Here is a 57,671-nt window from a genome sequence, read left to right as displayed (position 1 = left end):
GCTGCTTCTGCTCCTCGGAGCCGTAGGAGTTGAGGTAGTGCGCCACGATGCCGCTGTGCACGCTGTTGCCCCACGAGCTGTCGCCGGCCCGTGCCTGCTCCTCCAGCAACACGGCCTCATGGGCGAACGTGCCGCCACCGCCGCCGTACTCCTCGGGGATGCTGATGCACAGCAGCCCGAGCTCACCGGCCTTGCGCCACAGGTCGCGATCGACCTGCTTCTGCTCGGCGAAGCGTTCCTGGTGCGGCGCGACCTCCTTCTCCATGAACGTGCGGGCGAGCTGGCGCAACTGGTCCAGGTCGCTGTCCATCCACCGCGATCGACGCTCTGCCATGCGGTCCACGAAACCACCGGGCGGTGATCCACGCCATGACCGCCGCGCCTGCACGGGCTCGGAAAACTGAGCGAAATTCCCACCCCGGTCGTCCAGACTGCCTCGTATGCAGATCCACCAGGTCATGCCGGACGAGTGGGAGCTCTGGCGTGACGTCCGCCTGGACGCGCTGGCCAGCGACCCCGAGGAGTTCGGCTCCACCCTGGCGCGCGAGCAGGCGTACACCGAGAACGAGTGGCGTGACCGCGCGGCCGAGGGCCTGAAGCTCGTCGTGCTCGACGGCCGTCCCGTCGCCCTGGTCGCCGCCACCGCGCAGCCGGAGGGGCTCTACCTCTACTCGATGTGGGTCCGCGACTCCCACCGCGGCCGTGGCGTGGGCGAGGCGCTGGTCAGGACGGTGCAGAAGTGGGCGGCAGAGGAAGGCTGGAAGATCGTGCGGCTGAGGGTCTACGACCACAACCTGCCTGCTCGCCGCCTCTACGAACGCCTGGGCTTCGTCGACACCGAGGAACCGGAGCACATGGAGTTCCGGGTGAGCTAATCGGTCACCCTTCACGGTCATGGCCAGCTCCAACGCGCGGGCCTAGCGTGGTGTCATGAGCGAAGCCTTGATCTTCGACGCGGTGCGCACGCCGCGCGGCAAGGGGAAGCGCGGGTCGCTGCACAGCGTCAAGCCCGTCGATCTGGCCGCCGGTGTGCTGCGCGCGCTGTCCGAACGCAACTCCCTCGACACCTCCGCGGTGGACGACGTCGTGTTCGGCGTGGTGTCTCCGCTCGGCGAGCAGGGCGGCGACATCGCCCGCACAGCGGTGCTGGCCGCCGGGTGGGACCAGCGTCCCGCCGGTGTGCAGCTCAACCGCTTCTGCGCGTCCGGGCTGGAGTCGGTGAACCTCGCCGCGGCCAAGGTCGCGTCCGGGTTCGAGGACCTGGTGGTGGCGGGCGGCGTCGAGTCGATGTCGCGCGTGCCGATGGGTTCCGACGGTGGCGCGTGGGCGATCGACCCCGCCACGAACTTCGACCTGTCGTTCGTGCCGCAGGGCGTCTCGGCCGACCTGATCGCGACGCTGGAGGGCTTCTCCCGCACGGACGTCGACGCGTGGGCCGCCCGGTCGCACGCCCGCGCGTTCGAGGCGCAGAAGGACGGCCGGTTCGAGCGGTCCGTGGTGCCGGTCGTCGACCAGAACGGCACGGTGGTGCTCAAGGAGGACGAGACGATCCGTCCCGAGTCCACAGTGGAGTCGCTCGGGCGGCTCAAGCCCAGCTTCCAGTTCCACGGCGACCTCGGCTACGACACCGTCGCGATCGACCGCTACCCCACCGTCGAGCGCATCAGCCACGTGCACACGCCGGGCAACTCGTCGCAGATCGTCGACGGCGCCGCGGCGATGCTGATCGGCTCCGCGGCGACCGGCAAGGCCCTCGGACTGACCCCGCGCGCCCGGATCGTCTCCGTCGCGGTCGTGGGCACCGAGCCGACGATCATGCTCACCGGGCCGGCACCGTCCGCGCGCAAGGCGCTGGACAAGGCGGGGCTCTCGGTCGAGGACATCGACCTGTTCGAGGTCAACGAGGCGTTCTCGTCGGTCGTGCTGAAGTTCCTGCGGGACATGGACATCCCCGAGGACAAGGTCAACGTCAACGGCGGCGCGATCGCGCTGGGCCACCCGCTGGGCGCCACCGGCTGCATGATCCTGGGCACGCTGCTGGACGAGCTGGAGCGCCGGGACCTGCGCCGCGGCCTCGCCACGTTGTGCGTGGGCGGCGGCATGGGTATCGCGACGATCATCGAGAGGGTCTGAGCCGGTGTCGAATTCTTCTGGCACGTTCCACTACGACAAGGACTCCGACGGCATCGTCACCCTGACGATGGACATGTCCGGCTCCGCCAACGTGATGAACGACGAGTACCGCGAGCTGATGGGCGACGCGGTCGCGAAGCTCGAGGGCGACGACATCACCGGCGTGATCATCACGTCCGCCAAGAAGACGTTCTTCGCGGGCGGCGACCTCAACGTGCTGATCGCGATCACGCCGGAGAACGCCGCGCAGGCGCTGGAAGGCGTCGAGGAGCTCAAGTCCCAGCTGCGCCGGCTGGAGAAGCTCGGCAAGCCGGTCGTGGCCGCGATCAACGGGACCGCGCTCGGCGGCGGCTTCGAGATCGCACTGGCCTCGCACCGCCGGATCGTGCTGAACGACAACAGGATCCGCGTCGGCCTCCCCGAGGCGACGCTGGGCCTGCTGCCCGGCGGCGGTGGCGTCACGCGCATGGTGCGCCTGCTCGGCGTGCAGAAGGCGTTGCCGTTGCTCATGGAGGGCAAGCAGCTGCGGCCGGAACGCGCGCTGCAGGCCGGGATCGTGCACCAGGTCGTCGAGACGCGCGAGGAGCTGATCTCCGAGGCCGTCGCGTGGATCAAGGCGAACCCGGCGCCGACGCAGCCGTGGGACGTGCAGGGCGCGGGCGTGCCGGACCTGAAGTTCGGCGACCCCAACAGCTACGGCCTCCTGGCCGCGGCGCCCGCCGTGCTGAGCAAGAAGTCGCACGGCGTGTACCCGGCGCCGGAGAAGATCATGGCGACGGCCGTCGAGGGCGCCTACGTCGACTTCGACACGGCGTTGCAGATCGAGGGCCGCTACTTCGTGGAACTGGCCTCCGGTCAGGTCTCCAAGAACATGATCACGGCGTTCTGGTTCAACCTCAACGAGGTCAACGGCCGCGCGTCCGCCACAGGCCAGCGCGTGGCCAAGCTCGGCGTGCTGGGCGCGGGCATGATGGGCGCCGGAATCGCCGAGGTGTCCGCGAAAGCGGGTATCGAGGTGGTGCTGAAGGACGTCAGCCTCGAAGGCGCCCAGAAGGGCGCTCAGGGCCTGGAAGGCATCACGCCGACCGACTCGGACGACGACCTCGCGGGCTGCGACCTGATCATCGAGGCCGTGTTCGAGAACCGCGAGCTGAAGAACAAGGTGCTGCCCGCCGCGGAGGCGAAGGCGTTGCCGGACGCGGTGATCGCGTCCAACACCTCGACCCTGCCGATCACCGGCCTCGCGTCGGCGGTGACGGCGCCGGAGCGGTTCATCGGCCTGCACTTCTTCTCGCCGGTGCCGAAGATGCGGCTGGTGGAGATCATCCGCGGCGAGAAGACGTCCGAGGAGACGCTCCAGCGCGCACTGGACTACGTGCGGCAGATCGGGAAGACGCCGATCGTGGTCAACGACTCGCGCGGCTTCTACACCTCGCGGACGTTCGGCACGTACGTGATCGAGGCGATCTCGATGCTGGCCGAGGGCGTCGCGCCGGCGTTGATCGAGAACGTGGCGAAGAAGTCCGGCATGGCCGTCGGCCCGCTGGCGGTGTCGGACGAGGTGACGCTGTCGTTGCAGCTGAAGATCCACGACCAGACGCTCGCCGACGACCCGTCGCTGGTGTCGGAGAGCCCGGCGTACGACCTGATCCGCGAGCTGGTGTCGTTGGGCCGCAGCGGGAAGTCGACCGGCGCGGGCTTCTACGAGTACCCCGAGGGCGGGAAGAAGTTCCTCTGGCCCGAGCTCACGACCCGGTACGCGAAGGCCGACGCCGGGGTGTCCGAGCAGGACGTGCGCGACCGGCTGCTGTTCGTGCAGTCGCTGGAAACCGTGCGGTGCCTGGACGAGGGCGTGCTGACGTCCGTGGCGGACGCGAACATCGGCTCGATCTTCGGGTTCGGCTTCGCGCCGTGGAGCGGTGGCACGCTGCAGTTCATCAACTCCTACGGCGTGCAGGCGTTCGTGGAGCGCGCGGACTACCTCGCCGACACGTACGGGGAACGGTTCCGCCCGCCGGCCTCGCTGCGGGAGCGCGACAGGTTCTGACCTTTTGGGACGTTTTGGAGTGCTTGCGGCCGTCCTCGTGGCGGCCGCATTCTCTTTCCCATGAGAAAATTCTTCGTTGCGATGGTGTCCGCCGCGGCCGCGATGCTGGCGCTGGCGGGCCCCGCGTCGATCGACACGCTGCTGCCCGCCACCTCCGACACGGTGGCCGTCGGCGACGCCTGGGACTGGTGAGTCAGGCCCGGTAGGAGCCCGGCGACGAGCCGGTCCAGCGCTTGAAGGCCCGGTGGAAGGCGCTCGCCTCGGAGAACCCGAGGCGCAGCGCCAGTTCCTCCACCGACTCCCCGCCCCGCACCAGCGAGGCCACCGCCTGGTCCCGCAGCAGCTGCTCGCGCACCTCGCGGAACGACGTCCCCTCGCCCGCCAGCCTCCTGCGCAACGTCGGCGCGGACACCCCGAGCTGCGCCGCCACGGCCTCCAGCCCGGTCACACCGCGCCCGAGCAGCCGCCGCACGTGCCCCGCCGTGTCGGCGCCGTGGTCCCGGCGCGACAACAACTCCGCCGGCGAGTGCCGCAGGAACCGCTTCAGCGCCGCCTCGTCCTGCACGACCGGCATGCGCAGGAACTTCGGGTCGAACACGATCGTGGTGGCGGGCGCGTCGAACCGCAGCGGGCAGCCGAAGATCAGGTGGTACTCGGCGGCGTGCGCGGGTTCCGGATAACCGAACTCGGCGCTCTGCAACGGAATGCGGCGGCCGATGAGCCACGACGAGAAGCGGTGCCACAGCACGAGAAGCGACTCGGTCAGGAAGTGGTCGAGGTCGCCGGGGATGTGCAGCGTGAAGCGGCCGTCGTCGAGCGACAGCTCCAGCGGGTCGTCGAAGAGCGCGTAGAAGGCGAGCCCGCGCCGCAGCGCCGACTCCAGGTCCGGGCAGTGCACGGCGAGCAGGCACATCATGGCGAACGTGCCGCGTTTGGACGGTCGTGGTCCGAAGCCCATGAACTCGTCGTCGAGGACTTCCCAGAGCGTCTGGATGAACTTCGTGTACTGCGCGGGAGTCACGCGCGCACGGTCGTCCGCGAGAAGGCTGGAGGGGATGCCCGCGCCGTGCAGGACGGCGGACGGCTCCGGGCACGCGCGGAGCGCCGCACGCACGTAGTGGATCGCCACGGTCCTGGTGTGCACGAACCACAGTAAACGCCACCGGCGGTGACGCGGCTCCGGGGAGAGTTGGAGTCGCGTCACCGCCGCAGTGGGCCCACCCAGTGAGCCGTGCTCCTTGCCAACGGGGCTTCCGCACGCCCGTCGGCAAGGGACGTTGTTGTGTCCGTTGACGTTAACGCTATGTGGTCTAGACCAAGAAAGTCAATAGTGCGAAGAGAGCAGCCGGGAGCCCGATGTTTCAGGCTTGTTCCAGTGGTGCGACAGCGAAGCCCGCGCTGAACCGCTGGCACCAGATCACGACACTCCGAATGCCGGAAACATCCACGCCGGAAGGAATTTCGTACACCTGGTCGCCACGATTCCCCTTCAGCTTGCCGAGGCTCGTGAATCCCTGGCCGAACGTCTTCTCCGACGAGCTCGACGCGTGCGGAGAGAGGTAAACGTACAGGTCAGGGCCATCGCTCGTGTCCAGTGAGGCGAACTGAACCGAATGCCCGCCACCCGGCAGCCTGATGAGGCTCGCCTTACCCGTCGTCGCGTGCTCAAGAGAGCGCCACTCTCCCGCCGCGACCTCTTTCGCCGTTTCGGCGGGCACCGGGACGGACGTGGAGACAGGCGCGGAGACGGACGTGGAAGTCGGCGCGGCGGGCACGAGCAAGGCGTCGTGCGTTTCGCGAACCGTGAGCAGCCTCCACGGCTGGAACAGGTACAACCCGACCCCGAGCGCGACGACGAGCAAAACTGACACGGGGATCAGGAATCGGCGATGACGCATACCGAAAATACTGGCCCAAACCGGACCGAAAAGAGCTTACGGAGTTGTTAGGGTCCCTAGCCGTGGCGACACAGGCGAGGATCGGCCAGGCCGTGCTCGGCGTCCTGATGGTCGGCTGCGCGCTGACAGGCCTGTTCCCGAGACCCGTACCGCTCCTCTTCGCCATCGCGGCGGTGGGCACGGCCAACGCCGCGTTCCCGTTGATGCGCACGTTCGGCTCCGCACTGCTGGGCGGGGTGGCTGCCTCTTCGATCGCCCTCTCGTCGGTCCCGTTCGTCACCTGCTCCTCGGAACGCTTCACCGAGGTGTTCACCTGCTCGGGTGACGCTCCAACGTGGCATCTGACCGGAACCGTGCTGGTGGCAGGCCTTGCCGGGGCCAGTTTGGTGCTCGCCCGGATCACAGATCAGTGACGACGATCACTCAACCGGGGCCATCAAGGAGCCGATAAGGCATCCAGGCGAGCGTTCTCCTGCGACCGGGCTACCCGGTAATCTGCCGAAGAGCGTGATCGCCTGACTTCACACCGTGAGCATTGACGAGGAGGACTGCTGTGCGCGCACTGTGGGCCGCAGGTGGTTCCGCTGTGCTCGGGTCAGCGTTGCTCGGCGTGCTGGTAGGCATGGCGATCCACGGGGCGGGCGGCGAAGAACCGCCGAGCAGAACGCCCGCGTCCACCTGGATCTCGTCCACCCCCGGCACCCCGCCGAGCTCAACGGAGAGCTCGACCGCGAACAGCAGCAGCGCGTCATCGAGCCCGAGCAGCTCGACCCCGAGCACTCAGCAGACGCCGAAGAAGACCACGCCACCCCCGGCCGCGACGAACCCGGCCGAGGCCCCGCCCCCACCCGCGCAGACGACGACGGCGCCCCCGTCCTCGTCCGGCTGGCCGTGCAGCCCGCTGAACCCGCTGCCGCCGCCCACCTGCAAGAACCTGGGCTAGCCAGCACTCCGTCGCGCACAACGCCGAGCGTCGTGCGCGACGGGAGTCAGGACCTTCAGGCGGACTCGCGCCGCACCAGCACGGTGGGCAGCATCTGCTGCTTGCGCTTCACGGTCTCGTCCCGCAGCAGCTTCATCAGGTGCTCGACCATGTGCTTGACCTGCTCGTCCGAGTCCTGCCGCACCGAGGTCAGCGGCGGCGAGGTGTGCTCGGCGATGGCCACGTGATCGTCGAACCCGACCACGGCGACGTCCTCGGGAACGCGCTTCCCGGCCTCGTGCAACGACTCCAGCGCTCCCGCCGCCATGAGGTCGGAGGCCACGAACACGGCGTCCAGCGCGGGAACCCTGGCCAGCAACGAGGACATGGCCTTGCGTCCACCCTCGCGCGTGAACCCGCCGTCCTCGGTGAGCCGGGCGACGCCCTTGTCGTCCAGCGACATGGCGGACTTGAAGCCGTTCAAGCGGTCTATGGCGGACAGCTCGTCCAGCGGCCCGGAGACGTGCACGATCTTCTTGCGCCCCAGCGACTTCAGGTGCTCGGTGGCGAGCACGGCGCCGCCCTCGTTGTCGTTGTCGACGAGGTGCATCCCCCGCAACGACCCCCAGGGCTTGCCGGCGTACACCACCGGCAGCGGCAGCTTCTTCACCACGGAGACGACCTCGTCGTTGCGGTGCGGTGCGAACACCAGGGCACCGTCGACGTGACCGCCGGCCAGGAAGCGGTGCGCGCGGGCCTGATCGTCCGGCGAGTGCACCAGCATCAGCACCATCTGCACGTCGACGTCGGCCAGCGCACGCGCGCCGGCGCGGATCAGGCGCGCGAAGTGCGGGTCATCGAAGATCTTGGGCTCGGGCTCGGAGAACAGCACGGCCACGGCGCCGGTGCGGCGGGTGACCAACGCCCTCGCGGCGCGGTTCGGCTGGTAGCCCAGTGCCGACACGGCCGCGTTGACCGCCTCCAGCGCTTCCGGGCTGACCCGCGGCGACGCGTTCAGCACTCGAGACGCCGTGGCGCGGGAAACCCCTGCCCTCGCGGCAACGTCTTCCAACGTCGGACGCGCGTGGTTGGACACGAGCACCACCACTCCTCGATGAAAACCTTTGAGTCGCTAAGCAGCTTAGCCCCAAGCGATCTCCGAGGAGGGTCTCCGCGCTGATCAACGTGTTTTTTCGGGGACGTCCGTCGTGATCGGCGTCTTCAGAGCACGCGCGCGTGGCGTGATCGACACCCTCAGCAGACCGTCCTCCCGGCGTGTCGTGGCCTCGAGACCGGCGCGGGCGGCCGTCCGGACGAGGGCGGTCTCCGAGGGCAGGCACCACGCGACGAGCTCCGAAAATCCGGCGGCACGGGCGTCCGCCGCCAGGGCGTCGAGCAGGGCCGCGCCCACACCCCGGCGTTGCCAGGCGTCCTCGACCAACAGCGAGACCTCTGCGCAGTCCGGTGTGCCGGTGTGGATGAGCTGACCGAGCGCCACGACCTGGTCACCGCACTGGCCGACGATCGTGGTGCCGCGGGGCGGGCTGAGCAGGCGGTGCAGCCAGCGCCGGGGCACGGTGCGCATGCCGGAGTGGTAGCGGTTGAACATCGTCCGCATGGAACTGCGGGAGTGCAGGCCGGCCACGGCGTCCTCGTCGGCGGCGGAACCGGGGCGCAGCACCAGCGCCGCGCCGTCATCGGTGAGCAGTGCTCGCATCGAGGGCGCCGGCGCGTCCACGAGGTCGAGCAACGCCTGGGCGCGCGTGAGTTCGACCTGGGTGAACCGGGCCCAGCCGCGCCGGGCCGCCCACTCTCCCAACTGGACCTGGCCGTCACCGGCCTCGCCGACCGTGACGGAGTCGGCGGCCAGCACCTGACGGAGTGCCTCCCCGGTCTGGTCCGGGTCGGTCAACGCCATCCGCGCCGCGCGCAGCACGGCCGTCGGTTCGTCGACGAGATCCCGGATGTCGGCACTGGTGATCCCGACGCACTTGGCGCCCTCGCTGCGCACGGCCTCGATGAGGTCCGCGGGCAGCACGCCCTGCCCCGCCCGCACGACGATCTCGTCCAGCACTCCGCCGGGAACGGGGATCACGTGCAGCGCGAGGACGTTGCAGTCGGCGGCGGCCAGCCGGACGGTGACACGCGCGAGCGCGCCGGGGCTGTCGCTGAGTTCGAAGCGCAGGCGCCAGGTCGTCGTCATGACGTCAAGAGTTCATGGAAGTTGTTGCCGCGAGGCGAACCACGGGTAAAACGATTCTCATAGGGTCGCCGCATGAGGAGAACACTGGCCGTAGGCCTCACTTTGCTCACCGTCACGGCACTGGCCACGCCCATCAGCGCCGCTCCCGCGACGGCCGGCCAGAAGGCCCCGAAGCAGGCCACGCTGACGAACTTCGCGTTCCTCCCGGCGCTGACCTTCCTGCCCGGCAGCGAACCGAGCGGCGCGGCGCTGGGGACGGCCCCGATCAACGGGGTCACGCCGCCGTTCGCGGACCAGCCGATCCAAGGCTTCAGCGGCCTCGTCCGCAACAGCGACGGCACGTTCGACGCCATTTCCGACAACGGCTACGGCACGAAGGCCAACAGCGCGGACTGGCTCCTGCGCATCAACCGCATCGCGCCGGACTTCCATAAGGGCAGGGTCGACGTCGTCGGCGGCATCACGCTGACCGACCCGGACGGCCACATCCCGTTCCCGCTGACCAGGCCCGACCGGGTGATCACCGGCGCCGACATCGACATCGAGTCGGTCACCAGGGGCGCCGACGGCAGCTACTGGATGGGCGACGAGTTCGGCCCGTACCTGCTGCACTTCGACCGCGCGGGCCGCCTGCTGGCCCCGCCTGCGCCGCTGCCCGGCGTGCGAGCTCCGGAGAACCCCGCAGGCAACCCGAACCTGGGCGGCAGCAAGGGATTCGAGGGCATCACGCTCTCCCCGGACGGCAAGAGGATCAACGCGCTGCTGGAGGGCACCGTCGCCGGTGACACGCCAGGAACGTTGCGCCTCAACGAGTTCGACATCGCGTCCGGCGCCTTCACCGGCACGACGTGGAAGTACCAGCTGGAAGACCCGAACTTCGCCATCGGCGACGCCATCGCGGTCGACGCCAACCGGTTGCTGATCATCGAACGGGACAGCGCGCAGGGCGCCGACGCGATCGTCAAGCGCGTCTACCTCGCCGACAAGCGCGACCGGAACGAGGACGGCAAGCTCGACAAGACCTTGGTCGCCGACCTGCTGAACCTCGCCAACCCGAAGCACGTCGGCGGGCAGGCGGACCCGTTCAAGTTCCCGTTCGTCACGATCGAGGACGTCACCATCCTCGACGACCGGACGATCGCGGTGCTCAACGACAACAACTTCCCGTCGTCGTCGGGCCGCACGCCGGGCAAGCCGGACGACAACGAGTTCATCACCATCAGGCTGGGTGAGAACCTGCACGCCGACCCCAGGGTCCTGCGCAGGCGCTGAACAAGAGAGCGCTCTCACCTGCGGACACGAGTATCCGCAGGTGAGAGCGCTGAAGGCCCCCTCGGCCCGTCCTGTCGGCTAAACGGTGTAGCCGTGCGCGGGAAGCCCGTTCTGCCCGATGATCCGGGACAACGCGGCCGCGCTCTCCTTCACGGTTCGCTGCTGCGTCTCGAAGTCGACGTGCACGATGCCGAACCGCTGCGAATATCCGGCCGCCCACTCGAAGTTGTCGAGCAGCGACCACGCGAGGTAGCCCCGGATGTCGGCGCCCTCGGAGATCGCCCTGTGCACCGCGCGAACGTGGTCCACCAGGTACTTCGTCCGCTGGACGTCGTGCACCCGGCCCGCAGGGTCGACGACGTCCGGGAACGCGGACCCGTTCTCCGTCACCACCAGCGGCACTCCGTCGGTGTCACGCGACAACCGGACCAGGAGCTCGGTGAACGCGTCGGCGTTCTGCTCCCACCCGAACCCCGTCAGCTCGCCCTGCGGCGGCTGCAACGCCACGCCGCGCAGTCCCGCGTGCGGACCGGCCGGCACGAAGTCCGGGTCGGCGGGCGCGACGCGGGTGGGGTTGTAGTAGTTCACGCCGATCCAGTCGATCGGGGTCGCGATGGTCTCCATGTCCCCGTCGCGCACCACGTTCGTCCAGTCGCCCAGCCACGACGTGTCCTGCAGGACGTCGAGCGGGTAGCCGCGGCCGAGGACCGGGTCGAGCAGGATGCGGTTCTGCAGGCCGTCGACCTTGCGCACGGCCTCCTTCGACGCCTCCGAGTCGCTGTCGCCCCAGATGGTGCTGAAGTTCAGCACGATCGAGAGCCGGTGCGAGTCGGGTGCCTGCGCGCGCAACGCCTGCGTGGCGAGCCCGTGGGCCAGCAGCAGGTGGTGCGCCGCCTCCAGGGACGCCGTCGCGTCGGTGATGCCCGGCGCGTGGATTCCGTTGCCGTAGCCCAGGAACGCCGACACCCACGGCTCGTTCAGCGTCGTCCAGGCCTGCACCCGGTCGCCGAGCCGTTCGTGCACGATCGCCGCGTACTCGGCGAAGCGGTAGGCGGTGTCGCGGTTGCGCCAGCCGCCGAAGTCCTCCAGGACCTGCGGCAGGTCCCAGTGGTACAGCGTCGCGAGCGGCTGGATGTTCTTCTCCAGCAACGAGTCCACCAGCCGGTCGTAGAACGCGAGCCCGCGCTCCTCGACCTTGCCACTGCCGCTGGGCTGGATCCGCGGCCACGCGACGGAGAACCGGTAGGAGGCCAGTCCGAGGGACTCCATCAGGTCCACATCGGACTGATAGCGGTGGTAGTGATCGCAGGCCGGGTCTCCCGTGTCGCCGGCCAGCACCTTGCCGGGCGTCGCGGCGAACGTGTCCCAGATCGAGGCGCCGCGACCGTCTGCGGTGGTCGCGCCCTCGATCTGGAACGCCGCGGTCGCCGCTCCCCAGAGGAAGTCCGGCGGGAAGGTCAGCACCTCCCGCCCGACCTCGACGTCCGAGTCGGTCGTCATTCTCATCCCTTCACCGCGCCCTGCATGATTCCGCCGACGATCTGGCGCGACAGCAGGACGAAGATCGCGATCACCGGCAGCACCGCGATGGAGGCGCCGGCGAGCATCAACGAGTAGTCGGTGTAGTACCCGCTGGCCAGCGTCGACAGGGCGACCTGCACCGTCGGGCTGTCGTTGGGGTCCAGCACGATCAACGGCCAGAAGAAGTCGTTCCACGCCGTCATGAACGTGAACATGCCCAGCACCGCCGCCTGTGGCCGCACCGCGGGGAACCCCACGTGCCAGAACGTCCGCAGCACCGAGCAGCCGTCGACGCGCGCGGCCTCGATCAGCTCGTACGGCACGGTCTCCTCGCACGCCTGGCGCATCCAGAACACGGCGAACGACCCGATCAGCACCGGCACGATGACCGCCTGCAGCGTCCCGTACCAGTCGAGGTCGGACATCAGCATGTACAGCGGGATCACGCCGAGCTGCGTCGGCACCATCGCGGTGCCGAGCACGACGAGGAACAGCGAGTCGCGGCCCTTGAACCGCAGCCGCGAGAACGCGAACCCGGCCAGCGTGCCCAGCACGACGTTCGAGATCGCCACGGTCGCCGCCACGATGAACGAGTTCTGCATGGCGAGCCAGAAGTCGACGGTGTCGAAGACGCGGGTGATGTTCTCGATCAGGTTGCCGCCCGGGATCAGCGGCGGGACCTTCTCGCCGAGGACGGAGTTGTCCTTCGACGCGACGATGAACGAGTAGTACAGCGGGAAGATCGAGGCCGCGAGCACGGCGACCAGGAACCCGTAGAGCAGTGGTCCTGCCTTGGCGTTCTTCATGCGATCACTCCTTGCCCGCGATGCGCCGCGTCAGCGTGAAGTTGACGACCGCGACCAGGAGGACGACCACGAACAGCATCCACGCGATGGTGGCCGCGTAGCCCGCGTCGAACAACCGGAAGCCCTTCTCGTACATGTAGAGCACCAGCGTCTGGAACTGCCGGTCGGAGCCGCCGGTGGAGTTGTTGGCGGCGAACCCCGGGTCGAACAGCGCGGGCTCGGCGAACAGCTGCAGACCGCCGATCGTCGAGGTGACGACGGTGAACAGGATCGTCGGCCGGATCGACGGCACGGTGATCGACCAGAACATCCGCCAGCGACCGGCACCGTCCAAAGTGGCCGACTCGTACATGTCCTTGGGCACCGACTGCATCGCCGCCAGGTACAGCAGCGCGTTGTAGCCGGTCCAGCGCCACATGACCATTGTGGACACCGCGAGGTGCGAGGCCCACGTCTCGGCGCGCCAGTCGATCGGGTCGATGCCGACGAAGCCGAGCAGGAAGTTCACGATGCCGAAGTCGCGGCCGAAGAACTGCGCGAACACCAGCGCCACCGCGGCGACCGAGATGACGTTGGGCAGCAGCACGCCCGCCCGCCAGAACGCACTGCCGCGCAGGCCCCGGTCCAGCAGCGCGGCCAGCCCGAGCGCGGCCAGCAGCTGCGGCACGGTCGAGAGCACGAACAGGCTCAGCGTGTTGAACAGCGCGTTCCAGAACTTGGTGTCGCCGAACAGCTCGACGTAGTTGGCGAGACCGACGAATCCCTGGTTGCCGTCGATCAGCTGCCAGTCGTGCAGCGACACCCACGCCGTGTAGATCAACGGGTAGAGCCCGAAGATCCCGAACACCAGGAAGAACGGTGCGATGATCAGGTATGGCGTGTACCTGGCGTCCCAGTGGCTCAGCCGGAAGCGGTTCGGCTCCTTGGAAGGCGAAACCGAGACGGCCGGGGCCGTCTCGGTCTCTTGACGCGTCACCGTCACTTGGCGGCGTCCGTCGCTTCCTTCAAGGCCTGCGTCCACGCGTCAGCCGCGGACTGCTTGCCCTGCTCGACGCGGGTCAGCGCGGTGCCGAACACCGGTCCGACCTTCGAGTCCTTCGTGCCGCGGTAGGTCGGCTTCAACGACTCGGCGGAGGTCGCGAAGATCTGACCGACCGGAGCCTTGTTGAAGTAGTCGTTGACCGTCGCCTGCACCTCGGCGTCCTGGTAGACCTTCGGCTGGCTCGGCAGGTTGCCGGTCTCCTTGAAGATCCGCTTCTGCTGCTCGGGGGCCGTCAGCCACTTGGCCAGCTCGTAGGCCTCCTTGGGGTGCTTGCCCTGCTTCGGGATCGCGAGGAACGAACCACCCCAGTTGCCGCCACCGCCGGGCGCCGTCGTCACGTCCCACTTCCCGGCAGCCGCGTCGCCGGCACCCGCCTTGATCAGCGCGAGCGCCCAGGCCGGGCACGTGGTCGTGGCGAACGAACCCTGCTTCAGCGCGACGTTCCAGTCCTGGCTGAACGGCTCGAGGGCACCGGTCTGCTGCTTGGTGCCGAGCGCCGCCGCCGTGTCGAACGCCGTCTTGACCTTGTCGTTCTTCTCCGCGATGTACGAGTCGTCCTTCGCGAAGTAGCCCTCCTCGGTCTGGTCGAGGATCGCCTTGTAGACGTTGCGGCCGGTGTCGACGAACTTCACGTTCGGCGTCTTGGCCGTGAACGTGTCCGCGGCCTTCGCGTAGTCGGCCCACGTCGGCCACAACTTGGCGACCTCGGCCCTGTCGGTGGGCAGGCCCGCCGCCGCGAACAGGTCGCTGCGGTAGCAAAGACCCAGGCTGCCCATGTCCGTGCCCAGCCCCAGCACGAACTCACCGCCGTCGGCAGTGCCCTGGTTCCACTTCCACCCGGCCCACTGGTCCTTCAGATCCTTGGCCCCGTACTCCGCCAGGTTCACGAACTTGTCCTTGGAGGCGCGGAACTGAGAGACCACGCCTTCCTCGAGGGCGACGATGTCCGCGGCACCACGGCCACCCGCTAGCTGCGTCGCGAGCTGCGTGTTGTGCTGTTCCATCTTGACCTTGCGCTGCTCGATCTTGACGTTCGAGTGCGAGGCCATGTACTCCTCGATGAGCTTGTCGTACCCGAAGTCGGAGAACAGACCCAGCGACAGCTCGATCTTGCCGTCGGCCCCGGAACTCCCGCCGCATCCTGCGACCAGAACCATCGCGAGGGTCGCAGCGACGCTGCCGACCAGTCTTGTGCTCATCCGTCCTCCTCGACGACGCCGTGAGCGGCGCTTAACTGTGATGAGAGCGCTCTCACACTCAACCGGAGAGGCGCGGGTGTCAAGCGGTCGACATCGTTCCGTAACTTTGTCGTGGCAGGCAACAAAAACCTGGACCGAAACGCCGAGCGTCTCGGATGGGGCGGCCGAAGGGCCCCCGGAAACGACGAAGAGGGACGACCGGGCCCTCGCTCCGGTCGTCCCTCACCCCAGGTAGAGGGGGTTGCGGGCCAAAAGTGACGCGTGTCGTCCAAGATTTTTTCCGAACTCGTGATTCAGGTGCTCGCGGGCGGGTAGCGAGCGCTTGTTCACGCAGGTGAACCGCGACCGGACGTGCGTGGGGCCTGTTGCGTGCGGGCCGTCGCGTTCCAGCGGGGTTGGTCGCGTTCCGTGCGAGTGGTCGCCTTGCGAGGGTGGTCCGTCAGGCAGTGACGAAGTGCGGGGTTGCGATTGGGGCTTGACCTTGAGCCTCTAGCTGGGCGCGTAGTCGGCCTCACAAGCCGGGGTGAAGAGCGCCCCGGCCGAGCCCAGACAGGGTGGCGCCCAGCCCCTCAAGGTCAAGCCCCAATCGCCATGAGCGGGGTGCACCGCAACCCGGCGCTCTAGGTTCACACGGCTCGCTTCGCATCGCCACGCCAGGACTCGTACGTGGTTGCCTTGCGAGGGGCCGCTGCCTGTTGGCACCGCGCGCCGGGCGTGCGTAGTGGTCGCCTTGCGTTGGCGGGTGCGGGTGCGGGTGCGGGTGCGGGTGACAGCGTGCGCCCCACCCGTGAACGCAGCGGAGGCCCGGTGCCCCGACGGCACCGGACCTCCACCGATCCCCCGGTCGTGCGGCCCCTGTTCCGCACTCCCGAACCCGCCTGGCCGTGGCCCCCGACAGCCGGGGCCAGGCGGGGTGTCCTACGCCTCCGCCATGCCCGCGACCACGGAGTTGCGGGCCGCGCGGCGGGCGGGCAGGGCTGCGGCGATGATCGCCGCGACCACGGCCAGCCCGAGCATGATGCCGATCTGTCCGAACGGGATGGAGAAGCTGATCGTGAACTCCGAGTTGGAGATCGCCTCGACCAGCAGCCACCCGAACCCGGCGCCGAGCAGCACGCCCACCACCGCGCCGATCAGGGCCATCAGGATCGACTCGACCACCAGCATCTGCCGCAGCTGGCCCCTGGTCAGGCCCAGTGCCCGCAGCAGGGCGGACTCGCGGGTCCGTTCCAGCACCGAGAGCGTCAGCGTGTTCGCGATGCCGAACAGGGCGATGATCAGGGCGAGGCCGACGAGGGCCCAGATGAACATCAGGATCTGGTCGATCTGGCCGTTGAGCTCGGCCTTGGTCTCGGCCGCGGAGTCCAGCACCGCCACCGGCGAGGTCGCGATGAACCGCTCCAGGTCGGCGCGGGCCACCGTGATGTCCGTGCCGGGGGTGAGCTTGATCAGCACGTTCTGGTAGCCCTTGGCGGGCTCCTTGAGCAGCGACTGGGCCGAGGCGAGCGTCACCAGGCCGGTGCCGTAGCTGTTGTCCTTGATCAGCGCCACGACCTTGAAGTCCTTGCCGCTGATCGGGACGGTGGAGCCGATGCCGAGGCCGGCCTCCTTGGCCTCCTTCTCCCGCATGGCGATCTCGCCGTCCTTGAGACCGGTGAGCGTGCCGCTGGTCGTCTCCGGGCGCACCAGGGACCCGATCGCGTTCACCGGGTAGCCGGTGACGTCGGCGTACTGGAGCTTCGGCGACTCGCCGTACGCCCTGAGCTCGGGCGCGACCATCTCGACGTTGCGCACATTGGCGAGGTCGTCGGTGAACTTCTGCGAGAGCGGCTGGCTGTACACGTTCGACTTGACCGCGTAGTCCGCCGGGAAGCGCTTGTCGACCTGCTCGTTCATGGTCGCGCGGCCGCTGCCGGCCACGACGGTCACCATCGCGACGATGGTCACGCCGATCATCAACGCCGCCGTCGTCGCGGCCGTGCGCTTGGGGTTGCGGCCCGCGTTGGCCGAGGCCAGCTTCGCCGGGACGCCGCGCAGCGCCTTGCCGAACAGGCGGTTCACCAGCGGCACGTAGAGCGGGCCGAGCAGCAGCACCGCCAGCAGCAGCACCATCGTGGCGCCGCCGGTGATGAACATCGCCGGCTCTTCCTTCTCCTGCTGGAGGCCGAAGTAGACGGCGGCGCCACCGGCCAGTGCGATCAGCGCCGCGACGATGATCCGCACCTTGCCGGTGCGGGCGACGTCGTCGGAGCTGTCCGGCTGCGAGCGCAGGGCGGCCACCGGCGCGACCTTCGTGGCGCGGCGGGCGGGCAGGACGGCCGAGAGCACCGTCACGACCACGCCGACGCCGAAGCCTGCGGCGATGGTCACCCACGAGATCGGCAGGCGGATCGGGGCGTCCTCCCCGCCGGGACCACCGACGGTGCTGATGAACGCCTGCAGGCCCGCCGAGACGCCGATTCCGCCGAAGAGGCCGAGCACGGACGCCGTGAGGCCCATGAAGAGCGCTTCGGCGAGCACGCTGCGGAACACCTGCGAGCGGTTCGCCCCGACGCAGCGCAGCAGCGCGAGTTCCTTCGTGCGCTGGGCGACGAGGATCGTGAAGGTGTTGTAGATGACCATGCCCGCGACGACGAGCGAGATCGCGGCGAACGCGAGCAGAAAGGTCTTGATCTCGCCGGCGGCGTCACCGACCTGCTCCAGCGTGGCCTGGGTCAGCTGCTCACCGGTCTGCACCTCGTAGCCGCTGCCGATGGCCTTGGTGATGTCGCTGACGAGCTGCTGCTGCGACACACCGGACTTGGCGACCGCGACGATCTCGTAGATCCGCTGCGTCGGGATGACCGTGCGCAGCCCCTCCTGCGAGACCAGGACGTGGTCGCTGCCGGACATCGAGATGCTGCTGGCGCCCTGCTGGTAGGTGCCGACGATGGTGAACGCGTGCTCCGCGTTCTCCTCGTCGAGCAGCTTGAGCTTGTCGCCGACCTTGAGCTTCGCCACCTGGGCGGTCTTGACGTCGATCGCGGCCTCGTCGGCCTTGACCGGGAACTTGCCGTCCTTGAGGTTGAAGTCGCGCAGCTTCTCCGTCGTGGGCAGCGGCTGCACCATCGCGCCGCGCGCCTTGCCCTCGCCGCTGAGCAACGCGGCGCTGCCGAACTCACGCGAGTCCGCGCCCTCGACGCCGGGCGTGTTGCGGATCTTCTGCAGGAAGTCGGCGGGAATGCCGTTCTCCCGGTTCGGGCTGTTCTCCCCCATGTGCACGGCCGCGTCGACGTTGCGGGCGCTGCGGGCGAAGTTGTCCCTGGTCTGTTCCCCGACCGCGTCGCCGAGCACGAGCGTGCCCGTCACGAACGCGACGCCGAGCGCGATGGCGATGCTGGACAGCACCAACCTCGCCGTGCGGGCGCGCAGGCCCGCAAGGATCGTCTTCAGCATCTTTAGCTCACGCCCCCAGGTGCGTGAGGGCGTTGACGACGGACTCGGTGGTGGGCTGGTGGATCTCGCCCGCGAGCCGGCCGTCGGCGAGCAGCACCACGCGGTCCGCGTAGCTCGCGGCCACCGGGTCGTGCGTCACCATGATCACGGTCTGGCCCATCTTGCGGACCGACATGCGCAGGAAGTCGAGGACCTCGGCGCCGCTGCGCGAGTCCAGGTTGCCGGTCGGCTCGTCGGCGAAGATGACCTCGGGACGGGCGACCAGGGCACGGGCGCAGGCCACGCGCTGCTGCTGGCCACCGGACAGCTCGGTCGGGCGGTGCGTGAGACGGTCGCGCAGGCCCAGCACGTTGACGATCGTGTCGAACCACTGCTTGTCGGGCTTGCGGCCGGCGAGCTCCAGGCCCAGCAGGATGTTCTGCTCGGCGGTCAGCGTCGGCAGCAGGTTGAAGGCCTGGAACACGAAGCCGACGCGGTCGCGGCGCAGCTTGGTCAGGTCCTTGTCGTTCAGCTTGGTGATCTCGGTCTGTCCGATGTGGATCGCGCCGCTGTCCACCGTGTCCAGTCCCGCGAGGCAGTGCATCAGCGTGGACTTGCCGGAGCCGGACGGGCCCATGATCGCGGTGAAACGGCCGGCCTGGAAGGCGACGTTGATACCGTCGAGCGCCCGCACCGCGGTGTCACCCTTGCCGTAGACCTTCACCAGGTTGTGGGCCGCCGCAGCGGTCCGGGTGCCGACCTCGGACGCCAGTGCTGACATGTGACTTGCCTTCCTCACAGGGGGTGTTCCTCGATGAGGAAGAAGCTATGAGGAAGCTGAGTGCGCGGACATCAACTCGGCGACGCGTTGCGCGTCAGCCTGAGGTATGACAACCAGGGCTATTCCAGCAGACCCCGGTCGTACGCGATCGCCACGGCCTCCGCGCGCCGCGACGCCCCGAGCTTGGCCATGATCCGGGAAAGGTGCACGGAAACGGTCTTCTCGCTGATGTAGAGCTCCTCGCCGACCTCGCGGTTCGTCCGTCCCGAGGCCACCAGGCCGAGCACGTCGCGTTCACGCGGGGTGAAGAGGTCGATCTGCTCCCGCACCGGTTCGTCAGCCCTGAGGGTGATGCGGGCCCGCTTGGCGCACGACGCCACGGCCTCGGCGAGCGGAACGGCCTTGAGCCTCGTCGCCACCTCGTCGGCCAGGCGCAGCTGCTCCGCCGCCTCCTCGCGGCGATCCGCGCCCAGCAACGCCTCCGCGAGCCGCCACCGGCACAGCGCCTGCTCGAACACGACCCCGTAGGCGAACTCGTCGACCGCGGCCTGCCACAGCTCCGGGTCGCCCGCGCCGGTCAGCCTGGACTCCTCGGCGAGCGCGCGGGCCAGCCAGGCACGTCCCTCAGGACCGAGCACACCGGCGCGCGGCTTGCCGTTCTCCGCGGTCAGCCGCACGTGCTCGGCGAGGTCGTGGCCTGCCGCGACCGCGTTCTTCTCGGCCTCGGCGTCCCGCTTGCGACGGGCCTTCGCGGCGATCTCCGCGTGCGCCGCGATGCCGATCGCGCCGATCCTGATGCCAGCGAGCATCCACGGGCCACCGAGCTTGCGCGCCCACGCCAGCGCGTCCGTGACCCGCTCGACGGCCAGTTCCGGACGGCCGCGCCACAACGCGAGCTCCGCACCCGTACCGCCGTTGATCAGCGCGATCTGGATGTCGCGGTGCCAGTCGCTGCGCAGCTTCGTGATCATCCGCTCGGACTCGGCGAGATCGCCGCGCGAGACCGTGAGGTGCGTGCTCGCGGACGCCAGCCGGGCCAGCACCGTCGACGACACCGACATGCCGGGCGGTTCGCTGGCCCACGCCGCGTAGTCCCAGTCGCCGATGTAGTAGTGCACGAGCACCTGCAGGATGCGGATCTCCAGCCCGTACATGCTCCACGTCAGGCCGGTCTCCTTGGCCCGGTCGCCCGCGAGGTTGTAGACGCGCGCGGCCTCGGCCAGTTCGCCGCGGTCGTAGTGCATCAGGCCGTAGTAGTACCAAGCCCTCAGTTCGTTGTTGAACGCTCCGACCTCCCGCGCGCACTGGATCGCACGCTCGAAGCTGGCCTTCGCCTCTTCGGGCTGGCCGGCGTGGTCGTCGAGGATCGCCAGGGTGCCGAGCCCGTCCGCGACCGCACCCGGCGCGTTCGCCGTCTGGCCGTCCGCGATCGCGAGTTCGGCGGCCTCCCTGGCCTTGGCGTCCTTGCGTTGCTGGCGCAGGGAAGACGCCTTGCCCGCGAACACCCTGGCACGGGTGGGGCTGGGATCGCGGTCCTGCACGAGGGCCAAGGCCTTGCCGAGGACCAGGAAGTGCTCTTCCTCGTTGCCGTCGAGGATCGAGAGCGCCTGCGAGAGCCGCAGCCAGACCTCGGCTGCCTCCTCCGGCGACTGCTCGGCGCCGATGGCCTTGGTGGCGCTGCGGGCGAACGCGACCGCGCGTTCCGGCTGCCCGGCCGTGCCCGCGACCCACGAGGCACGCCGCAGCAGCACCGACTCGTCCACATCGGACGGACGATCGGCCGCCGCGACGGCGTTCCACAGGTTGAGCGCCTTTTCCAGGTACCGCAACGACTCCGCGGGCGCCCCGGCGCGTTCGGCCTCCTTGGACGCCTTGATCGAGGCTTCCAGGGCCTGCGGCAGGTTGTGGCTCTCGAAGGCGTGGTGGGCCAGCGCCGCGGCGCCACCGCGTTCGTCCGGCCGCTGTGCCAGGTGGTGTGCGTAGGCGGCGTGCAGCCGGCCCCGTTCGCCAGGAAGCAGATCGCCGTAGACCGCCTCCCGGACCAGGGCGTGGCGGAAGGCGTAGACCTCGTCGTCGTTCACGACGAGCAGGTGGTGCTGGATCAGCTCGCGCAAAGCGGTGTCGAACGCGATGTCCGCCATGCCCGCGACCTCGTGCAGCCGGTAGTGCCGGACCCGGCGACCCCAGACCGACGCGACGCGGACGACGTGCTGCGCTTCGGGACCAAGACTCTCGACCCGGCTGAGCAGCACGTCGGCGAGCGCGGAAGGCAACGACCTGGCGTCGTCACAGGTGGCCACCGCGATGAGTTCCTCGGCGAAGAAGGCGTTGCCCTCGGAGCGTTCCGCGACCTGCTGGACGACGTCCTCCGGCAGGTCGTCGGACAGGGCCTCGACGAACCGGCGGGCGTCGGCCGCGTTGAACGGCGAGAGGTCCAGGCGGTCGACGGCGGGCAGCCGGACCAGCTCGGACAGCAAGGGGCGCAACGGATGGCTGCGGTGCAGGTCGTCCGCGCGGTAGGTGCCGACGACCAGCAGGCGCTGGGAACGCAGGCGGGACAACAGGAACGACAGCAGGTAGCGGGTGGACGCGTCCGCCCAGTGCAGGTCCTCGACCACGAACAGCACGCGCTGCCGTTCGGAGAGATCGCCGAGAAGCCCGAGCACGGCGTCGAACAGCTGGAGCTGTCCCACGTCCTGCTCGGGCCGCCGGCCTGGGATCAGGCTCGGCGCGATCATGCCCTCGGTGCCGGGTTCGCGTTCGGCGGGCAACGTCAGCTGCGGCAGCAACATCGCGAGCGCCGGCCGGTTCGCCACGTCGCTCTTCAGCTTGCTCAGCGCCTCGGCGAACGGCAGGTACGGCAGGCCGGTCTCGCCGACGTCCAGACACCGTCCCATGAGGACGAGGGTGTCCTCGGCGCTGGCGGCCAGTTCGTCGATCAGCCGCGTCTTGCCCACACCGGCGTCACCGGCGAGCAGCACCGCCCCCGCGGTTCCTTCTCCGGCCTGGGCCAGAGCCGCACGCAACCGGTCCAGCTCGCGGTCACGTGCGACCAACGGAATTCCGGAACCTAGGCGCGCCACAAGGGGCATGCTTGCACAGGTCATGCCTAGTTGCCGCCGAGTTTCCGAGTCGTGCGGTGGATCACTCGGCTCATCCACGACGGCATGTCGCGGTTCGAACGCTGCCAGTTGCAGACGGCGTTGCCACGTCGGTAGTCGATTTCCGCCTTGATCGCCTCAGGGGTCCATTCGGTCATGGACAGAAGGTTCGTCCTGAGGCCTTACCTCAGGCATCGGGCGATCACGCAGTCCTGCCCGCGAAACCCCTTACCCGACCGTCACCGCACGTGCGCGAGCCAGCCGGGCCCTTACCCCGTCGGCCTCCGGCGCTCCCAGCTCGCTGAACAACGCCAGCGCGCGTTGCCAGTGCGCCGCCGCCCCCGCCGCGTTCAGCTGCTCGAACACCGCCGCGAGCCGGTCGTGCGCCAACGCCTGGTGGTACGGCGAGACGGCATCGCACGCCACCGCCAACGCCGTACGGGCCGAGGACAGCGCGCCGTCCGTGTCCCCGGTCTCCAGCAGAGCAGTGGAGATGTCGACGTGACAGGCCGCTTCCCCGCACTGCTCGCCGACCTCGTGGTACATCCGCAACGCCACGCGCAGCCACGGCATCGCGTCGTCGAAGCGCTGGGTGCTCAGGTACAGCAGACCGAGGTGGTGGTGGGCGTTGGCCTCGGCCCACTTCGAACCCGCGATCCGCGAGATCTCCATGGCCTCGCGGTAGTGCGCCTCGGCCTCGGCGGCCCGGCCCAGGTCCTGCAAGGTGCCGGCGACCGTCGTCAGGGCACGTGCCTGTTGGTGCACGTCCTCCTTGCGGCGAGCCACTTCCAGCGCGCCCTGCTGCGCCTGCAACGCCTCTTCGAAGCGTTCGAACTGGAGCAGCGCGACGCCGAGGTTGAACTGCATGACGAACCGGGCGTCGTCGTCGTTCAGCGCGATGGCGGCCTGCAACGCGGCCTCGGTGAGGCGCAACGAGGTCTCGCGCTCGGTCCGCAGCCACAGGTACCGCGACAACGTGTACGGCAGCTGCCAGGCGTGGACGTGCCAGCCGGAACCCGAGGCGAGCTCGGCGGCGGCGATCAGGTTGGCGCGCTCGGCGTCGAACCAGGCCGTCGCGTCCGCGGCACCGGAGATCGCCGGCACGTGCACGGGCCGGTGCTCCGGCGCGACCAGGACACTGCCGCGGTTGATCGGCAGCAACCCGTCGGCGAGGTCCGCGCAGTGCAGGTAGTAGTCGAGCATCCGGCCGGTGGCGGCCCGGCGCTCCGGCTCGGACAGCTCCCCTGCCAGCGTCTTCGTGTAGACGCGGACGATGTCGTGCGCCACGTGCCGGCCGGGTTCGCTGACGGACAGCAGGTTCGCGGCGGTCAACGCGTCCAACGCGCGCTGGGCCTCCAGCAACGCCACGTCGCCCATCGCCGCGACCACGTGCGGGGTCAGGTCCGCACCGGGGTGCAGGCCGACGATCGCCAGCAACCGTGACGGCTCCGCGGGCAACGCACGGCGCGAGGCGTCCAGAGCGGCTCGTACGGTGCCCTCACCGTCCTCCAGCCCGAGTGCGGCCAGGCGGCCCTGCTCGTCCTGCAGTTCCTCGACCAGTTCGGCCACGCGCAGACGTGGGGACACGGCGAGACGGGCCGCGGCGATCCGCAACGCCAGCGGCAGGCCGTCACACAGCTCGGCCAGCTCGCGCAGCGCACCGGCCTCGATGTCCGAACGACCCGCGATGCGGCCCAGCACGTCGACGGCGGCGTCCGGATCGAGCATGTCCAGCTCGATCAGCTTCGCCTCGACCTGCGCGACCAGCCCGACCAGCCGGCGGCGCGAGGTCACGACGACGCACGAGGGCGCGCCCGGCAGCAACGGCAGCAGCTCAGCGGAACTGCGGACGTTGTCGAGCATCACGAGCATCCGGCGGTCGGCCAGCAACGTGCGCAGCAGCGCCGAGCGCTCGTCGACCGAGACCGGGGTGTCACTGGCCGGAACGCCCAGCGCGCGCAGGAACCGGTTGAGCACCTCGCCGATCTCCAGCGGCTCCCGGTTCGGGTCGTAGCCGTGCACGTCGACGTAGAGCTGACCGTCCGGGAACTCCTCGCGGACGCGGTGCGCCCAGTGCAGGGCGAGCGCGGTCTTGCCCACCCCCGCCGGACCGGTCACCAGCATCACCGGACCGTCGTGGCCGCGCAGCAACGCGTCCATGAGGCCGAGCTCGGGGTCCCGGCCGACCAGCGCGACGGGGGCGCGCGGCAGCTGGGCGGGGATCGTCATCGGCGCGGGTTCAGGGGCGGACGGCTGCTGCGGCACGCGGATCGGGGCGCGTTCCGGCTCGGGACTGTCCCCCGCCAGCACGGCCTGGTGCACCCGGCGCAGTTCGGGACCCGGCTCGACGCCGAGTTCCTCGATCAGCACGGCGCGGGCCTCCCGGTAGGCGGCCAGCGCCTCGGCCTGACGGCCCGCCTGGACCAGTGCCCGCATCAGCAGGCCGTGGCCGCGTTCGCGCAACGGGTGCTCGGCGACCACCGAACCGAGCTGCGAGACCAGTTCCGGGCCCTGCCCGATCGCGAGTCCCAGCTCGGCGCGTTCCTCCAGCACCGCCAGCCGGCGTTCCACGAGACGACCGCGTTCGACGTCGGCGTGCAGGCCGGAGACGCCGCCCAGCGGTTCGGCGCGGAACAGGGCCAGCGCGTCGTCCAGCTCGACCGCGGCTCCGGCGAGATCACCGGCGGCGCGCATGCGGTTCGCGAGCAGGACCTGACGTTCGAACACGTCGAGGTCGAGCGCGCCGGGCTCGACGCGCATCAGGTAGCCGTCGCCGACCGAGGTCAGCAGCTCGGCGGGAGCCCTGCGCGCACGGGTCGGTTCGAGCGCCCTGCGCAGTCCGGCGACGTAGGTCTGGACCAGGTTCACCGCACTCGAGGGCACGTTGTCGCCCCACACGGCCTCGATGATCTGGCCGCGACTGACCGGCGTGTTGCGCTCCAGCAGCAGGACCGCGAGGACGGCGCGCTGCTTCGCCGCACCGAGATCAACCTCTTGACCTGCGCGAACGACTCGGAGAAGGCCGAGAACCTCGAACCGAAGGGGTTCCTCGCCGTGCGTCACCGATATGTCCTTCGCCCGTGGTCCACCTGGAGCTTGAAGATCACTTCAGTCGGGCTCCAGTCGTGCTGTAGAAGGCATTCTTACGCTTAGCGTGTCCAACCAACCACAGACCGCGAGATCAACGGAAACCGGAGATCAGCGAGTCCGGGCAGGTTGGACCGGACAGCGGAACACCCGCTGCTCCCCATGATCGACGTGGGTCGGCCGGCGTGCAAGGGGCATCCAGCCCGCGGCGGCGGAACGCCGGCCGGCCCACGTCCCCTTACGCGAGAAGGCCCCGGCTGGTTGATCCAGCCGGGGCCTTCCTCGTTCTCGTCTTCCAATCAGCTGACAAAAGAGCCGGTCTTCGCGGCGGCGAGGAACGTGTCCCATCCCGCGCCGCCGAACCTGAGCCGCGACCCGTCCGCGTTCTTGCTGTCACGAACCGCCGCGCCTGATGAGACGAGCGCGATCTCGACGCACTCGGGCCCACCGGCCGACGACCTGCTGCTCTTGCGCCAACGCAAGCTTTCCACTCTGTTCACTCTCCGGTCGCAGTCACGCGAGAGTGCGAGCGATCTCCGTGATCAGGGTTGCCGATTCCCGCGGGGTCAGGGCGGAACTCACGAGACGCTCGAACATCTCGGCGTAGGAATGGACGTCCGACTGTTGTTCCAGGTAGACGCCGCTTCTGGTGCTTTCGATGTACACGACGTCGGAGTCGAGCTGCTCTGGAAAGCTCAGGATGACGAACGGGCCGTCCATCGCAGCATGACCACCGGCGCTGAACGGCACGACCTGCATCGTGACGTTCGGCAACGCACCGACTTCGAGAAGACGCGCCATCTGCACGCGCATCACCTCGGCGCCGCCGACGAGCCGGCGCAGGGCGGCCTCGTCGATCACGACGTGCAGGCGCAACGGGTCGTCCTCGCTGAGCAGGGCCTGCCTGGCCTTGCGCAACCGGACGCGGCGGTCGATCTCGCCGGTGCGCGCGTCCGGCAGCACCTGGGAGATCAACGCCCTCGTGTACGACTCGCACTGCAGCAGGCCCGGGATCATCAGCCCCTGGTAGGTCCTGATCGAGTCCGCGTCGGCCTCGTACCCCACGTAACGACCGGGCACGATGTCGCCGAACTCGTCCCACCACGCCTTGCGACGGGCTTCCCTTGCCAGCTGAACCAGTTCTTCGAGGGTGGCGGCGTCCGCGCCGTAAACGTTGAGCATGTCCCGCACGTCACGCGGGCTCACCCCCACACGGCCGGTCTCGATGCGGCTGATCTTGGAGGCCGAGCACTCCAGGCGCTCGCCCACCTCCTCGATCGTCAGCCCCGCCACTTCACGCAGTCGCCGGAGTTCGCTCACGAGCCGGCGCTTGCGCAGAGTCGGGCTGCTACCCCGCATTACTCCTCCTGGACGGCATCCACACCTCGTGGTCCTACCCAGTTTGAGAGCAAAGGAGCTCGTCGCAAAGAGACGTCATCCATTCGTGTACTGCAACTTGCAGATCGCAGCTTGGACGCGACAGTCTGCTGGGGCTGCTTACGTAAGGACTGGAGCTCTGAGCCTGATGGCCGTCACGGTGTTCAGCCAACTGGACAAGTCGCTGCACTCCCACCTGGCCACACTCACCGACCTCGCCGCACGTGGCGACGACCAGACCGCTCTCGTACTCGCCAGGGTTGAGTTGCCGAGGGTGGTCGCGGTGGTGAAGGCGTTGCTCGACGAGCACCAGCCCGACGAGCACGGCCGGTGCGCGACCTGCAAGCGCGGCTGGTTCTCACGGCGGATGCCCGCACCGTGCCGTGCTTATCTCTCGGCGCAGCTGATCCTGACCGTCGTCGGCCAGGAGACTGCGCACGGCAAGCACCTGCGCTCGGTAGGCTGATTTCCGGAACTCGATAGTTCTTCAGTTCCGGCCTGACTTGGGCCGGCTCCGCACCCCCCGACCGGAGCCGGCCCATCTACCTGATCACCTCGCGTGACGACGCCACCCAAGATCAACACGGTTGGCTGAAAGATCTGTCACAGCACCGATTCCGGCCTCATCATTGAGGGCGACGCGGCCTGATCCCGCCCCATGGTGCCTGTGCCGACACGGAGGTGTTCCCGTGCCGACCCCGCATGACCGCGCCGACGAGCTCGATGCCGTCCGGCCGCGCCGCATGCTGCCCTTAGAGCGCCTCTAGAGCGCCTCCCACAGCTCGCTCCCCTCCCCGCCCTGTGCATCCGTCGCACAGGGCTATGCCGCTATTCAGCAAAGGGAAATCTCGTGAACCATCAGCCCAGGTCCAACACCGGCGACCACACCCCGCACGGTCCACCGCTGATCCTGAAGCACGACCTGCCCGCGAGCTTCGTGCTGTTCCTCATCTCGATCCCGTTGTCGCTCGGCATCGCGCACGCCACGGGCGCGCCGCTGATGGCCGGGATCATCTCCGCGGTCATCGGCGGCGTGGTGGTCGGCGCGATCAGCGGAGCGCCGTTGCAGATCAGCGGGCCGGGGACCGGGCTCGTGGTGATCGTGGCCGGGCTGGTCGCGCAGTTCGGCTGGGCGGCCACCGCGGCGATCACGATGGCCGCGGGCGCGTTGCAACTCGCGCTGGGGCTCACCGGGATCAGCCGCCTGGTGATGTCGCTGTCCCCCGCCGTGGTGCACGGCATGCTCGCGGGCATCGGCATCTCCATCGCCGTCGGGCAGCTCGTGGTGGTGCTGGGCGGCACGGCGGCGTCGACGGTGCCCGCGAACCTCGCGCTGCTGCCGGGAGAACTGGCCGGGGCCTCGCTCGGGTCGGTGCTGGCCGGTGCCGTGGCGATCGCGGTTCTGCTGCTGTGGCCCCGTGTTCCGCGTGCCTCCGTGATTCCGGCGCCGCTGGTCGCCGTCGCCACGGCCACCGCGCTGGCGTTCGTGCTGCGCCTGGACGTCGCCAGGGTCGACCTGCCGGACAGCCACGCGCTGGTGTTCCCGGAGATGCCGCGGGGCAGCGTCGGCACGGTGGTCACGGCCATCGTCACGGTCGCGCTGGTGGCGAGCATGGAGTCGTTGCTGTCGGCCGTCGCCACGGACCGGCTGCACGACGGGCCGCGGGCCCGGCTGGACAAGGAGCTCATCGCGCAGGGCACCGGCAACGTGCTCGCGGGCGCGCTCGGCGGGTTCCCGATCAGCGGCGGCCTGGCGCGCAGTTCCACGAACGTCGCGGCGGGCGCGAAGACCCGCTACGCCGCGATCTTCCAGGGCTTGTGGATCGCGGTGGCGGTGCTGGCGTTCGCGCCGGCGTTGGAGTTGATCCCGTTGGCGGCGCTCGCGGGCGTGCTGTTCGTCGTCGGACTCCGGCTCGTGTCGGTCGCGCGGATGCGGAACCTGGTGCAGCACCGGGAGTTCCTCGTCTACGCGGCGACCGCGCTCGGCGTCGTCCTCTTCGGACTGCTGGAAGGCGTGGTCGCCGGGCTCGCCATCGCGTTGCTGCGCGCGTTGTACCGGCTGACGCACTGCTCGGTGCGGGTCGAGCGCAACCGGGTGTACGTGCGGGGATCGCTGGTGTTCCTGGGGGTCGGACGGCTCGTGCGGGAGCTGCGCGGGATGCCGCCGGGCGAGACCGTCGTGCTGGAGCTGCACGTCGACTACCTGGACCACGCGTCCTACGAGGCGATCAACGACTGGCGCGAGGGCTACGAGCGGCTCGGTGGCCGGGTTCAGGTCGACGAGGTGCACGACACCTGGTACGACCGGGCGAACCAGGGCAAACCGGGGCGGCGCAAGACGTTGCCCGGCCCGCTGCCGCGCTGGTTCGCACCGTGGTCGCACTGGCAGGGCACGCCCGGCCTGGTGACGCTGCCGGAGCAGCGGTCGTCCGTGGAGGGCGATCCGATGCTGCGCGGGATGCACGAGTTCGAACGCCGTTCCGCGCCGTTGGTGCGGCCGTTCCTGCACGAGCTGGCGGTGCGCGGGCAACAGCCCCAGCAGCTGTTCATCACGTGCGCCGACTCCCGCGTGGTGCCGAACCTGATCACCACCTCCGGGCCCGGTGACCTGTTCTGCGTGCGCAACATCGGCAACCTGGTGCCGATGCCGTCGGCGGACGACAGCTCGGTCGGAGCGGCGATCGAGTACGCCGTGGAGATCCTCAACGTCAGCACGATCGTCGTGTGTGGACACTCCGACTGCGGCGCGATGAAGGCGCTGGTGAACGGGTCCGCGTCCCGCGGCTCGCACCTGCACTCGTGGCTGCGCAACGCCGAGCCGTCGCTGATCCGGTTCCACGCGCCGACGTCGGCCGGCTGCGCGGAACTGCCGGTGGCCGACCGGCTCGCCGTCGCGAACGTCGCACAGCAGCTGGACAACCTGCTCGCCCACCCGAGCGTGCGGGAGGCGATCGCCGCGGGCACGCTCACGTTGAAGGGCATGTACTTCGACATCTCGAACGCCCGCGTGTACCTGGTGGACCCGGACCGCAACGGGCTCGAACCGGTGACGGCACCGGCGTAGAAAAGCGAGGAGCCGCCCCGAAAACTCCCGGGGCGGCTCCCTTTGACGCTGCCGACTAGCAGGTGCCGATCCAGGAGCACTCCACGTCGAAGCGCTCCTTCGCGGGAACCTTCGCGCGGTCCTGTGCCGGAGTCTTGCGCTGCTGCGGCACCGACTGGACCTGCGGCGACACCAGCTGCGTGCCGCCGTCGGAGGCCAGGCGCACGGCGATCCTGTCCTCGATGAGCTTCGGGCTGTTGAACAACAGGACGTTGTTCTGCACCACCGAGAACACCAGGTCCCGGCCCGCCGCCGTCTTCACGTAGCCGGACAGGCCGGAGACGCCGGACAGCGACCCGGTCTTGGCCTTCACGTTGCCCGCGGCCGGAGTGTTCTTCATGCGGTTGACCAGCGTGCCGTCGACGCCGGCGACCGGCAGCGACGCCTGCCACGCGGCGAACCACGGCTTGGTCCTCGCCTTGACCAGCACCGAGGTGAGGTCGTCCGGCGAGAACTGGTCGAGCCGCGACATGCCGGAGCCGTCGAAGATCTCGACCGCGTTCGGGTCGACGCCCAGACCGGACCACTTGGTGCTGAGCTGGTTGACGCCGTTGGTGAACGAACCACCCGCGGTCTTGACCAGCACCTCGGCCAGCATGTTGTTGCTGTCCTTGAGCAACGGCACGATCAGCTCGCTGAGCTTCATCGACGTGTCGGTCGCGAGGACGGCGGCGTTCGCCGGCGCCTTCTGCCGCTTCACGCCACCGGTGACGGTGATCCCGTTGGCCTGCAACGCCTTCTGGAACACCGACGTCACCAGGCCGGTCGGGTCCTTGACCGTCGAGAGCTTGGTCGTCTCGACCGTCGTGGACCCGCTGACGAAGATCCGGTTGGTGCCGTGCTCACGTTCCACGGAGATGCCGGCGTTGCCGGTGGTCGCCGTGGACACGATCTGCACGTGGTCGTTCTCCGGCTCGGTCGTGACGACAGCCGGGGCGCCCGCCGCGGCGCCCGGCTTGACGCGCACGATCACGGTGCCGGCGCTGAACTTCGCGTCCGGCGAGAGCGTGAGGGCCGACGTCTCCGCGCTGTAAGCGAACGGTTCGTCGTCCCACGCCCAGCCCGTGCCGTACGGCTGCGCGTCGAACTTGGTGTCGTCGATGACGAGCGAACCGTTCACCGTGGTGACACCGCCGGCCTTCAACGCGTCCGCGAGCTGCTGGTAGCGCAACCGGGACATCGTCGGGTCGCCACCACCGCGCAGGACCAGGTCGCCGTCGAGCGCCGTCCCGGTCCTGGTTCCGGCCGAGACGAGCTCGGTCTTCCAGCGGTAGTCCGGACCCAGCAGGTCCAGCGACGCCGTCGTGGTGAGCAGCTTCATGTTCGACGCCACCTGGGAACGCCTGCTGCTCTGCCTGGTGTAGATCACTTCACCCGAGTTGGCGTCCCGCACGACCAGGCCGACATCCGCGCCCTTCAGCGCGTTGTCGGCCAGGATCGTGTCGAGATCAGCCGTGAGGGCCTCGTTGCCGACCGCCACGGCGCCGCCGCTGGACGTCAGGGTCAACCCTGCCGCCACAGCGACGACCGCCCCCAGAACACCTAATTTCACGCTTCCACCTCTGATCGATCACCCGACCACAACGTGTGGAAGCTACCGGGCTTGTCCGTGCGGCGGTACGTGTGCGCCCCGAAGAAGTCGCGCTGTCCCTGGACAAGCGCGGCAGGCAGACGTTCCGAGCGAAGTCCGTCGTAGTAGGCCAAAGCGGACACGAAGCCCGGCGTCGGCACGCCGGATTCCACTGCCCGCACCACAACCCGGCGCCACGCGGCCTCGGCGTTCTTGACCGCGTCGCGGAAGTAGTTGTCCACCAACAAGGACTCGATGTCCGCGTTCGCGTCGTAGGCCTCGCGGATGCGGTTGAGGAACTGCGCGCGGATGATGCAGCCACCACGCCAGATCGTCGCCATCGCGCCGAGGTCGATGTTCCAGTCGAAGTTCTTCGACGCCTCACGGATCATGTCGAAGCCCTGCGCGTACGCGACGACCTTCGACGCGTAGAGCGCCTGGCGCACGTCGTCGACCAGTTCGGCGTCCGGCTTCGCGACGACCTCGCTGGCACCGAACGCCTCGCGCACGGCCTTGCGCTGGTCGGTGTGACCGCTCAGGCTGCGCGCGAACACGGCCTCGGCGATACCGGTGACCGGCACACCCAGCTCCAGCGCCTCCTGCACGGTCCAGCGGCCGGTGCCCTTCTGCTCCGCGGCGTCCTCGATGACCTGGACGAGCGGGTTGCCGTCCGCGTCGACGTGCTTGAGGACCTCGGCGGTGATCTCGACCAGGTACGACTCCAGGTCGCCCGAGTTCCACTGCGTGAAGACCTCGGAGATCTCCGCCGGCGTCTGGCCGCCGATGCGGGACAGCAGGTCGTACGCCTCGGCGATGAGCTGCATGTCGGCGTACTCGATGCCGTTGTGGACCATCTTCACGAAGTGCCCGGCGCCGTCCGGCCCGACGTGCACGCAGCACGGCTGACCGTCCACCTTGGCCGCGATCTCCTCGAAGACCGGCCCGACGTGCTTGTAGGACTCGGCGGGACCGCCCGGCATGATGCTCGGGCCGTTGAGCGCGCCCTCCTCGCCACCGGAGATGCCGGCGCCGACGAACAGCAGTCCCTTCTCCTTCAGCGCGGCCTCACGGCGCCGCGTGTCGTTGAAGTGGGCGTTGCCGCCGTCGATGACCATGTCGCCGGGTTCGAGGATCCCGCTCAGCTCGTCGATGACGGCGTCGGTCGGGCCACCCGCCTTGACCATGATGATGATCTGGCGCGGCGTCTGCAGGCTGTCGACCAGATCCTGCAGCGTCTCGGCGCCGACGAAGTCGCCCTCGTGGCCGTGCTCGTCGAGCAGGGCCTTCATCTTCGCGGGCGTCCGGTTGTGCACGGCCACTTTGAAACCGTGCCGCGCGAGGTTCCGCGCGAGGTTGCTGCCCATGGTGGCAAGACCGGTGACCGCGATACGTGCTTTGCCTTCCGTCATACGCGACAGCCTGCCGTGTTCCGCGCCTTTACGCGAGACGTCACAGGGTGTTCTCAGACTCCGTTTTGCCAGGTGAACCGCGTCACGTGCCGGTACGTATTGCTAGGCGTAAGTTGGCTTCATGACGGAATTCACGAGCGTGGGACGCTCGGCGACCGACCGTGCCCCCAGGTACGGATCGCAGCTGGTGAAGCACTTCACGGCCAAGGACCTCGAGGGGTCCTGGGAGGACACCCGCGGCTTCGTCCGCTTCTCGGCCGGCCTCGCGGAGTTCGAGGCGGCGGACGACGCGTTGATCATGCGCGTGGTCTGCACGTCGGAGGAGGACGTGGCCAGGCTGCAGGACGTCGTGGAACGGCACCTCGTCCGCTTCGGCACGCGTGACGAGCTGTCCGTCACGTGGGACTCAGGTAGCGAGAACTGACGCCGCCAGCCCGATGAGAGCGGTCCCACAGACCCTCTCGAACACCGCGCGCGTCCTGGGCCTGCTGAGCAACCTGCCCAGCTGACGCGCCGACGGCACCACGATGACCCAGAACACCGCGAACACCCCGACCGTGACGGCGCTCAGCACGGCCGCTTGCGGAAGGGGCGCGGCGTTCGGGTCCATCGCCTGCGGGATGAGGCTCAGGAACGTGAGCATCACCTTGGGGTTCAACAGGTCGCACAACATCCCGCGCAGGAACACGTTCTTCTGCTGCGGCTGCTCGTTCAGCGGCTTGCTGGCAGACCTCAGCGTCATGAAGCCGATGTAGGCCAGGTAGAGCGCGCCGATCGCCTTGACCACGAACAACGCCGCCGGAGCCGCCGCCACGAGCGCGGACAACCCGACCGTGGCGAGCGTCGCGTGGATCAGCAGCCCGGTCAGCACCCCGAGCGCCGCCTCGACGCCCTTCTTGAAGCTGCGTACGGCGTTCCCCATGACCAGAACGAAGTCGGGACCGGGCACGACCGTGATCACCACGAGTGCCAGCAGGAATGACGTCCACGCGATGTGCATGACGCAGATCGTCTGTGGTTCGTTCGTGTCTCTTCCAGCTGCTCAGTACGATGTTCGGTTATGCGCGAACAAGCCGAACTGGATTCGGTCGACTGGCACATCCTGGAGGAGTTGCAGAACGACGCGACCCTGCCGAACCGCGCGCTGGCGGAGATCGTCGGGCTCGCGCCGTCGTCGTGCCTGCAGCGGGTGCGGCGGCTGCGCGACCTGGGTGTGATCACGGGGTGCCACGCCGTGGTGGACCCGGCTACCACCGGGCTGCCGCTGGAGGCCGTGATCTCGGTGAACGTGCGGCCGCACACCCGTGCCGTGGTGGCTGGTTTTCGTGCCTTTGTGATGGCTCAGCCGGAGACGCGGTCGATCTTCCACGTGTCCGGGCAGGCCGATTTCCTGCTGCACATCGCCGTGGCGGATTCCACGCATCTGCAGGCGTTCCTGATGGACAAGATCGCTTCACGGACCGAGGTGCGGAACTTGACCAGTTCGGTGGTGCTGGAGCGGGTGGAGACCCGTGCGCTGACGCCGCCGGCGAACCTGCGGCCTACGCACCGTCGCCGGAAGGCTTGATCACCCGGATCAGCCCTTCCTGCACCACGGTCGCCACCAACTGCCCGTCCCGCGTGAAGAACCGCCCAGTCGCAAGCCCACGATTCCCGGACGCAGACGGAGAAGACGTGTCGTACAGCAACCACTCATCGGCCCGGAAAGGCCGGTGGAACCACATCGCGTGGTCCAGCGAAGCCCCGAGGACCTTGTCCAGCCCCCAGTACACGCCGTGCCGCGCCAGAACCCCGTCCAGCAACGTCATGTCCGAGGCGTAGGTCATGATGCAGAGCTGCAGCATCGGGTCGTCCGGCAGCTTGCCGTCCGCCTTCATCCACACCTGCGACGAGGCCTCGCCGGGACCGTCCTCACGCGACTCCCACGGCGGCTCGGTCACGTAGCGGACGTCGATGGGCCGCGGGAACTTGGACGTGTGGAGCGCATAGCCCTCGGCCGCCTCGGCCCAGGTCGGCAGCGACTCCGGGTCCGGCACGTCGGGCATCGGCGACGAGTGCTCGTTGCCCTGCTCCTCCAGCTGGAACGAGGCGGAGAGAGCGAAGATCGCCTTGCCGTGCTGCACGGCGACCACGCGACGGGTCGTGAAGGACCGTCCATCCCGGATTCGGTCCACCTCGTACACGATCGGCACGCGGGGGTCGCCGGGCCGGATGAAGTACGAGTGCAGCGAGTGCACCCGCCGTTCCACCGGGACCGTGCGACCGGCGGCCACCAGGGCCTGGCCCGCCACCTGCCCGCCGAAGACGCGCACTGGCGACTCGGCGGGCGACACGCCTCGGAAGATGTTCTCCTCGATGCGTTCCAGGTCGAGCAACGCGACCAGGTCGTCCACTGCGGATTGTCCACTCAAGCCGGATGGGCTCGTAGCGGCGGCTCGGGCAGCCTCGGTCACGTCAAGCTCCTACGCGTGGTCGTCCTCCCCCAGCCGGTGCACCCGGATGAGGTTCGTCGACCCAATGGTGCCAGGAGGCGATCCGGCGACGACCACCATGAGGTCACCGGCGGAGTAGCGGCCGATCTCGATCATGGCCACGTCGACCTGCCGGACCATCTCGTCGGTGGACTCGACGCGCGGCACCAGGAACGTCTCGGTGCCCCACGTCAGCGACAGCTGCGAGCGCACGGCCGGCTCCGGCGTGAACGCCAGCAGCGGCAGGTGCGTGTGCAGGCGGGCCAGGCGGCGGACCGTGTCACCGGACTGCGTGAACGCGACCAGGGCCTTGGCGTTGAGGCGCTCGCCGATGTCGCGGGCCGCGTACGAGATCACGCCGCGCTTGGTGCGCGGGACGTGCGTCAGCGGCGGCACGACGACCGACTCGGTCTCGACGGCCTCGATGATGCGGCCCATGGTCTGCACGGACTCGATGGCGTAGCGGCCGACCGAGGTCTCGCCGGACAGCATCAGGGCGTCCGCGCCGTCGAGCACCGCGTTCGCGACGTCGGACGTCTCGGCGCGGGTCGGGCGGGAGTTCGTGATCATCGAGTCGAGCATCTGGGTCGCCACGATGACCGGCTTGGCGTTCTCGCGGGCGATCTGGATCGCCCGCTTCTGCACGAGCGGGACGTGCTCCAGCGGAAGCTCGACGCCCAGGTCACCGCGGGCGACCATGACGCCGTCGAAGGCCAGCACGATGGCCTCGAGGTTGTCCACGGCCTCCGGCTTCTCGATCTTCGCGATCACCGGGAGGCGCTTGCCGCCGCTGCGGTCCATGACCTGGTGGACCAGGTCGATGTCGGCCGGCGAGCGGACGAACGACAGGGCGATGAAGTCCACGCCCAGCGAGAGCGCGAACTCGAGGTCCTCGATGTCCTTCTCGGACATGGCGGGCACGGAGACGTCCATGCCGGGCAGCGAGAGGCCCTTGTTGTTGCTGACGGGACCGCCCTCGGTCACCTCAGCCACGACGTCGGAACCTTCGACGTCCACGACCACGAGCGCGACCTTGCCGTCGTCCACGAGCATGCGGTCGCCGACCTTGGCGTCCTTCGCGAGCTCCTTGTAGGTCGTCGACACGCGGTCGTGCGTGCCCTCGACGTCCTCAACGGTGATGCGAACGATATCGCCGGTGTTCCAGTCCACCGGACCCGCGGCGAAACGGCCGAGACGGATCTTGGGGCCCTGGAGGTCGGCGAGGATTCCCACGGCGCGGCCGGACTCGTCGGCTGCCGCGCGGACCATGTCGTAAACCTGCTTGTGGTCGGCATGGCTGCCGTGGCTGAAGTTCATCCTGGCCACGTCCATACCGGCCGCTACCAGGTCACGGACCTTTTCCGGCGTGCCAGTGGCGGGACCGAGGGTACAGACGATCTTTGCGCGTCGACTCACGTGTAGAGAGAGTAGACCCCGTTCCTGGACCGATCCCGAACTACTACTCAGTAATGTTCTGACCATGGGTCGAGTACTGCCTTTTGTGATCGCGGCGTTGCTCAGCGTCGTCGTGTTGTTCACCCCCGAGTCAGGTGTGCCGAGCTCGCCACCTGGTACGGACAAGGTGGTCCACACACTGCTGTTCGCGCTGCTCGCGTTCACCGGCCTGTACGCGAAACTTCCTCGCATTTTGCCGCTGCTGGTGGTCTACGCAGGCGTTTCGGAGGTGCTCCAGCAGCTGATCACGCCCCTGCACCGCAGCGGTGACGTGCTCGACGCGCTGGTGGACGTCGTCGGGATCGGCCTGGGCTGGGCTACCGCGACCTGGTGGTCTCGCTCACACCGACGTGGTCCTCGCACCACGCGTTGAAGTCCTTGAGCTGCCTCCACGACTTGCGCACCCGGTCCAGGCACCCCGGCTCGTGCAGCACGTCGTCCGGCCCCCAGACCTTGCGCACGTAGATCGATCGGTACCGGAGCAGGTCGAGGTGCGGGTGGTCGTCGGCGAACCCGCGCGGCTTCGACTTCATCACGTCGCCCGCGAGCGTCCACCCCTGCTTGACCAGCTTGTCCACGATCTTGCGCAGCAGGACGCCGTGCGCGTCGACCGAGGCGCGGTACCGGGCGAGCTGGTCGGACTGCATGTGGAACGAGCCGCCGCCGGTCATCAGGCCCTCGGGGCTGAGCTGCACGTAGTACGCGCCGCCGCCGCGGCCCTTCTCGATGACGCCACCGCAGTGGTCCTTGTACGGCGTCTTGTCCTTGGCGAACCGCACGTCGCGGTACGGCCGGAACACCTTGCCCTCGCCGAACTCCTTCTCCAGCGCGAGCAGCAGCGCCTCCATCGGGGCGCGCACGTCGCGCAGGTAGGTCTCCTTGTTGTCGTCCCAGTACGCCTTCGAGTTGTCCAGGACCAGGCCGTCGTAGAAGTCAATGGCGTACTCGCCGAAACCGCTGAACGTCACCGAGTCAGCCTAGGCGGATCGCCCATGTGCGTGAAAATTCGTTTGAGAACACACAATCAGGCCATAATCCGGTGAATGCCCCGCCGTATCAACGCGCTCGCGACCTGGCTCCTCCAACTCGGGCCGGACGAGGTGGCCGCGATACTCCTGTACCGCCGCGACGTCGCCGACCGCTTCATCCGGACGTTGAAGGACCTCGCGACGCAGCTGACCGACTCCGACTCGGTGCACGCCGTCGAGGACACGCTGGACCAGGGCGCGCTCGACGTGCTCGGCGCGATCGTGGCGCAGAACAACGCCGGGACGGTCGACACGGTGTGCGCCGAACTGCACTGCACCGTCGGCGATTTCGAACGCGCGCTCGGGGAGCTGAAGGAACGGGCGCTGGCCTGGCCGGAGGGGTCGCGGCTGATCGCGGTGAACTCGGTGCGGACGAACGGCGCGGCGCAGGGCGAACTGACGTTGCGGCCCAAGGCACCCGGCAAGCGCAAGGCGTCCGAGATCTCGCCGATCGTGCCCGCGATGTCCACTGTGGACGGAGTGGCGCGGCTGCTGGCGTACTGCGAGCAGGACACGTTCGACGCCCGCTACACCGGTGGCGTGGCGACCGTGGAGATCCGGCGGGTCGCGCGGGCGCTGCGGGTCTCGGACGGCGTGCTGCGGCTGTGGCTGGAGCTCGCGGCCGAGGCCCAGCTGGTCGGAGTGGAACGGTCGCGGCTGCTGCCGACCAACCAGGGTGACGCGTGGCTCGACTCGCAACCGGGTCCGCGGCTCGCGGCGCTGGTCGCGGCGTGGCGGCGGATGGACTGGCGGCCGGAACCGGACCAGGCGCGGGCGGCGTTGCGCGACTACACCGGTGCCGCCGGGCTGGTGCTGCGCCGCGGCGCGCTGGAGCGGTTCTCGGCGGAGGAAGCCTTCACGAACATCAACGAACTGGTCGACGACCTCGTCTGGGAACGCCCCGCCGTGCACGACCCGAGGGCGACCGCGGCGGTGATCAGCGAGATGGAGTCGCTGGGACTGGTGGCCGGCGGCGCGCTCACGCCGCTGGGAGTGGCGGTGCTGCACGACGGCGACGTCGACACCGCGGCCGCCGAGCTGATGCCCCCGGCGACGGAGAAGGCCGCGTTCCAGACGGACATGACCGCCGTGGTGAACGGACTGCCGTCGCCCGAGCTGAGCGCGACGCTGAACCTGGTGGCGGACCTGGAGGACAACGACGCCGCACGGGTGTGGCGGCTGTCCGCCGGGTCGGTGCGGCGCGCGCTGGACTCTGGCCTGTCGGCCGCCGAGGTGCTCGCGCGACTGAACGCCGTGTCGGAAGCCGCGCTGCCGCAGGTGATCGAGTACCAGGTGCAGGACGTGGCCCGCAGGCACGGACAGCTGACGGTGACGGACGTGGCGAGTTGCGTGCGGGGCACGGATCCCGCGCTGTTGCAGGAGATCGCCCGATCGAAGCGGCTCACGTCGTTGAAGCTGCGGTTCCTCGCGCCGACCGTGCTGGCGTCGGCCCAGCCGATGGCCGAGACGCTCGCGGCGTTGCGCCGGTGCGGGTACGCGCCGACCGGACTGGACGCCGGCGACAAGTCCATTGTGGAGAGTGTCGGCCGGCTGCGGGCCTCCGCCCGCGGCGAGCGCAAGCCAGAGCGGTGGTGGCGCACCGAGATGAACGACCTGGAGCTGGCCCAGCTCGCGGTCCGGCTGGTGGAGCAGGAGCGGCCGAGCGTCGGGCCCGGCGCACCGCGGGCCAACGCGGCGCGGATGCTGCGCGACCAGAACGTCTTCCTGCGCGACGAGGAGGTCGTGCTGTTGTCGTCGGCGCTGGTCGACGGGAGCAACGTCGAGATCAAGTACGCGACCGGGCCGCGCCGCACCGACACGTACGTGATCATGCCGACCAAGCACCTCGAGGGCGTGCTGAGCGCGGACTGCGAGGACGGCACGAGCAGGGAGTTCGACATCGGGCACGTCCGCAAGGTCGCGCTCCCCGAATGAACAGCTGGTGAAGTACCCCGGCGTGCGGTGATCGCCTGCCGATACTGGAGGTGTGGCCGATCCGTTTTCCGCCGGACTGCTGATGGTGCTCGAGACCGTGCTGGAGCGCGTGCTGCTCGGTCTCTTCGACGTCGTGCACAAGGGCGCCAAGGACAAGAAGCGCCAGCGCGAGCTGACCAGGCCGGGCCCGCTGGTCGAGCGGGTCAGCTCCGAGCTCGCGCGCGGTGAGCTGAGCGCCGTCGAGCAGCACGAGTGGCAGGCCGCCGTGGACGCGGTGCGCGAGTCCATCGAGGCCGCGCTGCCGTTGCGGCCGGAGGAAGCGCTGCGGGTGATGCTGACGCCCGAGTCGTTGCGCGCCCACGTGCTGTCCCGGTCGGAGCAGATCCGGCGTGCGGCCGGGCTGTCCGAGCAGGCGACGGCCGTCTACGACGCGTTGCTGCTGCGGGTGTGCGTCGCGGTCGTCGAACTGGTGTGGTCGCAGCCGGAGTACGCGCGGCGGCTCTCGGTGGAGATGTACCGGATGGGCCGGGCGACCGCCGACGCCGTGACACGGCTCGCGGACCAGCAACAACTCGCGCTGACGGCGGCGCACCGGGACTTCGAGGACCGTTACGCCGACCAGGTCGCGCACGCGCTGGGCGGGCTGGAGCTGTTCGGGGTGTCGCGCGGGCGGGCGCCGCGCAGGCAGTCGTTCGACACCTCGTACGTGTCGCTGGCGGTGGCGCGGGTCGGGGACACCGACGAACTGACCGGGGCCGGGCTGCCGGTGGCGGCGGCGCTGGCGGACACGCCTCGGGTGCTGATCCGGGGCGGCGCGGGCGCGGGCAAGACGACGTTCCTGCGCTGGCTCGCGATGAACGCGCTGGGCGAGACGCGGACCTCGGGCGACGAGTGGCTCGGGCTGGTGCCGTTCTTCGTGCCGTTGCGGCAGTACACGTCGCTGCCGAAGCCGGAGGAGTTCATCTCGCCGACGGCCTCGATGATCGAGGAGGAGAAGCCGTCCGGGTGGGTCACCGCGCGGCTCAAGGAGGGGCGCGCGCTCGTCCTGGTCGACGGCGTGGACGAGTTGGTGTGGGAGCGGCGGGCCGAGGCACGGCTGTGGCTGGAGAAGCTGGTCAACGCCTATCCCGACGCCCGCTACGCGATCACGACCCGGCCGGCCGCGGTGCCGGAGGACTGGCTGGAGGACGTCGGCTTCAGCGCGTTCGACCTGTTGCCGTTGAGCGACAAGGGTGTGCGCGACTTCGTGGAGGCCTGGCACACCGCCGCCCGCGACGAGCCGGGGCTGACCCGGGACGCGCGGGTGTGGCTGACCGAGTGCGAGGCACGGCTGGTGACGACACTCGCGAAGCGGCCGGACCTGCGGCGGCTGGCGTCGAGTCCGTTGCTGGCGGGACTGTTGTGCGCGTTGCACCAGGACCGGAACATGCACCTGCCCCGCGATCGCCGGTCGCTGTACGAGGCCGCGCTGGACCTGTTGCTGGTGCGGTGGGACGAGGACCGCGGGCTCGCGCTGCCGTCGTTCTCCAAGGAGGAGCAACTCGTTCTGCTGCAACGGTTCGCGTACTCGCTGGTGCGCAACCGCGAACTGATGGTGCCCCGCGAGGAGGCCGTGCACCGGCTCGGGAACGCGATGCGCGGGCTGCGGTCGCACGACATCGACCCGGACGAGGCGATGCAGCGGCTGCTCGAACGGGCCGGGCTGCTGCGGGAGGTCGCGTCCGAACGCGTGCAGTTCGTACACCGGACGTTCCGGGACTACCTGGCGGCCAAGGAGGTCGTGGACGCGGGCGACCTGAACCTGTTGGTGGACAGGGCGCACCTGGACGAGTGGCACGACGTCGTGGTGATGGCGGTCGCGCACGCCCGGCCGCGCGAACGGGCCCGTGTGCTGATGGACCTGCTGGCGGGCAACGACGACACGCGCAAGGACGAACGCGGGCGGGACAAGCTGCGGCTGCTCGCGCTGGCGTGCCTCGACCAGGCCGACGTGATCGAACCGGAGACCGCGCGGGCCCAGGTGACGGCGGCCGCCGCGGCGCTGATCCCGCCGAAGAGCTTCGCGCACGCCGACGCGTTGTCCGAGGCGGGCTCGTTCGTGGTCGACCTGCTGCCGGGTCCGGAGGCAGCAGGCGAAGCCGCGTACATCGTGCGGACGCTGGCCAACATCGGTGGCGAGGCCGCGTGGGAGCGGATCGCGGAGTTCGTGGCCGTCGATCACGCGATGGTCATCGACGAACTGCTGCGGGCGTGGCGGAACACGCCGGACGCGGAGAAGTACGCGAAGTCCGTGCTGTCCAAAGTGGATTTCGGCGACCGGCGGGTGGACGTCCGCGGCTGGCACCGGATCCAGTTCATCATGCACCTGGAGAAGCTGCGGTACGTGCGGTGCATCGGCAACATCAACCCGCTGGACCCGCTGGGCGCCATGCCGTCGCTGCACCGGCTGGAGCTGTGGCAGAACGAGGTGATGCGCGATCTGTCGCCGCTGGCCGGGTCGCGCTCGTTGAAGGAGCTGCACCTGAGCCGCTGCCGCCCGCTCGGGCGGATCGACCTGTCGCCGGTGAGGGACCTGGACGAGCTGCACCTGCACTTCAGCCGGGTCGAGCTGGAGTCGCTGGAGGGTGGCGCTCTGCGGCGCCTGCAGATCCGCGACTCGGCCACCGACGAGGGACTGGACGCGTTGCCCGGCCTGCCCGCGTTGCGCGAACTGGCGATCGACCACCGCCCGCCCTACCCGCTGGCGGGGCTGGAGCGGTGGCCGACCATCACGACGCTGGAGGTGTTCGGCGTGCCTTCAGCGGACGACCTGCGCGTCCTGCCGGCACTGGAACACCTCGTGGTGCATCAGCCGGAGTCGCTTGCCCGGCTGGACGAGCTGCGTCCGGCGTTGCCAGGGGTGCGCGTCACCAGTTGATGTCGTCGAGGCTGTCCAGCGGCTTGCGGTCGGCCTCGTCGAGCAGCTGGACCGACGCGGTGTCGGCCGCGTGCAGCTCGGCCGGGAAGGTGAGGCTCAGGCGCTTCTCCAGCTCGGTCAGCGACACCTGGAACACCCGGAACTCGTCCAGGTCGAGCGCCTCGGCCAGGACGATGTTCTGGGTCAGCAGGAACGCGCTGCAGCGCAGCTCGCCGTCCACCACGAACGCGATCGCCTTGTAGAACTCACGCGGGATCGCGACGCTGCGGAACACCCTGTCGTCGGCGTTGAAGACCGGGCCGCCGTAAACGCTGACCTTGAGGTTGTCGACGTCGACGTCGGCGAGCACCGCGTCCTCGAGCCTGCCCCAGAGCCCTTCCTTGGTGCTCTGGTTGAAGTCGTCCATCTGCGGCGTGATGTTCGTGAAGAAGAACGAGTCCCTGTTCGCCTTCTGCGCCTCGGCCTTCGGGCCCCAGCACAGGTCGGCGCGACGGGCGAGGTGGCCGCGGTCGAGCCTGTTGTCGCGGTAGAGCTCGTCGCCGGTCTGGAACTCGGCCGGGACGCGCGGGTCCTTGACGAACGGGATGTTGGTGCGGCTCAGTGCCTTCATCTCACCGCCGTCGATGTTCCACGCGACCCAGCTCGCGAACTTGCGAGACTTGCTCATCGCGAGCGAGAAGTGCGTGTAGTCGATCGTGGTCGAGCCGTCGAGCTCGACCGCGTCGGCCTCTCCCGAGTCGGTCAGGACCGGGATCCCGGCGGTCGTGCCGAGGAACTTCGCGTCGAAGCCTGCGCTGGTCATGTGTCGCCCCCTACTGGTTCATCTTGAGGGTCGACATCTCCCACAGGGCCGTTAGCCGCATACACCCGAACGGCCCAGTGTTCATCAGCTCTTCCTGACCAGTTTCCCGTCCGCGGCGATCGCGAACCACTCGTCGTCGACGCCCTGGCCGTTCAGGTCACCGGCGACCTGGTCTCCCACGTAGTAGTAGAGCGGCCACTTTCCGTACACGGCCTGCGAGCTCTCGTCGATCTGCGAAACGAGCTGTCCGTCAGCGCCGTCCTTGGCGTCCACTTCGGACTCCGCGGTGAGCGCGGGCCACACGGCGACGCAGTCGGCGTCGCACGCGCTGGACTTGTTCTCGTCCTTGGTGAAGGCGTAGAGCGTCCGTCCCGTTTGGTCGACGAGGATCGGTCCGAGGTCGGACTGCGCGATCTTCACCTCGACCTTCGCCGGGGCCTCCTGCCGCGAACCTTGTTGCGGTGCCTCGTTTCCGCAGGCAGCCAGTCCGGCGAGCAACACCGGCAGCAGCAGAATTCCCATACGTGCACGCATTTTCGTCTCCTAGCGGGGTGTGCTCTGTTCCGACGTTGACACGTAATGAGACGTGGTTCGGTTCATCGGAAGATTCCTTGAACCGAATCCGATCGACGTCCGTGTTGGTCATGTCGGGTCCGCCAGACCCCCCGACTCCCACAGCGGAGCCTTGGAGCACATCCCATGCCTGTCAACAAAAACGTCGCTGCCGCATGCCTTCTGGGCGCCACGCTCGGACTAGCCGTGGTGACGCCGGCGTCCGCCGCCCAGGACACCGTGACCGTGAAGATCACGAACACGGCCGGCTACGAGGCCAGTCTCTGCGCCGCCGACCAGCTGGAAGGCCGTTGCCTCGACGGCGCCAAGAGGGGCGAGTCCCGCACCTTCACCGTGAAGCCCGGCCACGGCCGGATCGAGGTGCGCGTGGTCGTGAAGAACGGCGGCTCTGCCTTCGAGTTCTTCACCGCCGACGGCCCCACGCTCAACATCGACGCGGGCGGTTCCGCCGAGAAGCCGACCGCCACGAAGGCGGGCGCACAGGACCACGGCACCGGGCACGGCGGCCACACGACGGCTCCGCCCGCACCCGGCCAGACCGCGCCGCAGACCCCGCCGGTCAAGCCCGCCACCGGCAAGCCCGTGTTCTTCTCCGCCGAGCTGGACGGCCGCCAGGAGGTCCCGACCGCCGGTGGCCCCGCCGTGGGCGACGCGGACGCCTCGGCGAAGGCGCTGGTCGAGGTGCGCGGTGACCGCGTGACGTTCGCGCTGGAGTGGAAGAAGACGGCCCAGCTCACCCTCGGCCACATCCACCAGGGCGCGGCCGGGCAGAACGGCGCGGTGAAGGTCAACCTGTTCACCACCGCGATGCCGGAGACGCTGGGCGCCGCCGCCGGCCAGACCGTGGTCGACGCGAAGCTCGCCGAGGACATCCGCAGGAACCCGGCCGGTTTCTACGTGAACCTGCACAGCACCGAGAAGCCCGGTGGCGCGGTCCGCGGCCAGCTCAAGCCGCTGACCAGGCAGGTCAACCCGCTCGACATCATCAAGGGCGGTAAGCTCCGCGCGTTCTCCAACGGCCGCAACGAGGTTCCGGTGGCCGACGGCCCGAAGGTCGGCGACCCGGACGGCCAGGCCATCACGTTCGTGCAGCCCACCGCCACCGGTGTCGACTTCTCGCTGGCGTGGGTGAACGTCGACGCGCCGACCCTCGGCCACGTCCACCAGGGCGCGAAGGGCGTGAACGGCGCCGTGAAGATCACGTTCTTCGGCACCGCCGTCCCGAACGGCATCTTCGCGGTCTCGGGCACGGCCACCGCCGACAAGGCCACGCTGGACGCGCTGCGCAAGTCCCCCAAGGACTTCTACTCCAACATCCACACGGCGGCGTTCCCCGGCGGAGCGGTGCGCGGCCAGTTCACGACTCACTAGCCAACTGAATGAGAGAGGCGCCGCGACCGCGACCCCCACGGTCGCGGCGCCTTTCGCTATCTCCCGACGAGGTCGACCGTCTTGCCGGCCCGCCTCGACTCGTCCACCCACTGGTCGATCGCCTGCCCGCAGGCCTGGTCGAGGTGCCGGACCCCGCTCAGGTCCATCCGGACGTGCTCGCGGTCCACGCGGTCCAGTTCGTCGAGCAGCACGGGCAGCTTCAGGAACGTCGCGTTGCCGCGCAACGCCACACCCTCCGCCGTCACGGTCACCTGCAGCCTGGACACGTCCCAGGCCGTCTTGATCACCGCCGCCAGCAGACCGGCCACGGTGCCGGTCAGCAGGTCGGTCGCCACGATGAGACCGGCCGTCAGGACGAAGATGAAGCTCTCGGCCTTGTCGGTGCGCCACGACGCGACCACCTCGCCCAGGCCCAGCAGCTTCCACCCGGCGTGCACCAGCACGGCGGCCAGCACCGCGACCGGGATCAGCGTCAGCAGCCCCGGCAGCAGCACCACGAACAGCAGCAGCCACACGCCGTGCAGCACCCTGGAGGCCTTGGTGCGGGCCCCGGCGTTGACGTTCGCCGCGCTGCGCACGATCACCGCCGTCATGGGCAACGCGCCCAGCAGGCCGCAGATCGTGTTGCCCACGCCCTGCGCGACCAGTTCCTTGTTGTACTGCGTGCGCGGGCCGCTGTGCATGCGGTCGACGGCGGCCGCGCTGAACATCGACTCCGCCGAGGCGACGAGGGCGAACACCACGGCGGTGCCGATGACTCCGGTGTCCAGCAACGAGAAATCAGGCAGGTGCACGTCCGTCGAGAGGGTGCCGACCGTGATGCGTTCGACGTCCGACGCGAACACCGCCGCCACCGCGGTGCACACGACCACTCCGACCAGGATGCCCGGCACGACCCGCAGCGGAGTCCGTTGCCACAGCAGCATGATCAGCACGGTGAGCAGGCCCAGTGCCAACGCGACCGGCGAGACGATCAGATGCTTCAGCTGGCCGAAGATCAGCACCAGCCCGATGCCCGCGAGCATGCCCTGCACCACGGACGGCGAGATCGCGCGGAACCACCGCCCGCACCTGGCTAAGCCCAGCGCCACCTGCAACAACCCGGCGCCGAGCACGATCACGCCCAGCGCCTGAATTCCGTGCCGGCTGACGGCATCCGCCACCAGCACCGTCAGCCCGGCGGCCGGTCCGCTCACCTGCATCGTGCTGCCCGGCAGCAGGCCGACGACGATGCCGCCGACCACGCCGGTCACGATGCCGAGTTCGGCCGGCACCCCGGACGCCACCGCCACGCCCACGCACAGCGGCAGCGCCACGAGGAACACGACGACCGACGCGCCGAGGTCGGTCCAGTACTTCTTCATCACGTCAGAAACCCCTACAGCGGAAGGAAGGCGTGCTCGGCACACGCGGAGACCTCGCCGGTCTCGATGTCGTAGAACCAGCCGTGGACGCGCAACGAACCCGAAGCGACCTTCTCGGCCACGAACGGGTACGCCAGCAGGGTTTCCAGCTGGGCGCGCACGTGTTCCTGTCCTTCGGTCCGCATCGCCGGATCGGACGACTGGCGCGGCCGTCCGGGACGCAGCCACCCGCGCATCGCGGGCAGGTGGTCGATGCCGCCGCCCGTCAACGCGCCGACCGCACCGCAGTGCGAGTGGCCGCAGACGACGATCTCGCTGACACCGAGTTGCAGCACGGCGAACTCGATCGTCGCCATCTCACTGGACGGCGCGGTGAGCGAATAGGGCGGGATGACGTTGCCCGCGGTGCGGAGTTCGAACAGCGAACCGGGCTCGGCACCCGTGATCGCGGCCGTCACGATGCGCGAATCGGCACACGTGATGAACATCGTGGTGGGCTGCTGACCAGCGGCGAGCCTGCGACCCAGTGCGCGGGAACGCGATGCGGCGTGTGCGCGGGCATGCTGAACAAAGCGATGGAAGTCCATGGGAGTCCCTCACTGCTAAGGAAAAGTGTTTCGGTTGGATCGGGCAGCGGGGACCGATCAGTTTCGGAACACCTGCAGTGCAGGAGGTGTGCGCCAGACCAGTATCGGTTCGGCGTCGGAGATGAGCGCGAGAACACCGGGAACGCCGCGCGGCGTGAACACCGTGAAGAACGACGGAGCGGCCACGCTGGACGTGCGGTCGACGGACGTGACCAGCAGACGCAGGCGGCTCGTCTCGCGCTCCTCGCGCGGAGCTTCTTCCTTGGGGACAGAGGTCTTCGACTTCGGCGGCGGCGCGCCGATCGACACAGTGGACACGGCCGGGGTCAGCACGGCGCACAGGGCGACGATGACAGCGAGAAGAACGCTGCGCATGCTCACACCCCCAACCGAGTTGATCTACGACTATCAGTTTCGCCCAAAGTGGACAAGTTCCGCGATATACGAGACTGACTTTGCTCACAACACACACAAGTTTCACCCGAAAGGGCTTCTGATTTCACGGAAACGTACGTATGCGGAGAGTGGTCCTGCCACGTTGTAGATCCGCCAATCAGTGGACGACCGGCCGCCGATCCCTGTCAGCTCTGCACAATCGGTGACCGAATGGCAAAGGAGACGGTCGTGGCGAGGGTGTTCATCAGCCACGCGACGCAGAACGTGGCGATCGCGACACACATCCGCAACTGGCTCGAAGGTGATCACGAGATCTTCCTGGAAGTTCATCCTGAGGACGGGATCCAGGTCGGCGAGGCGTGGCGCGAACGTTTGCACCACGAGCTGCGGATCGCGGACGCCGTCGTGTGCGTCGTCAGCCAGGCGTCGGTCACGTCGAGCTGGTGCAACGCCGAGATCGCCATCGCGGACGCGCTGGGCACCCTCCTGCTGCCCGTACAACTCGACGGCGTCATCCACCCGTTGATCGGGCACCTCAACCACATCCCGCACACCACCGCCCGCCGGCACCTGGAGAAGGCGCTGCGGCGGTTCGACACCGACGGCCGCAAGCTCCCGAAGGACCAGGAACCGTTCCCCGGCCTGGACGCGTTCAGCACGGCGCTCAGCGCGGTGTTCTTCGGCCGGGACGCGGAAACCCGCGCGCTGGCCCGCAAAGTGCGCCGCGGGCCCGGCCTGCTCGCCGTCGTCGGCCCGTCCGGCTGCGGCAAGTCGTCGTTGGTCAGGGCCGGTCTGCTGGCCCAGCTCGCGGACGACCCGCGCTGGCTCGTCATGCCGCCGTGGCTGCCGGGCAACGACCCGCTCGACGCGCTCGCCCGCGCGGTGCGCAAGACGGCCGGCCGCGTCGGGCTCGGCTGGACGTTGCGGGAGACCAGAGATCGACTCGCCCTCGACGGGCTGCGCGGCGTCGCCCAGGAGCTCGTGGACGAGGACCGCAGACTCCTGATCACCATCGACCAGGCGGAGGAGCTCTTCACCCGTGCCGGAGAGAAGGACCGCCAGCTCGTCGCGAGCCTGCTCAAGGACGCGCTCGCGGACAACGTGCGGGTGGTCGCGACGCTGCGGTCGGAGTTCCTGGACGACCTGCGGACGTTGCCCGAACTGAGCGGCGTCCACCTCGGCAGCTACGTGCTGGCGCCGCTCGCGCGCGAGGTGCTCAACATCGTGATCACCGGCCCTGCCCGCGTGGCCGGGCTGAAGGTGCACCCGGAGCTCGTCGCGCTGCTGGTCGAGGACACGGCGAGCGGTGAAGCCCTGCCGTTGCTCGCGTTCACGTTGCAGCACCTGGCGATGGGCGTGCCCAGGGGCGGCACGCTCTCCAGCGAACTGTACGAGCACTTAGGCGGCGTGCACGGCGCACTCGCCCGCCACGCCGACGACGTGCTCGACCGCGCCGTCGCGGAAACCGGGATGAGCAAGGAAGAACTGCTCGCCCGCCTCGCGACCCTGGCCACGCTCGACCACACGGGCAGGCCGACCCGCAAGCGCGTCAACATGTCCCAGTTGGACGCGCACGCCCGTGCCGCGCTGGAGGTGTTCGTCCGGCACCGTCTGCTCACCGCGAGCGGCGACAAGCAGGGCCGCTGGATCGGCGTGGCGCACGAGGCCTTGTTCACCGAGTGGCGGCCGTTGCGCAGCGCCATCGAGGAACGGCAGATCGGCCTGCGCGCGGCCCGGTCCGTCGAGCTGGACGCCTCGCAGTGGATCGAGGGCGACCGCGCGGACCACCTGCTGCTCAACGAGGACACGTTCGCCGCCGTCGCGCCGCTGGTGGCGAACGACGACCTCTCCCCCGACGCCCGCCGGTTCCTGGCCGTGAGCCGCGACCGGATCCACGCGCTGCGAGGGCAACGCCGGCGCGACCGCAGGCGCACGGTCAGCTGGCTGGCGGTGTTCCTGGTGGCCGCGATCGGCGCGGCCGGGCTGGCGGCGTTCCAGTGGCACAACGCCAGCGTGGACCGGGACAGGGCGACAGCACGCGCACTCGTGGTGCAGGCCCAGGTAGCGCGAACGTCATCGCCACGACTGGCGCTGCGTCTCGGCCTGACCGCGCACGCACTGGCGCCCAGCCAGGACACGAAAGCCGAACTGACCACCACGTTGCTCGACTCGTTCGGCATGCCCGGCAACCTGTTCGCCCAGGCCTGCGAGGTCGCGGCAGGGGGCCTCAGCCCGCTCGAATGGCAGCGATATCTACCGGAACTGGACTACCGCGACACCTGCGCCCAGGCGGCATAGGCGAACGCCCCGGCCGACGTCGTTGTCGGCCGGGGCGTCATGCTGCTCTCCGCTGGTCGGACGCCGTTGTCAGACCACAGCGAGCGGAAGCTGGTTCGGGATGACCGGCGAGGGCAGGTTCGAGGAACCCGTGAGGAACTTGTCCACGGCGCTCGCCACGGACCGCCCCTCGGCGATCGCCCACACCACGAGGGAGGCGCCGCGATGCGCGTCCCCGCAGACGAACACGCCGGGCGCGGCCGTCTGCCAGTCGGAGCCGCACGAGATCGTGCCGCGCGCCGACAGGGAGATACCCAGGTCGTCCAGCAGACGCATGTGCTCGACGCCCTCGAAGCCGATCGCCAGCAGCACCATGTCCGCGGGCAGGACCTCGATCTCGTCGGTCAGCGGCACCACGGAACGGCGGCCGGACGAGTCCTTCTCGACCCGCACCTGCTGCAGTTCGATGAAGCGCACGTGGCCGTCGTCGTCGCCCACGAAACGCTTGACCGCCACGGTGAAGCGGCGTTCGCCGGCCTCCTCGTGCGCGGGGTACGTGCGCAGGATGTGCGGCCACACCGGCCACGGCGAACGGTCGTCGTCGCGGACGGACGGCGGCATCGGGTACTGGTCGAGCTGCGTCACGGACAGCGCGCCCTGGCGGGTCGCGGTGCCGTAGCAGTCGGCACCCGTGTCGCCACCGCCGATGACAATGACGTGCTTGCCCTCGGCCGAGATCGCGGACGGGCCGTCACCCTCGACAGCGCGGTTCGCGGGCACCAGGTGGTCCATCGCGAGGTGCACGCCCTTGAGCTCACGCCCAGGAGTCGTCTTGTCGTCACGGCCCCGCAACGCACCCACGGCGAGCACGACCGAGTCGAACTCGGCACGCAGCTCCTCGACGGTGATGTCGACGCCGACCTCGCAGCCGGTCACGAACTTCGTGCCCTCGCGGCGAAGCTGCGACAGCCTGCGGTCGAGGACCTTCTTCTCCATCTTGAACTCGGGGATGCCGTACCGCAGCAGGCCACCGAGCCGGTCGTCCCGTTCGTACACCACGACCTCGTGGCCCGCGCGGGTCAGCTGCTGTGCGGCGGCAAGTCCGGCGGGACCGGAGCCGACGATCGCGACGCGCTTGCCGGAGGACACCGTCGCGTGGGCCGGCTGCACGTAGCCGTTCTCCCACGACACGTCCGCGATGGTCTCCTCGACCCGCTTGATCGCGACGGCACCGCCCGCGTCGTGCGAGATCGACAGCACGCAGGCGGCCTCACACGGCGCCGGGCACAACCGGCCCGTGAACTCCGGGAAGTTGTTGGTGGCGTGCAGGCGGTCCGAGGCGAGCTCCCAGTCGCCGCGGCGCACCAGGTCGTTCCACTCGGGGATCAGGTTCCCGAGTGGACAGCCCGCGGTTCCGCTGTGGCAGAAGGGAATGCCGCAGTCCATGCACCGCGTGGCCTGCGTGCGCACGGCCTTGTTGCGATCGACGGGGTCCTCGTGGAGGTAGACCTCGTTCCAGTCCTGCAACCGTTCCGGCTTCGCGCGCTTGGGCGCGTCGGAGCGGGTGTGCTTCATAAAACCCTGTGGATCAGCCACGAGACGCCTCCATGACAGCCGCGTCAACGTCCCGGCCCTCGGCGCGCGCGAGACGCATCGCGTCCATCACTCGCTGGAAGTCGCCGGGCATGACCTTCGTGAACGCACCGGCCCGACGGGTCCAGTCACCGAGCAACGACGCGGCGACGGCGGAACCCGTCGCCTGGTGGTGCTTGGTGACGGCGTCCTTGAGCCAACGCAGGTCCTCGGCGCTGAGGCGCTGCAGATTCACCATCTCCTGGTTCACCGACAGGGGATCCAGGTCGAGCACGTACGCGATACCGCCGGACATGCCGGCCGCGACGTTGCGCCCGGTCGGCCCGAGCACCACTGCCCGGCCACCGGTCATGTACTCGAACGCGTGGTCGCCCACGCCCTCCGCCACCAGCAGCGCGCCGGAGTTGCGGACGCAGAAGCGTTCGCCGACGCGGCCGCGCAGGAAGATCTCACCGGACGTGGCGCCGTAGCCGATCACGTTGCCCGCGATCACCTGGTCCTCGGCGCGGAACGGCGCGTCCTCGAACGGCCGGACGATGATCCGCCCGCCGGACAGGCCCTTGCCGACGTAGTCGTTCGCGTCGCCGACCATCTCGAGCGTGATTCCGCGCGGCAGGAACGCGCCGAGCGACTGGCCGGCCGACCCGGTCAGCCTGACCTGGATCGTGTCGTCCTCGAGCCCCTCGCCGCCGAAGCGGCGGGTGACCTCGGCGCCGAGCAGCGTGCCGACGGTGCGGTTGACGTTGCGGACGGGCAGCTCCAGCTTGACCTGGTGCGCGTCCTCCAGCGCCGCCTCCGCGAGCTGGATCAGCGTGCGGTCCAGGGCCTTGTCCAGGCCGTGGTCCTGGTCGCGGATCTTGCGCTTCGCCGTCGGGTACGGGGTCTCCGGCACCTCGAAGACCGGGTCCAGGTTCAGGCCCGCGGTCTTCCAGTGCTCGATCGCCTCGTCCTTGTCGAGCAGCTCCGCGTGACCGACGGCCTCGTCGATCGTGCGGAAACCGAGCTCGGCCAGGATCTCGCGGGCCTCCTGCGCGATGAACTCGAAGAAGTTCACGACGTGGTCGGCCTGACCGGTGTAGCGGGCCCGCAGGTCCGGGTTCTGCGTGGCGACGCCGACCGGGCACGTGTCCAGGTGGCAGACGCGCATCATCACGCAGCCCGCGACGATCAGCGGTGCCGTGGCGAAGCCGAACTCCTCCGCGCCCAGCAACGCGGCCACGACGACGTCCCTGCCGGTCCGCAGCGCGCCGTCGACCTGGACGGTGATGCGGTCGCGCAGCCCGTTGAGCAGCAGCGTCTGCTGTGTCTCCGCGAGGCCGATCTCCCACGGCGTGCCGGCGTGCTTGAGCGAGTTCATCGGCGAGGCACCGGTGCCGCCGTCGTAGCCGGAGATCAGCACGACGTCCGCGTGTGCCTTGGCCACACCGGCCGCGACCGTGCCCACACCGATCGACGAGACGAGCTTCACGTGAACCCGTGCCTGCTCGTTCGCGTTTTTAAGATCGTGGATGAGTTGCGCCAGATCCTCGATCGAGTAGATGTCGTGGTGCGGCGGCGGCGAGATGAGACCGACACCCGGCGTGGAGTGCCGGGTGCGCGCGATCCACGGGTAGACCTTGAAGCCGGGCAGCTGGCCGCCCTCGCCGGGCTTCGCGCCCTGCGCCATCTTGATCTGGATGTCCGTGGAGTTCACGAGGTACTCGCTCGTGACGCCGAACCGTCCACTCGCGACCTGCTTGACCGCGGAACGCCGCTCCGGGTCGTACAGGCGCTCGCGGTCCTCGCCGCCCTCGCCGCTGTTCGACCGGCCGCCGAGGCGGTTCATCGCGATGGCGAGGGTTTCGTGCGCCTCGGCCGAGATCGAGCCGTACGACATGGCGCCGGTGTTGAAGCGCTTGACGATCGAGCTGACGGGCTCGACCTCGTCGATCGGGATCGGCGTGCGACCTTCGTTGCGGAACTTGAACAGCCCGCGCAACGTGCCACCCTGCCGGGAGATGCGCTCGACCTCCGCCGTGTACTGGCGGAAGACGTCCTCCTTGCGCGTCTTCGTGGCGTGCTGCAGCAGGAACACCGTCTCCGGCGTGAACAGGTGCAGCTCGCCCTCGCGGCGGTAGGAGTACTCGCCACCGACTTCGAGCCTGCGGTGCGCGCGGTCGGTCGGGTTGTCCGGGTACGCGCGGCGGTGACGCACCGCCACCTCCTCGGCGAGCACGTCCAGCGCGACGCCGCCGAGCTTGGACTGCGTGCCGGTGAAGTACTCGTCCAGCAGGTCGTTCGACAGGCCGACCGCCTCGAAGATCTGCGCCGCGGTGTAGGCACCGACGGTCGAGATGCCCATCTTCGACATGATCTTCAGGACGCCCTTGACCAGCGCCTTGACGTAGTTGCGCACGGCCTTGTGCGCGCGGACGCCGGAGATGGCGCCCTGGCTGATCAGGTCCTCGATCGTCTCGAACGCGAGGTACGGGTTCACCGCGGCGGCGCCGTAGCTCAGCAGTGCGGCGACGTGGTGGACCTCGCGGCAGTCACCGGACTCGACGACCAGCGCGACCCGCAGGCGTTCCTTGGTGCGCACCAGGTGGTGGTGCACCGAGGAGACCAGCAGCAGCGACGGGATCGGCGCCATGCGGTGGTCCGAGTCGCGGTCCGACAGCACCAGCGTGCGAGCACCGTTCGCGATGGCCTCCGACGCCTCGCGACGCACGCGCTCGATCGCGGCGGTCAGCGCCTCGCCGCCACCGTCCACCTCGTACAGTCCGGACAGGACGGTGCAGGCGAAGCCCGGCAGGTCGCCGTCGTCGTTGATGTGGATGAGCTTGGCGAGCTCGTCGTTGTCGATGACCGGGTAGTCGAGCGTCACGTGGCGGCACGAGACGGGGCCGGGGTCGAGCACGTTCTGCTCGGGGCCCATCACGCGCTTGACCGACGTGACGATCTCTTCGCGGATCGCGTCCAGCGGCGGGTTCGTGACCTGCGCGAAGTTCTGCACGAAGTAGTCGTAGAGCAGCCGGGAACGCTGGCTGAGCGCCGCGACCGGGGTGTCCGTGCCCATGGACGCCAGCGGCTCCATGCCCATGATCGACATGGGCGTGAGCAGGATCCGCAGCTCCTCCTCGGTGTAGCCGAAGGTGAGCTGGCGGCGCACGACCGACTCGTGGCTCTGCACGACGTGCTCGCGGTCCGACAGGTCGGCCAGGTCGAGCAGGCCGGCGTGCAGCCACTCGTCGTAGGGCGACTCCGAGGCCAGCGACGACTTGAACTCGTCGTCGTCGATGATGCGGCCCGCGGTGGTGTCGACGAGGAACATGCGGCCGGGCTGCAGCCGCCCCTTCGCGACCACCTGGTCGGACGGCACGTCGAGCACACCGGTCTCGGATGCCAGAACGACCCGGCCGTCCGCGGTCTGCCACCAGCGGGCGGGGCGCAGGCCGTTGCGGTCGAGGACCGCGCCGACCAGCTCACCGTCGGTGAAGGTGACGCAGGCCGGACCGTCCCACGGCTCCATGAGGCTCGCGTGGAACTGGTAGAAGGCGCGGCGCTTCGGGTCCATCGTGGCGTGGTTCTCCCACGCCTCCGGGATCATCATCAGCACCGCGTGCGGAAGGCTGCGGCCGCCGAGGTGCAGCAGCTCCAGCACCTCGTCGAACGACGCCGAGTCCGAGCCGTCCGGGTTGCAGATCGGGAACAGCCTGGCGAGGTCGCCGGGGATGAGTTCGCTGTCCAGCAACGCCTCGCGGGCACGCATGCGGTTGCGGTTGCCGCGGACGGTGTTGATCTCACCGTTGTGCGCGACGAACCGGAACGGGTGCGCGAGCGGCCACGACGGGAAGGTGTTCGTGGAGAAACGACTGTGCACCAACGCGATCGCCGAGTAGAGGCGCTCGTCGTGCAGGTCGGGGAAGAACGCCGGCAGCTGCTCGGTCGTCAGCATTCCCTTGTAGACGATCGTTCGCGCCGACAGCGAGGGGAAGTAGACGCTGCCCTCGTGCTCGACCCGCTTGCGCAGGCAGAAGGCGAGGCGGTCCAGGGCGATCCCGGCCTCGTCGCGCGTGCCCTTCACGAAGAGCTGCGCGAAGTGCGGCGCCACCGACATCGCGGTCGGGCCGACGTTGGCCTTCTCCGGTTCGGTCGGGACGTCGCGCCAGCCGAGAACGACGAGGCTCTCCTCTTCCGCGATGCGTTCGATCTCCTGCATCGCGGCGACGCGTTCTTCGGATTCAAACGGAAGAAAGGCGATTCCCGCCGCGTACTGGTCACGCTCGGGAAGGTCGAAATCGACCACAGCACGCAGGAACTCGTCCGGCAGCTGCAGAAGAATGCCAGCACCGTCACCCGAAGTGGGTTCGGCGCCCGCGGCGCCCCGGTGCTCCAGGTTCGCCAGCGCTGTCAAAGCATCGACGACGATGCCGTGGGAACGCCTGCCCTGGATGTCGGCCACCATGGCGACGCCGCACGCGTCGCGCTCATCAGCCGGGTCGTAAAGACCCTGGGGGCCGGGGATGGCGGAGAAGATCACTGCGCAGACCTCCTTCGTCGTCCTCGCTAAAGAACAATGTCCTCGTGCTCAGACCTCGAACCAACAAGGGAGCACGGGACGACGATGGCCCGCGTGTTGACGCGACTTTAACAGCCGCGAAACCCAGGGACACCCGCCAATGGGTGATCTAGGTCATGGATGTGTAACGATTCCCGGCCTGGGAGCGACATTGCAGCCAACGTCGACGCTCGTTACAGCCGGGTAAGCGTAACCGAACGTTCAACATCGGCCAGCCGGATGAGAGTTGCGCGACATTCCCGGTTTGCCACTGGATGAGCTGGGTACCCACGCGTTTTCGCTGGTCGAGCCATTGTCGTCCCAGTTAGCGGACGCTCACTCGAAACCGGCCACAGCCACCGCGCCACTGTCCACCGGGGCAGACCGCGACTGTTGCCTGCCAAACGAGACCGAGGCCCCGTTCACCCCACGCCGCATGCGGGGAGAGCGGGACCTCGGCATACATGGAGGTCTGAGGTCTCGTGACCGGAGGCGAGGAGACGCCTCCGGTCACGGACGTTCTCAGTGAGCCGCGACCGGCTCCTTCTTGTCGTCGCCCTCGGCACCGGTCTGCTGGGCCAGCAGGTCGTCGACGTCGACGCTGTCCGGGTTGTTCAGCACGTGGGTCAGGCGCTCCTTGTCGAGGCCCTTCTGCCAGGCGGCGACCACGAGCGACCCGACACCGTTGCCGATGACGTTCGTGATGGCGCGGGCCTCGGACATGAACCGGTCGATGCCGACGATCAGCGCGATGCCGACCGCGGGGATGGCCGAGTGCGCCTCGAAGGCCTGCAGCGAGGCGGCCAGGGTGACGAGGCCGGCGCCGGTGACGCCCGCCGCGCCCTTCGACGCGATCAGCATGAACAGCAGCAGGCCGATCTGGACGCCGATCGACACGTCGTGACCGGTGGCCTGGGCGATGAAGATCGCGCCCATGGTCAGGTAGATGCAGGTGCCGTCGAGGTTGAACGAGTACCCGGTCGGGATGGTGAGACCCACGACCGACTTCTGGGCGCCCGCCGCCTCCAGCTTGACCATCATGCGCGGCAGCACCGACTCGGACGACGAGGTGCCGAGCACGATCAGGATCTCGTCCTTGATGTAGCGCAGGAACTTGAAGAGGCTGAAGCCCGCGAACTTCGCGACCAGGCCGAGCACCACGACGACGAACACGATGCACGTGGCGTAGAACGAGCCCATCAGCCAGACCAGCTTGCCGAGCACGCTGCCGCCGAACTTGCCGACGGTGTAGGCGATGCCGCCGAAGGCACCGATCGGCGCGACGTACATGACGATCTTGATGATGCCGAACATCACCTTGGAGAGCGTCTCCATCGCGGAGACGACCTTGGCGCCGCGCTCACCCATGCCGGCGACCGCGACGGCCACCAGGATGGCGACCACGAGCACCTGGATCAGCTGGCCGTCGGTGAACGCGCTGACGAACGACTTCGGCACC

46 protein-coding genes (2 of these 46 cut by a window edge) are annotated in these 57,671 nt (G+C 69.1%); 16 read left to right on the top strand and 30 right to left on the bottom strand.

Annotated features, from left to right (window positions below; all coding sequences use genetic code 11):
* Positions 1-334, bottom strand: partial view of an acyl-CoA dehydrogenase family protein gene (locus ACIQF0_RS23195; protein ID WP_401032449.1) — the 5' portion only. It extends 803 nt beyond the left edge of the window; only the first 334 of its 1,137 coding nucleotides appear in the window; the start codon lies at positions 332-334; its stop codon lies beyond the left edge, outside the window.
* A gap of 106 nt (positions 335-440) precedes the next feature.
* On the opposite strand from ACIQF0_RS23195, the gene ACIQF0_RS23190 reads away from it, so the two are divergent.
* The 4 genes from ACIQF0_RS23190 to ACIQF0_RS23175 all read left to right on the top strand — a co-directional run bounded on the left by ACIQF0_RS23190 (position 441) and on the right by ACIQF0_RS23175 (position 4,372).
* A complete protein-coding gene (locus ACIQF0_RS23190) occupies positions 441-875 on the top strand; it encodes a GNAT family N-acetyltransferase (RefSeq protein ID WP_401032447.1) in 435 nt (144 codons plus the stop codon).
* Between the two features lie 55 nt (positions 876-930).
* Positions 931-2,133 carry an acetyl-CoA C-acetyltransferase gene (locus tag ACIQF0_RS23185; RefSeq protein WP_319977214.1) on the top strand — a complete coding sequence of 401 codons (1,203 nt, stop codon included), beginning with the start codon at positions 931-933 and terminating at the stop codon, positions 2,131-2,133.
* A gap of 67 nt (positions 2,134-2,200) precedes the next feature.
* Positions 2,201-4,180 carry a 3-hydroxyacyl-CoA dehydrogenase NAD-binding domain-containing protein gene (locus ACIQF0_RS23180; RefSeq protein WP_401032819.1) on the top strand — a complete coding sequence of 660 codons (1,980 nt, stop codon included), beginning with the start codon at positions 2,201-2,203 and terminating at the stop codon, positions 4,178-4,180.
* Positions 4,181-4,240: 60 nt separating this feature from the next.
* Positions 4,241-4,372: a hypothetical protein gene (locus ACIQF0_RS23175; RefSeq protein WP_401032445.1), complete on the top strand. Its 132-nt coding sequence runs from the start codon at positions 4,241-4,243 to the stop codon at positions 4,370-4,372.
* 1 nt (position 4,373) lies between these two features.
* On the opposite strand, the gene ACIQF0_RS23170 is transcribed toward ACIQF0_RS23175, so the two are convergent.
* Entirely contained in the window at positions 4,374-5,324 is a 951-nt protein-coding gene (locus tag ACIQF0_RS23170; protein ID WP_401032443.1) for an AraC family transcriptional regulator, read from the bottom strand.
* 217 nt (positions 5,325-5,541) lie between these two features.
* The gene (locus tag ACIQF0_RS23165; protein WP_401032441.1) at positions 5,542-6,051 is read right to left on the bottom strand and encodes a DM13 domain-containing protein; all 510 of its coding nucleotides are present in this window, start codon (positions 6,049-6,051) and stop codon (positions 5,542-5,544) included.
* Positions 6,052-6,140: 89 nt separating this feature from the next.
* On the opposite strand from ACIQF0_RS23165, the gene ACIQF0_RS23160 reads away from it, so the two are divergent.
* Together ACIQF0_RS23160 and ACIQF0_RS23155 are read left to right on the top strand one after the other, a co-directional pair.
* Positions 6,141-6,491 (top strand): hypothetical protein, encoded by a 351-nt coding sequence (locus ACIQF0_RS23160; protein ID WP_319977219.1) that lies wholly within the window; start codon positions 6,141-6,143, stop codon positions 6,489-6,491.
* 140 nt (positions 6,492-6,631) lie between these two features.
* Positions 6,632-7,021, top strand: coding sequence for a hypothetical protein (locus ACIQF0_RS23155; RefSeq protein ID WP_401032439.1), 390 nt, complete (start codon positions 6,632-6,634; stop codon positions 7,019-7,021).
* Between the two features lie 55 nt (positions 7,022-7,076).
* Here the strand turns inward: ACIQF0_RS23155 and ACIQF0_RS23150 are convergent, their stop codons facing one another.
* Entirely contained in the window at positions 7,077-8,105 is a 1,029-nt protein-coding gene (locus tag ACIQF0_RS23150; protein ID WP_396425007.1) for a LacI family DNA-binding transcriptional regulator, read from the bottom strand.
* A 75-nt stretch (positions 8,106-8,180) separates the two neighbouring features.
* Complete coding sequence (locus ACIQF0_RS23145) at positions 8,181-9,203, bottom strand: GNAT family N-acetyltransferase (RefSeq protein WP_360041435.1); 1,023 nt, start codon at positions 9,201-9,203, stop codon at positions 8,181-8,183.
* A gap of 72 nt (positions 9,204-9,275) precedes the next feature.
* On the opposite strand from ACIQF0_RS23145, the gene ACIQF0_RS23140 reads away from it, so the two are divergent.
* Entirely contained in the window at positions 9,276-10,475 is a 1,200-nt protein-coding gene (locus ACIQF0_RS23140) for an esterase-like activity of phytase family protein (RefSeq protein ID WP_401032435.1), read from the top strand.
* Between the two features lie 78 nt (positions 10,476-10,553).
* Here the strand turns inward: ACIQF0_RS23140 and ACIQF0_RS23135 are convergent, their stop codons facing one another.
* The 11 genes from ACIQF0_RS23135 to ACIQF0_RS23085 form a co-directional block, all read right to left on the bottom strand.
* Entirely contained in the window at positions 10,554-11,975 is a 1,422-nt protein-coding gene (locus tag ACIQF0_RS23135; protein WP_360041441.1) for a GH1 family beta-glucosidase, read from the bottom strand.
* Between the two features lie 2 nt (positions 11,976-11,977).
* A complete protein-coding gene (locus tag ACIQF0_RS23130) occupies positions 11,978-12,802 on the bottom strand; it encodes a carbohydrate ABC transporter permease (RefSeq protein ID WP_401032431.1) in 825 nt (274 codons plus the stop codon).
* 4 nt (positions 12,803-12,806) lie between these two features.
* Positions 12,807-13,706: a carbohydrate ABC transporter permease gene (locus ACIQF0_RS23125; protein WP_401032817.1), complete on the bottom strand. Its 900-nt coding sequence runs from the start codon at positions 13,704-13,706 to the stop codon at positions 12,807-12,809.
* A 74-nt stretch (positions 13,707-13,780) separates the two neighbouring features.
* Positions 13,781-15,043, bottom strand: coding sequence for an extracellular solute-binding protein (locus ACIQF0_RS23120; protein WP_319977226.1), 1,263 nt, complete (start codon positions 15,041-15,043; stop codon positions 13,781-13,783).
* A gap of 918 nt (positions 15,044-15,961) precedes the next feature.
* Positions 15,962-18,478 (bottom strand): ABC transporter permease, encoded by a 2,517-nt coding sequence (locus ACIQF0_RS23115; RefSeq protein WP_401032427.1) that lies wholly within the window; start codon positions 18,476-18,478, stop codon positions 15,962-15,964.
* Positions 18,479-18,485: 7 nt separating this feature from the next.
* Positions 18,486-19,238, bottom strand: coding sequence for an ABC transporter ATP-binding protein (locus ACIQF0_RS23110; protein WP_401032424.1), 753 nt, complete (start codon positions 19,236-19,238; stop codon positions 18,486-18,488).
* Positions 19,239-19,357: 119 nt separating this feature from the next.
* Positions 19,358-22,330, bottom strand: a complete 2,973-nt coding sequence (locus ACIQF0_RS23105) for a helix-turn-helix transcriptional regulator (protein ID WP_401032422.1) — start codon at positions 22,328-22,330, stop codon at positions 19,358-19,360.
* Between the two features lie 17 nt (positions 22,331-22,347).
* Positions 22,348-22,497, bottom strand: a complete 150-nt coding sequence (locus ACIQF0_RS23100) for a hypothetical protein (protein ID WP_401032419.1) — start codon at positions 22,495-22,497, stop codon at positions 22,348-22,350.
* A 70-nt stretch (positions 22,498-22,567) separates the two neighbouring features.
* Entirely contained in the window at positions 22,568-25,402 is a 2,835-nt protein-coding gene (locus tag ACIQF0_RS23095; protein WP_401032415.1) for an AfsR/SARP family transcriptional regulator, read from the bottom strand.
* 323 nt (positions 25,403-25,725) lie between these two features.
* On the bottom strand, positions 25,726-25,917 hold the full coding sequence (locus ACIQF0_RS23090) for a DUF397 domain-containing protein (RefSeq protein ID WP_360041463.1): 192 nt from the start codon (positions 25,915-25,917) through the stop codon (positions 25,726-25,728).
* 22 nt (positions 25,918-25,939) lie between these two features.
* The gene (locus ACIQF0_RS23085; protein WP_360041466.1) at positions 25,940-26,785 is read right to left on the bottom strand and encodes a helix-turn-helix transcriptional regulator; all 846 of its coding nucleotides are present in this window, start codon (positions 26,783-26,785) and stop codon (positions 25,940-25,942) included.
* Positions 26,786-26,951: 166 nt separating this feature from the next.
* Between ACIQF0_RS23085 and ACIQF0_RS23080 the strand changes: the two genes are divergently transcribed.
* A complete protein-coding gene (locus ACIQF0_RS23080) occupies positions 26,952-27,269 on the top strand; it encodes a hypothetical protein (RefSeq protein ID WP_093597178.1) in 318 nt (105 codons plus the stop codon).
* Positions 27,270-27,653: 384 nt separating this feature from the next.
* Positions 27,654-29,867 (top strand): SulP family inorganic anion transporter, encoded by a 2,214-nt coding sequence (locus ACIQF0_RS23075; protein WP_401032411.1) that lies wholly within the window; start codon positions 27,654-27,656, stop codon positions 29,865-29,867.
* Between the two features lie 55 nt (positions 29,868-29,922).
* On the opposite strand, the gene dacB is transcribed toward ACIQF0_RS23075, so the two are convergent.
* Positions 29,923-31,458, bottom strand: coding sequence for a D-alanyl-D-alanine carboxypeptidase/D-alanyl-D-alanine-endopeptidase (dacB, locus tag ACIQF0_RS23070; RefSeq protein ID WP_401032409.1), 1,536 nt, complete (start codon positions 31,456-31,458; stop codon positions 29,923-29,925).
* Entirely contained in the window at positions 31,455-32,885 is a 1,431-nt protein-coding gene (gndA, locus tag ACIQF0_RS23065) for an NADP-dependent phosphogluconate dehydrogenase (RefSeq protein WP_401032406.1), read from the bottom strand. The genes dacB and gndA overlap by 4 nt, the downstream gene beginning before the upstream one ends.
* A 121-nt stretch (positions 32,886-33,006) precedes the next feature.
* Between gndA and ACIQF0_RS23060 the strand changes: the two genes are divergently transcribed.
* Positions 33,007-33,309, top strand: a complete 303-nt coding sequence (locus tag ACIQF0_RS23060) for a DUF2218 domain-containing protein (protein WP_330273382.1) — start codon at positions 33,007-33,009, stop codon at positions 33,307-33,309.
* Here ACIQF0_RS23060 and ACIQF0_RS23055 read toward each other — a convergent pair.
* The gene (locus ACIQF0_RS23055; protein ID WP_401032402.1) at positions 33,292-33,885 is read right to left on the bottom strand and encodes a LysE family translocator; all 594 of its coding nucleotides are present in this window, start codon (positions 33,883-33,885) and stop codon (positions 33,292-33,294) included. The genes ACIQF0_RS23060 and ACIQF0_RS23055 overlap by 18 nt on opposite strands.
* A gap of 60 nt (positions 33,886-33,945) precedes the next feature.
* Between ACIQF0_RS23055 and ACIQF0_RS23050 the strand changes: the two genes are divergently transcribed.
* Positions 33,946-34,452: an Lrp/AsnC family transcriptional regulator gene (locus ACIQF0_RS23050; protein WP_360041482.1), complete on the top strand. Its 507-nt coding sequence runs from the start codon at positions 33,946-33,948 to the stop codon at positions 34,450-34,452.
* Here the strand turns inward: ACIQF0_RS23050 and tesB are convergent.
* Positions 34,427-35,338, bottom strand: coding sequence for an acyl-CoA thioesterase II (gene tesB, locus ACIQF0_RS23045; RefSeq protein WP_360041484.1), 912 nt, complete (start codon positions 35,336-35,338; stop codon positions 34,427-34,429). The genes ACIQF0_RS23050 and tesB overlap by 26 nt on opposite strands.
* A gap of 9 nt (positions 35,339-35,347) precedes the next feature.
* Entirely contained in the window at positions 35,348-36,772 is a 1,425-nt protein-coding gene (pyk, locus tag ACIQF0_RS23040) for a pyruvate kinase (protein ID WP_360041487.1), read from the bottom strand.
* A 64-nt stretch (positions 36,773-36,836) separates the two neighbouring features.
* On the opposite strand from pyk, the gene ACIQF0_RS23035 reads away from it, so the two are divergent.
* The gene (locus ACIQF0_RS23035) at positions 36,837-37,184 is read left to right on the top strand and encodes a VanZ family protein (protein ID WP_401032397.1); all 348 of its coding nucleotides are present in this window, start codon (positions 36,837-36,839) and stop codon (positions 37,182-37,184) included.
* On the opposite strand, the gene ACIQF0_RS23030 is transcribed toward ACIQF0_RS23035, so the two are convergent.
* Positions 37,129-37,779, bottom strand: coding sequence for a DUF2461 domain-containing protein (locus ACIQF0_RS23030; RefSeq protein WP_401032394.1), 651 nt, complete (start codon positions 37,777-37,779; stop codon positions 37,129-37,131). The two genes, ACIQF0_RS23035 and ACIQF0_RS23030, sit on opposite strands and share 56 nt — an antisense overlap.
* Positions 37,780-37,854: 75 nt before the next feature.
* On the opposite strand from ACIQF0_RS23030, the gene ACIQF0_RS23025 reads away from it, so the two are divergent.
* Together ACIQF0_RS23025 and ACIQF0_RS23020 are read left to right on the top strand one after the other, a co-directional pair.
* Positions 37,855-39,774 (top strand): helicase-associated domain-containing protein, encoded by a 1,920-nt coding sequence (locus ACIQF0_RS23025; protein WP_401032391.1) that lies wholly within the window; start codon positions 37,855-37,857, stop codon positions 39,772-39,774.
* A gap of 52 nt (positions 39,775-39,826) precedes the next feature.
* The gene (locus ACIQF0_RS23020) at positions 39,827-42,691 is read left to right on the top strand and encodes an NACHT domain-containing protein (protein ID WP_401032388.1); all 2,865 of its coding nucleotides are present in this window, start codon (positions 39,827-39,829) and stop codon (positions 42,689-42,691) included.
* Here ACIQF0_RS23020 and ACIQF0_RS23015 read toward each other — a convergent pair.
* Together ACIQF0_RS23015 and ACIQF0_RS23010 are read right to left on the bottom strand one after the other, a co-directional pair.
* Entirely contained in the window at positions 42,681-43,493 is an 813-nt protein-coding gene (locus tag ACIQF0_RS23015) for a DNA/RNA non-specific endonuclease (RefSeq protein WP_401032385.1), read from the bottom strand. The genes ACIQF0_RS23020 and ACIQF0_RS23015 overlap by 11 nt on opposite strands.
* A gap of 84 nt (positions 43,494-43,577) precedes the next feature.
* The gene (locus tag ACIQF0_RS23010) at positions 43,578-44,027 is read right to left on the bottom strand and encodes a hypothetical protein (RefSeq protein ID WP_401032383.1); all 450 of its coding nucleotides are present in this window, start codon (positions 44,025-44,027) and stop codon (positions 43,578-43,580) included.
* Between the two features lie 165 nt (positions 44,028-44,192).
* Here ACIQF0_RS23010 and ACIQF0_RS23005 point away from each other — a divergent pair, with 165 nt between their 5' ends.
* A complete protein-coding gene (locus ACIQF0_RS23005; protein WP_401032380.1) occupies positions 44,193-45,437 on the top strand; it encodes a CHRD domain-containing protein in 1,245 nt (414 codons plus the stop codon).
* 56 nt (positions 45,438-45,493) lie between these two features.
* Here the strand turns inward: ACIQF0_RS23005 and ACIQF0_RS23000 are convergent, their stop codons facing one another.
* From ACIQF0_RS23000 to ACIQF0_RS22990, 3 genes are all read right to left on the bottom strand, one after another.
* A complete protein-coding gene (locus ACIQF0_RS23000) occupies positions 45,494-46,822 on the bottom strand; it encodes a SulP family inorganic anion transporter (RefSeq protein WP_401032377.1) in 1,329 nt (442 codons plus the stop codon).
* Between the two features lie 14 nt (positions 46,823-46,836).
* The gene (locus ACIQF0_RS22995) at positions 46,837-47,310 is read right to left on the bottom strand and encodes a carbonic anhydrase (protein WP_360041513.1); all 474 of its coding nucleotides are present in this window, start codon (positions 47,308-47,310) and stop codon (positions 46,837-46,839) included.
* A 156-nt stretch (positions 47,311-47,466) separates the two neighbouring features.
* Positions 47,467-47,784 carry a hypothetical protein gene (locus tag ACIQF0_RS22990; protein ID WP_401032374.1) on the bottom strand — a complete coding sequence of 106 codons (318 nt, stop codon included), beginning with the start codon at positions 47,782-47,784 and terminating at the stop codon, positions 47,467-47,469.
* A gap of 249 nt (positions 47,785-48,033) precedes the next feature.
* Between ACIQF0_RS22990 and ACIQF0_RS22985 the strand changes: the two genes are divergently transcribed.
* On the top strand, positions 48,034-50,103 hold the full coding sequence (locus ACIQF0_RS22985; protein WP_401032371.1) for a TIR domain-containing protein: 2,070 nt from the start codon (positions 48,034-48,036) through the stop codon (positions 50,101-50,103).
* Positions 50,104-50,172: 69 nt separating this feature from the next.
* Here ACIQF0_RS22985 and ACIQF0_RS22980 read toward each other — a convergent pair whose 3' ends face one another.
* The 3 genes from ACIQF0_RS22980 to dctA form a co-directional block, all read right to left on the bottom strand.
* The gene (locus tag ACIQF0_RS22980) at positions 50,173-51,678 is read right to left on the bottom strand and encodes a glutamate synthase subunit beta (RefSeq protein ID WP_401032369.1); all 1,506 of its coding nucleotides are present in this window, start codon (positions 51,676-51,678) and stop codon (positions 50,173-50,175) included.
* A complete protein-coding gene (gene gltB / locus ACIQF0_RS22975) occupies positions 51,671-56,194 on the bottom strand; it encodes a glutamate synthase large subunit (RefSeq protein WP_401032367.1) in 4,524 nt (1,507 codons plus the stop codon). The genes ACIQF0_RS22980 and gltB overlap by 8 nt, the downstream gene beginning before the upstream one ends.
* Before the next feature lie 540 nt (positions 56,195-56,734).
* Positions 56,735-57,671 carry the 3' portion of a C4-dicarboxylate transporter DctA gene (dctA, locus tag ACIQF0_RS22970; RefSeq protein WP_401032364.1) on the bottom strand. 425 nt of this gene lie beyond the right edge of the window, so 937 of the gene's 1,362 nt are visible here — the last part of the coding sequence; its start codon lies off the right edge, out of view; its stop codon occupies positions 56,735-56,737.

Source organism: Lentzea sp. NPDC092896 (assembly GCF_044754905.1).
Taxonomy (GTDB): Bacteria; Actinomycetota; Actinomycetes; order Mycobacteriales; family Pseudonocardiaceae; genus Lentzea.
This window is presented reverse-complemented; position numbering and strand designations above follow the sequence as displayed.

Coding starts and splice junctions, on each gene's coding strand:
- ACIQF0_RS23190 (WP_401032447.1), top strand. CDS start 441: ATGCAGATCCACCAGGTCATGCCGGACGAGTGGGAGCTCTGGCGTGAC.
- ACIQF0_RS23185 (WP_319977214.1), top strand. CDS start 931: ATGAGCGAAGCCTTGATCTTCGACGCGGTGCGCACGCCGCGCGGCAAG.
- ACIQF0_RS23180 (WP_401032819.1), top strand. CDS start 2,201: ATGGACATGTCCGGCTCCGCCAACGTGATGAACGACGAGTACCGCGAG.
- ACIQF0_RS23175 (WP_401032445.1), top strand. CDS start 4,241: ATGAGAAAATTCTTCGTTGCGATGGTGTCCGCCGCGGCCGCGATGCTG.
- ACIQF0_RS23145 (WP_360041435.1), bottom strand. CDS start 9,203: ATGACGACGACCTGGCGCCTGCGCTTCGAACTCAGCGACAGCCCCGGC.
- ACIQF0_RS23140 (WP_401032435.1), top strand. CDS start 9,276: ATGAGGAGAACACTGGCCGTAGGCCTCACTTTGCTCACCGTCACGGCA.
- ACIQF0_RS23135 (WP_360041441.1), bottom strand. CDS start 11,975: ATGACGACCGACTCGGACGTCGAGGTCGGGCGGGAGGTGCTGACCTTC.
- ACIQF0_RS23130 (WP_401032431.1), bottom strand. CDS start 12,802: ATGAAGAACGCCAAGGCAGGACCACTGCTCTACGGGTTCCTGGTCGCC.
- ACIQF0_RS23120 (WP_319977226.1), bottom strand. CDS start 15,043: ATGAGCACAAGACTGGTCGGCAGCGTCGCTGCGACCCTCGCGATGGTT.
- ACIQF0_RS23115 (WP_401032427.1), bottom strand. CDS start 18,478: ATGCTGAAGACGATCCTTGCGGGCCTGCGCGCCCGCACGGCGAGGTTG.
- ACIQF0_RS23110 (WP_401032424.1), bottom strand. CDS start 19,238: ATGTCAGCACTGGCGTCCGAGGTCGGCACCCGGACCGCTGCGGCGGCC.
- ACIQF0_RS23105 (WP_401032422.1), bottom strand. CDS start 22,330: ATGCCCCTTGTGGCGCGCCTAGGTTCCGGAATTCCGTTGGTCGCACGT.
- ACIQF0_RS23100 (WP_401032419.1), bottom strand. CDS start 22,497: ATGACCGAATGGACCCCTGAGGCGATCAAGGCGGAAATCGACTACCGA.
- ACIQF0_RS23085 (WP_360041466.1), bottom strand. CDS start 26,785: ATGCGGGGTAGCAGCCCGACTCTGCGCAAGCGCCGGCTCGTGAGCGAA.
- ACIQF0_RS23080 (WP_093597178.1), top strand. CDS start 26,952: ATGGCCGTCACGGTGTTCAGCCAACTGGACAAGTCGCTGCACTCCCAC.
- gndA (WP_401032406.1), bottom strand. CDS start 32,885: ATGACGGAAGGCAAAGCACGTATCGCGGTCACCGGTCTTGCCACCATG.
- ACIQF0_RS23060 (WP_330273382.1), top strand. CDS start 33,007: ATGACGGAATTCACGAGCGTGGGACGCTCGGCGACCGACCGTGCCCCC.
- ACIQF0_RS23055 (WP_401032402.1), bottom strand. CDS start 33,885: ATGCACATCGCGTGGACGTCATTCCTGCTGGCACTCGTGGTGATCACG.
- ACIQF0_RS23050 (WP_360041482.1), top strand. CDS start 33,946: ATGCGCGAACAAGCCGAACTGGATTCGGTCGACTGGCACATCCTGGAG.
- ACIQF0_RS23035 (WP_401032397.1), top strand. CDS start 36,837: ATGGGTCGAGTACTGCCTTTTGTGATCGCGGCGTTGCTCAGCGTCGTC.
- ACIQF0_RS23025 (WP_401032391.1), top strand. CDS start 37,855: ATGCCCCGCCGTATCAACGCGCTCGCGACCTGGCTCCTCCAACTCGGG.
- ACIQF0_RS23015 (WP_401032385.1), bottom strand. CDS start 43,493: ATGACCAGCGCAGGCTTCGACGCGAAGTTCCTCGGCACGACCGCCGGG.
- ACIQF0_RS23010 (WP_401032383.1), bottom strand. CDS start 44,027: ATGCGTGCACGTATGGGAATTCTGCTGCTGCCGGTGTTGCTCGCCGGA.
- ACIQF0_RS23005 (WP_401032380.1), top strand. CDS start 44,193: ATGCCTGTCAACAAAAACGTCGCTGCCGCATGCCTTCTGGGCGCCACG.
- ACIQF0_RS23000 (WP_401032377.1), bottom strand. CDS start 46,822: ATGAAGAAGTACTGGACCGACCTCGGCGCGTCGGTCGTCGTGTTCCTC.
- ACIQF0_RS22995 (WP_360041513.1), bottom strand. CDS start 47,310: ATGTTCATCACGTGTGCCGATTCGCGCATCGTGACGGCCGCGATCACG.
- ACIQF0_RS22990 (WP_401032374.1), bottom strand. CDS start 47,784: ATGCGCAGCGTTCTTCTCGCTGTCATCGTCGCCCTGTGCGCCGTGCTG.